The organism is Bauldia litoralis, assembly GCF_900104485.1.
GTDB classification, from domain to species: Bacteria; Pseudomonadota; Alphaproteobacteria; order Rhizobiales; family Kaistiaceae; genus Bauldia; species Bauldia litoralis.
On sequence record NZ_FMXQ01000002.1, the window covers coordinates 57,672 to 114,911 of the forward strand.

The 57,240-nt window shown below is 65.4% G+C and carries 53 protein-coding genes (2 of these 53 running past the window's edge); 35 read left to right on the forward strand and 18 right to left on the reverse strand.

Annotated features, from left to right (window positions below; all coding sequences use genetic code 11):
• From argS to BLT60_RS04275, 12 genes are all read left to right on the forward strand, one after another.
• Positions 1-1,588, forward strand: partial view of an arginine--tRNA ligase gene (gene argS / locus BLT60_RS04220; protein ID WP_090874999.1) — the 3' portion only. Its footprint begins 170 nt before the window's first position; 1,588 of the gene's 1,758 nt are visible here — the last part of the coding sequence; its start codon lies off the left edge, out of view; it ends in the stop codon at positions 1,586-1,588.
• 50 nt (positions 1,589-1,638) lie between these two features.
• Positions 1,639-3,897: an SPOR domain-containing protein gene (locus tag BLT60_RS04225; protein ID WP_090875000.1), complete on the forward strand. Its 2,259-nt coding sequence runs from the start codon at positions 1,639-1,641 to the stop codon at positions 3,895-3,897.
• An 18-nt stretch (positions 3,898-3,915) separates the two neighbouring features.
• Positions 3,916-4,947, forward strand: coding sequence for a beta-N-acetylhexosaminidase (nagZ, locus tag BLT60_RS04230; protein WP_090875001.1), 1,032 nt, complete (start codon positions 3,916-3,918; stop codon positions 4,945-4,947).
• Positions 4,948-4,951: 4 nt separating this feature from the next.
• Positions 4,952-5,776, forward strand: coding sequence for a segregation and condensation protein A (locus BLT60_RS04235; protein ID WP_090875002.1), 825 nt, complete (start codon positions 4,952-4,954; stop codon positions 5,774-5,776).
• The gene (scpB, locus tag BLT60_RS04240) at positions 5,769-6,506 is read left to right on the forward strand and encodes an SMC-Scp complex subunit ScpB (protein ID WP_090875003.1); all 738 of its coding nucleotides are present in this window, start codon (positions 5,769-5,771) and stop codon (positions 6,504-6,506) included. The genes BLT60_RS04235 and scpB overlap by 8 nt, the downstream gene beginning before the upstream one ends.
• Positions 6,507-6,619: 113 nt before the next feature.
• Entirely contained in the window at positions 6,620-6,838 is a 219-nt protein-coding gene (locus BLT60_RS04245; protein WP_090875004.1) for a twin-arginine translocase TatA/TatE family subunit, read from the forward strand.
• A gap of 71 nt (positions 6,839-6,909) precedes the next feature.
• Entirely contained in the window at positions 6,910-7,590 is a 681-nt protein-coding gene (gene tatB, locus BLT60_RS24915) for a Sec-independent protein translocase protein TatB (protein ID WP_090875005.1), read from the forward strand.
• The gene (gene tatC / locus BLT60_RS04255; protein WP_090875006.1) at positions 7,587-8,423 is read left to right on the forward strand and encodes a twin-arginine translocase subunit TatC; all 837 of its coding nucleotides are present in this window, start codon (positions 7,587-7,589) and stop codon (positions 8,421-8,423) included. Before tatB ends, tatC begins: the two co-directional genes overlap by 4 nt.
• 26 nt (positions 8,424-8,449) lie before the next feature.
• Entirely contained in the window at positions 8,450-8,761 is a 312-nt protein-coding gene (locus BLT60_RS04260; RefSeq protein ID WP_090875007.1) for a GIY-YIG nuclease family protein, read from the forward strand.
• A gap of 245 nt (positions 8,762-9,006) precedes the next feature.
• A complete protein-coding gene (gene serS, locus BLT60_RS04265) occupies positions 9,007-10,404 on the forward strand; it encodes a serine--tRNA ligase (RefSeq protein ID WP_090875008.1) in 1,398 nt (465 codons plus the stop codon).
• Positions 10,404-11,174, forward strand: coding sequence for a 5'/3'-nucleotidase SurE (gene surE, locus BLT60_RS04270; protein ID WP_090875009.1), 771 nt, complete (start codon positions 10,404-10,406; stop codon positions 11,172-11,174). The genes serS and surE overlap by 1 nt, the downstream gene beginning before the upstream one ends.
• A gap of 5 nt (positions 11,175-11,179) precedes the next feature.
• Positions 11,180-11,839 (forward strand): protein-L-isoaspartate(D-aspartate) O-methyltransferase, encoded by a 660-nt coding sequence (locus BLT60_RS04275; protein WP_090875010.1) that lies wholly within the window; start codon positions 11,180-11,182, stop codon positions 11,837-11,839.
• A 23-nt stretch (positions 11,840-11,862) separates the two neighbouring features.
• Here the strand turns inward: BLT60_RS04275 and BLT60_RS04280 are convergent, their stop codons facing one another.
• Positions 11,863-12,795 carry a hypothetical protein gene (locus BLT60_RS04280; RefSeq protein ID WP_090875011.1) on the reverse strand — a complete coding sequence of 311 codons (933 nt, stop codon included), beginning with the start codon at positions 12,793-12,795 and terminating at the stop codon, positions 11,863-11,865.
• A 299-nt stretch (positions 12,796-13,094) separates the two neighbouring features.
• Here BLT60_RS04280 and BLT60_RS04285 point away from each other — a divergent pair, with 299 nt between their 5' ends.
• Positions 13,095-14,243 carry a peptidoglycan DD-metalloendopeptidase family protein gene (locus BLT60_RS04285; protein ID WP_210185539.1) on the forward strand — a complete coding sequence of 383 codons (1,149 nt, stop codon included), beginning with the start codon at positions 13,095-13,097 and terminating at the stop codon, positions 14,241-14,243.
• 12 nt (positions 14,244-14,255) lie between these two features.
• Here BLT60_RS04285 and BLT60_RS04290 read toward each other — a convergent pair whose 3' ends face one another.
• Complete coding sequence (locus BLT60_RS04290; protein WP_090875013.1) at positions 14,256-15,140, reverse strand: ATP-binding protein; 885 nt, start codon at positions 15,138-15,140, stop codon at positions 14,256-14,258.
• Between the two features lie 280 nt (positions 15,141-15,420).
• Here BLT60_RS04290 and BLT60_RS04295 point away from each other — a divergent pair, with 280 nt between their 5' ends.
• From BLT60_RS04295 to BLT60_RS04320, 6 genes are all read left to right on the forward strand, one after another.
• A complete protein-coding gene (locus BLT60_RS04295; protein ID WP_090875014.1) occupies positions 15,421-17,703 on the forward strand; it encodes a calcium-binding protein in 2,283 nt (760 codons plus the stop codon).
• Positions 17,704-17,950: 247 nt separating this feature from the next.
• Positions 17,951-18,283, forward strand: a complete 333-nt coding sequence (gene yajC, locus BLT60_RS04300) for a preprotein translocase subunit YajC (RefSeq protein WP_090875725.1) — start codon at positions 17,951-17,953, stop codon at positions 18,281-18,283.
• 41 nt (positions 18,284-18,324) lie between these two features.
• Positions 18,325-19,926, forward strand: coding sequence for a protein translocase subunit SecD (gene secD, locus BLT60_RS24645; RefSeq protein ID WP_090875015.1), 1,602 nt, complete (start codon positions 18,325-18,327; stop codon positions 19,924-19,926).
• Positions 19,927-19,959: 33 nt separating this feature from the next.
• Positions 19,960-20,910, forward strand: coding sequence for a protein translocase subunit SecF (gene secF / locus BLT60_RS24650; RefSeq protein WP_090875016.1), 951 nt, complete (start codon positions 19,960-19,962; stop codon positions 20,908-20,910).
• Positions 20,911-20,913: 3 nt separating this feature from the next.
• Positions 20,914-21,300 (forward strand): Mth938-like domain-containing protein, encoded by a 387-nt coding sequence (locus BLT60_RS04315; protein ID WP_090875017.1) that lies wholly within the window; start codon positions 20,914-20,916, stop codon positions 21,298-21,300.
• A 21-nt stretch (positions 21,301-21,321) separates the two neighbouring features.
• Entirely contained in the window at positions 21,322-22,158 is an 837-nt protein-coding gene (locus BLT60_RS04320) for a phytoene/squalene synthase family protein (RefSeq protein WP_244521144.1), read from the forward strand.
• 6 nt (positions 22,159-22,164) lie between these two features.
• On the opposite strand, the gene trmFO is transcribed toward BLT60_RS04320, so the two are convergent.
• The 3 genes from trmFO to BLT60_RS04335 form a co-directional block, all read right to left on the reverse strand.
• Positions 22,165-23,568, reverse strand: a complete 1,404-nt coding sequence (gene trmFO / locus BLT60_RS04325) for a methylenetetrahydrofolate--tRNA-(uracil(54)-C(5))-methyltransferase (FADH(2)-oxidizing) TrmFO (protein WP_090875018.1) — start codon at positions 23,566-23,568, stop codon at positions 22,165-22,167.
• A gap of 128 nt (positions 23,569-23,696) precedes the next feature.
• Positions 23,697-24,257: a type 1 glutamine amidotransferase domain-containing protein gene (locus tag BLT60_RS04330; protein WP_090875019.1), complete on the reverse strand. Its 561-nt coding sequence runs from the start codon at positions 24,255-24,257 to the stop codon at positions 23,697-23,699.
• Positions 24,258-24,655: 398 nt separating this feature from the next.
• Entirely contained in the window at positions 24,656-24,808 is a 153-nt protein-coding gene (locus tag BLT60_RS04335) for a DUF1127 domain-containing protein (RefSeq protein WP_090875020.1), read from the reverse strand.
• 329 nt (positions 24,809-25,137) lie between these two features.
• Between BLT60_RS04335 and gatB the strand changes: the two genes are divergently transcribed.
• The 3 genes from gatB to BLT60_RS04350 are packed head-to-tail and all read left to right on the forward strand — an operon-like array spanning position 25,138 to position 28,632.
• Complete coding sequence (gene gatB, locus BLT60_RS04340) at positions 25,138-26,616, forward strand: Asp-tRNA(Asn)/Glu-tRNA(Gln) amidotransferase subunit GatB (RefSeq protein WP_090875021.1); 1,479 nt, start codon at positions 25,138-25,140, stop codon at positions 26,614-26,616.
• A 32-nt stretch (positions 26,617-26,648) separates the two neighbouring features.
• Complete coding sequence (locus BLT60_RS04345) at positions 26,649-27,614, forward strand: DMT family transporter (protein ID WP_090875022.1); 966 nt, start codon at positions 26,649-26,651, stop codon at positions 27,612-27,614.
• Positions 27,615-27,666: 52 nt separating this feature from the next.
• Complete coding sequence (locus tag BLT60_RS04350; protein ID WP_090875023.1) at positions 27,667-28,632, forward strand: DMT family transporter; 966 nt, start codon at positions 27,667-27,669, stop codon at positions 28,630-28,632.
• On the opposite strand, the gene BLT60_RS04355 is transcribed toward BLT60_RS04350, so the two are convergent.
• Positions 28,616-29,110 carry a hypothetical protein gene (locus BLT60_RS04355; protein WP_090875024.1) on the reverse strand — a complete coding sequence of 165 codons (495 nt, stop codon included), beginning with the start codon at positions 29,108-29,110 and terminating at the stop codon, positions 28,616-28,618. The two genes, BLT60_RS04350 and BLT60_RS04355, sit on opposite strands and share 17 nt — an antisense overlap.
• Before the next feature lie 98 nt (positions 29,111-29,208).
• Between BLT60_RS04355 and BLT60_RS04360 the strand changes: the two genes are divergently transcribed.
• Together BLT60_RS04360 and BLT60_RS04365 are read left to right on the forward strand one after the other, a co-directional pair.
• Entirely contained in the window at positions 29,209-29,898 is a 690-nt protein-coding gene (locus tag BLT60_RS04360) for a glutathione binding-like protein (RefSeq protein WP_244521145.1), read from the forward strand.
• 263 nt (positions 29,899-30,161) lie between these two features.
• The gene (locus tag BLT60_RS04365) at positions 30,162-30,431 is read left to right on the forward strand and encodes an SEL1-like repeat protein (protein WP_090875025.1); all 270 of its coding nucleotides are present in this window, start codon (positions 30,162-30,164) and stop codon (positions 30,429-30,431) included.
• A 61-nt stretch (positions 30,432-30,492) separates the two neighbouring features.
• On the opposite strand, the gene BLT60_RS04370 is transcribed toward BLT60_RS04365, so the two are convergent.
• A complete protein-coding gene (locus tag BLT60_RS04370; protein WP_090875026.1) occupies positions 30,493-32,289 on the reverse strand; it encodes an IlvD/Edd family dehydratase in 1,797 nt (598 codons plus the stop codon).
• Positions 32,290-32,656: 367 nt separating this feature from the next.
• Here BLT60_RS04370 and BLT60_RS04375 point away from each other — a divergent pair, with 367 nt between their 5' ends.
• The 6 genes from BLT60_RS04375 (at position 32,657) to BLT60_RS04405 (ending at position 42,241) form a co-directional block, all read left to right on the forward strand.
• A complete protein-coding gene (locus tag BLT60_RS04375; RefSeq protein ID WP_090875027.1) occupies positions 32,657-33,397 on the forward strand; it encodes a FadR/GntR family transcriptional regulator in 741 nt (246 codons plus the stop codon).
• A 64-nt stretch (positions 33,398-33,461) separates the two neighbouring features.
• Entirely contained in the window at positions 33,462-34,454 is a 993-nt protein-coding gene (gene araD1, locus BLT60_RS04380; RefSeq protein WP_090875028.1) for an AraD1 family protein, read from the forward strand.
• A gap of 222 nt (positions 34,455-34,676) precedes the next feature.
• Positions 34,677-36,113 (forward strand): aldehyde dehydrogenase family protein, encoded by a 1,437-nt coding sequence (locus tag BLT60_RS04390; protein ID WP_090875030.1) that lies wholly within the window; start codon positions 34,677-34,679, stop codon positions 36,111-36,113.
• Positions 36,114-36,321: 208 nt separating this feature from the next.
• Entirely contained in the window at positions 36,322-38,286 is a 1,965-nt protein-coding gene (locus tag BLT60_RS24920; protein ID WP_090875031.1) for a calcium-binding protein, read from the forward strand.
• A gap of 99 nt (positions 38,287-38,385) precedes the next feature.
• Positions 38,386-39,477, forward strand: coding sequence for a mandelate racemase/muconate lactonizing enzyme family protein (locus BLT60_RS04400; protein WP_090875032.1), 1,092 nt, complete (start codon positions 38,386-38,388; stop codon positions 39,475-39,477).
• Between the two features lie 304 nt (positions 39,478-39,781).
• Positions 39,782-42,241, forward strand: a complete 2,460-nt coding sequence (locus BLT60_RS04405; RefSeq protein ID WP_090875727.1) for a glycogen/starch/alpha-glucan phosphorylase — start codon at positions 39,782-39,784, stop codon at positions 42,239-42,241.
• 18 nt (positions 42,242-42,259) lie between these two features.
• Here BLT60_RS04405 and iolB read toward each other — a convergent pair whose 3' ends face one another.
• Entirely contained in the window at positions 42,260-43,063 is an 804-nt protein-coding gene (gene iolB / locus BLT60_RS04410; RefSeq protein ID WP_090875033.1) for a 5-deoxy-glucuronate isomerase, read from the reverse strand.
• 49 nt (positions 43,064-43,112) lie between these two features.
• On the reverse strand, positions 43,113-45,038 hold the full coding sequence (locus BLT60_RS04415) for a bifunctional 5-dehydro-2-deoxygluconokinase/5-dehydro-2-deoxyphosphogluconate aldolase (RefSeq protein WP_090875034.1): 1,926 nt from the start codon (positions 45,036-45,038) through the stop codon (positions 43,113-43,115).
• A 121-nt stretch (positions 45,039-45,159) separates the two neighbouring features.
• Here BLT60_RS04415 and iolG point away from each other — a divergent pair, with 121 nt between their 5' ends.
• Positions 45,160-46,146, forward strand: a complete 987-nt coding sequence (iolG, locus tag BLT60_RS04420; protein WP_090875035.1) for an inositol 2-dehydrogenase — start codon at positions 45,160-45,162, stop codon at positions 46,144-46,146.
• 48 nt (positions 46,147-46,194) lie between these two features.
• On the opposite strand, the gene BLT60_RS04425 is transcribed toward iolG, so the two are convergent.
• The 6 genes from BLT60_RS04425 to BLT60_RS04450 all read right to left on the reverse strand — a co-directional run bounded on the left by BLT60_RS04425 (position 46,195) and on the right by BLT60_RS04450 (position 52,327).
• Positions 46,195-47,205, reverse strand: coding sequence for a zinc-binding alcohol dehydrogenase family protein (locus BLT60_RS04425; protein ID WP_090875036.1), 1,011 nt, complete (start codon positions 47,203-47,205; stop codon positions 46,195-46,197).
• Between the two features lie 17 nt (positions 47,206-47,222).
• Positions 47,223-48,551, reverse strand: a complete 1,329-nt coding sequence (locus tag BLT60_RS04430; protein WP_090875037.1) for a hypothetical protein — start codon at positions 48,549-48,551, stop codon at positions 47,223-47,225.
• Positions 48,552-48,573: 22 nt separating this feature from the next.
• A complete protein-coding gene (locus BLT60_RS04435) occupies positions 48,574-49,419 on the reverse strand; it encodes a MurR/RpiR family transcriptional regulator (RefSeq protein WP_342028569.1) in 846 nt (281 codons plus the stop codon).
• A gap of 68 nt (positions 49,420-49,487) precedes the next feature.
• On the reverse strand, positions 49,488-50,513 hold the full coding sequence (locus BLT60_RS04440) for a sugar-binding protein (protein ID WP_090875038.1): 1,026 nt from the start codon (positions 50,511-50,513) through the stop codon (positions 49,488-49,490).
• A 46-nt stretch (positions 50,514-50,559) separates the two neighbouring features.
• Positions 50,560-51,597, reverse strand: coding sequence for an ABC transporter permease (locus BLT60_RS04445; protein ID WP_090875039.1), 1,038 nt, complete (start codon positions 51,595-51,597; stop codon positions 50,560-50,562).
• Complete coding sequence (locus tag BLT60_RS04450; RefSeq protein WP_090875040.1) at positions 51,587-52,327, reverse strand: ATP-binding cassette domain-containing protein; 741 nt, start codon at positions 52,325-52,327, stop codon at positions 51,587-51,589. Before BLT60_RS04450 ends, BLT60_RS04445 begins: the two co-directional genes overlap by 11 nt.
• A 205-nt stretch (positions 52,328-52,532) precedes the next feature.
• Here BLT60_RS04450 and BLT60_RS04455 point away from each other — a divergent pair, with 205 nt between their 5' ends.
• Entirely contained in the window at positions 52,533-53,390 is an 858-nt protein-coding gene (locus BLT60_RS04455) for an amidohydrolase family protein (protein ID WP_090875041.1), read from the forward strand.
• Positions 53,391-53,403: 13 nt separating this feature from the next.
• On the opposite strand, the gene BLT60_RS04460 is transcribed toward BLT60_RS04455, so the two are convergent.
• From BLT60_RS04460 to BLT60_RS04470, 3 genes are read right to left on the reverse strand one after another with little or no spacing between them, the layout of a single operon-like run.
• Positions 53,404-54,204, reverse strand: coding sequence for a sulfite exporter TauE/SafE family protein (locus BLT60_RS04460; protein ID WP_090875042.1), 801 nt, complete (start codon positions 54,202-54,204; stop codon positions 53,404-53,406).
• A gap of 28 nt (positions 54,205-54,232) precedes the next feature.
• Positions 54,233-54,556, reverse strand: a complete 324-nt coding sequence (locus BLT60_RS04465) for a rhodanese-like domain-containing protein (protein WP_090875043.1) — start codon at positions 54,554-54,556, stop codon at positions 54,233-54,235.
• Positions 54,553-54,909: an ArsR/SmtB family transcription factor gene (locus BLT60_RS04470; RefSeq protein WP_090875044.1), complete on the reverse strand. Its 357-nt coding sequence runs from the start codon at positions 54,907-54,909 to the stop codon at positions 54,553-54,555. Before BLT60_RS04470 ends, BLT60_RS04465 begins: the two co-directional genes overlap by 4 nt.
• Before the next feature lie 72 nt (positions 54,910-54,981).
• On the opposite strand from BLT60_RS04470, the gene BLT60_RS04475 reads away from it, so the two are divergent.
• The 3 genes from BLT60_RS04475 to BLT60_RS04485 form a co-directional block, all read left to right on the forward strand.
• Positions 54,982-55,863, forward strand: coding sequence for an MBL fold metallo-hydrolase (locus BLT60_RS04475; RefSeq protein WP_090875045.1), 882 nt, complete (start codon positions 54,982-54,984; stop codon positions 55,861-55,863).
• Between the two features lie 75 nt (positions 55,864-55,938).
• Positions 55,939-56,976: a sodium:calcium antiporter gene (locus tag BLT60_RS04480; RefSeq protein ID WP_210185540.1), complete on the forward strand. Its 1,038-nt coding sequence runs from the start codon at positions 55,939-55,941 to the stop codon at positions 56,974-56,976.
• A 75-nt stretch (positions 56,977-57,051) separates the two neighbouring features.
• On the forward strand, positions 57,052-57,240 hold the 5' portion of the coding sequence (locus BLT60_RS04485; protein WP_090875046.1) for a DUF1489 family protein. Its footprint extends 243 nt past the window's final position; only the first 189 of its 432 coding nucleotides appear in the window; its start codon is at positions 57,052-57,054; the stop codon falls past the right edge of the window.

Here is a 57,240-nt window from a genome sequence, read left to right on the forward strand (position 1 = left end):
GGGCGTGAAGCCGCGTGACCTGGCGACGCGGATCGCCGCGGTGATGGCCGAGGACCCCGACGTGGACGCCGCCGAGGTCGCGGGGCCGGGCTTCATCAATCTCCGCGTGTCGGCGGGATATTGGCACAAGGCGCTTCGGCAACTCATCCAGAGCGGCGACGCCTTCGGCCGCTCCGACATGGGCGGGGGCGAGGCGGTCAATGTCGAATATGTGTCGGCAAATCCCACCGGACCAATGCATATCGGCCATTGCCGGGGCGCGGTCGTTGGTGACGTCCTCGCCAACCTCCTGTCGGTCGCCGGCTTCGCCGTGACCCGCGAATACTACATCAACGATGCCGGCGCGCAGGTCGAGGTGCTCGCCCGCTCGGCCTATCTTCGCTACCTGGAGGCTCTGGGCGAGACCATCGGGGAAATTCCCGAGGGCCTCTACCCCGGCGACTATCTCAAGCCGGTCGGCGAGGCGCTGGCGCGGGAACACGGCGATATCCTGATCGCCATGCCGGAGGAAGAGTGGCTGCCGATCGTCCGGGTGACGACGATCGACGCGATGATGGCCATGATCCGCGACGACCTCGCGCTGCTCAATATCGTCCACAAGGTGTTCTTCTCCGAGCGGACCCTGACCGAAGGGTCACCGAGCGCCGTCGAGGCGGCGATCGAAAAGCTCTCCAACGATGGCCTCGTCTATGAAGGGCGTCTGCCGCCGCCCAAGGGGCAGTTGCCGGAGGACTGGGAAGACCGCGAACAATTGCTGTTCCGCTCCACGGCCTTCGGCGATGACGTCGACCGGCCCCTGAAGAAATCGGACGGGACCCCGACCTATTTCGCGTCCGACATCGCCTATCACTACGACAAGCTGCGCCGCGGCTTCCGGCACCTCATTGACGTCTGGGGCGCCGATCACGGCGGCTACGTCAAGCGCATGCAGGCGGCGATCAAGGCGATCAGCGGCGGCGATGCCCATTTCGAGGTGAAGCTGGTCCAGATCGTCCGACTGCTCAGCGGCGGCGAACCGGTAAAGATGTCGAAGCGGTCGGGTGACTTCATCACCCTGCGTGAGCTGGTCGACCGGGTCGGGCCCGACCCGATTCGTTTCATGATGGTTTTCCGCAAGAATGATGCCCAACTCGACTTCGATTTCGAGAAAGTCACGGAACAGTCGAAGGACAATCCGGTATTTTACGTGCAATACGCGCACGCCCGGACGTGCTCTGTTTTTCGCCAGGCGGCGACCGAAATGCCCGATCTCGATGTCAGCGACGCCGCCCTCGCGAGTGCTCCGTTCGATCACCTGACCGATGTCGGAGAATTGGCGATAATCCGCCGTTTACTGGAGTTTCCGAGGATGGTCGAAGCCGCCGCGGAGGCGCAGGAACCGCATCGGATCGCCTACTTCATTCATGAGTTGGCTTCGGATTTCCACGGCCACTGGAATCGGGGCAAGGAGTTGCCTCAATTGCGTTTTATTAACCATACCGATCCACACTCGACTTTGGCGCGGCTTGCTCTCGTTCATGCCACAAAATTGGTGTTGTCCTCCGGTTTGGCTATTCTTGGGGTGAGCGCGCCCGAGGAGATGCGTTGACGTCGCGGGGGGAAGCGACCGCCGGACTCCTGGAGTGAGAGCGAAGTTTTATGTCTGATCGTTACGATCCGAAATTGTCGGCCCGCCCGCCCGGGGGGCGGAGACCCGACGCCGCCGCACCTGACGACGATCCGCTGGCCGAACTGGCGCGTATCGTGACGGGCCGGACGACTATGGACCCGGCGCCGGACGCCAGGGGACGGTCGTCGTCGGCAACGCCCGATGCGGCGCAGGAGGCCGACCTCGCCAACGATCTGGAATCGGAACTTCTGAGCGACCTTCAGGCGTCCTTCGCGGCGCTGGGCGTGCCGTTTGAAGGGGAGGAGACTCCGGCTCGACCCGAGCCCGAACTGCCGGAATTCACGATACCGGACGAGCCGCCAGAATCGGTGTCGCCGCACGTGGAAGGCCCCCGGCGCGCCGGCCCGGAGGCCGATTTCGAGCAGAGCGTCGAAGACGTGCTGGCCGAACTCGAAGGCGTGACGCGAGCCGCGAGGGAGCCGAGCCCTGAGCCGGTCGATCTCGATGACGGTCCCGATCTCGCGCCGGAGATCGAGCCGACCCAATACGAACCGCCCCACGAGGAGCACGCAACCCCGCCGCCGCCTCCCATCGGGGAACCTCGTCGACAAGTCGCGCTACCGCGACGGTCGGCCCCTGGCGAGCGTCCCGCGGCAGCCGAACGCACGTCGGCGGAACGTCCGCCGCTGGAACGGCGCTCCATACCCGAGCGCCCGGCGCCGCCGAGCCTGCGTCCGCCGCACGGCGAACGGCCGGAAGCGCCTGAGCGGCCAAACCTTTCGCGGCTGCGTTTGCGGTCGGGCATGCCGCCGGTCCGACCCGTTGATTCCGACGATAATGAGCTCCCGCCGCGGCAGGAGCGTATGGATCGCGCCTTGCGCGCGCCGGAAAGCGCGAGCGCGGGGCGCTTTGCACCGCCGCGCGCGGCAACGCGCCTTTCCCCCGATGTCACGCCGGAGCCGCGCTACGACGACGAGGCAGCGGAATCGTTCGGCGAAGCCCCCGAACTCGACGATCCGAATGCGGTCTACGAGGACGAGTTCTCGCTGGACGATCTCGACACCGCTGCCTTCGCGCCGGAAGACGACCTGCCGCCCTTTCCGGAGGAGGAACTGGCGGGCATGAAGCGTCGGCGCTCCGGACGCGCGCTGACCGCGGTCGGTGGCGTACTGGTTGTTGCCGCGATCGGCGCCGCCGGCTTCTTCCTCACCCAAGGCGACAGCGGCAATGGATCTCCGCCGCCGATCATCACCGCCGATGGCGAGCCGTCGAAGGTCTTTCCCGAAGAAGGCGCGGCCGGTGAGACGGACCAGCAGGGCAAGCTGATCTACGACCGGGTCGATGACTCTGGAGGCGGCAACGAGACAACGCTGGTCGCGACCGGCAATGATCCGATCGCGGAGGTATCGCCCTCCGACGAGCAACTGGACGACAACCCGATCACCCGCGTGATCATCCCCGGCGGTCCTGGCATAGACGGGCCGCTCGAGGCTTTTGGCGACGGTGACCCGACCGGCGACGGAATGGTGGTCGCCGAGGTTGACCCATCAGCGGACACCGATCCGTCGCTCGGACCGAAGAAGGTTCGGACCGTCGTGGTCCGTCCCGACGGCACCATCGTCAGCAGCGAAGCCGTGGAAGAAGGCAGCGAGCCGATTCCGGAATCCGTCGACGCCGCGCCTGTCGATGAGTTCAGCAATCTCGGCTCGGATGCCCGCACGGACATGGATGCCGTGCTCGAAGGCCAGGAACTGCCGGTCATCGAGGATCCGCTCGGCGCTACCGGGCCGGTTGAGGAAGCGGTGGTCGAAGAAGTGACGCCGGAGCCGGGGACGGTTCCCGCCGAAGAGGAAGCTGTCGCGGTGGTCGAGGAGATCCCCGATCCGCCGGCCGTCGCCGAACCCGTGACACCCCGCGCCACACCGGCACCTGCGCCGGCCAGGCCGGCGCAGCCGACGATTGTCGCAACCACGGGCGACGCGAATGGTCCGATCGACCTGACGCCGGGCAGCTCGGGCGGCACAGCCAGCCCCCAGGCCGGTTCCGGCGGTGCGCTGGTGCAGGTCTCCGCCCAGCGGTCGGAGGATGCGGCGCGCGAGAGCTATCGCAGTCTTCAATCCCGCTATCCGAATATCCTCGGACCCTACCAGGCGGCGATCATCCGGGCCGATCTCGGCGACCGGGGCGTCTATTACCGGGTTCGGATCGGCCCGTTCTCTGGAAACGACGCGACGCGGCTCTGCAACGATCTGAAATCCGCCGGTGGCGATTGCATCGTCGCCCGTTAGCGGCAAATCGGGGCGATCATGACTGAGAAGGCCTTCATTTCCGGCTGCGCCGGAATCCGCCTTTCCGATGAGGAATCGGCGTTGTTCGCGGACCAACGGCCCTGGGGCCTGATCCTGTTCAAGCGGAATTGCGAGACACCGGATCAGGTGCGCGGCCTGACCGCTCAGTTCCGGGAGGCCGTCGGCAGGCCCGACGCACCGGTACTCATCGACCAGGAAGGCGGGCGCGTGAAGCGCCTGCGGCCGCCGCACTGGCCGGACTATCCCGCCGGCCGCTTCATCGGCGTGGTGGCGGAGGCCAACCTCGAACGGGGCCGACGCGCTGCCTGGCTCCACGGCCGCCTGATCGCTGCCGATCTCATCGATATCGGCATCAACGTCGATTGCCTGCCGGTTCTCGACGTCATCGTCGCCGGCGCCAGCGAGGCGATCGGCGACCGGTCCTTCGGGGGCGATCCCGGCATGGTCGCGATCCTCGGGCGATCGATGGCCGACGGCCTGATCGCCGGCGGTGTCTGCCCGGTGGTCAAGCATATCCCGGGGCAGGGAAGGGCGCTGTCCGACAGCCATTACCACCTGCCGGTCGTCGATGTCGATCTCGACACGCTTGGCGAGAGCGATTTCGCGCCCTTCGTGGCGCTCGCCGACCTTCCCGCGGCAATGACCAGCCACGTTGTCTACAGCTCAGTTGACCCCAACCAGCCGGCAACCACGTCCCCGGTGGTGATTCGCGATATCATTCGCGAGCGAATCGGTTTCGACGGGGTGTTGATGAGTGATGACGTTTCGATGAAGGCCCTCTCCGGGGATTTCGGCGACAGGACCATCGCGATCCACGATGCGGGGTGCGATATCGTTCTTCACTGCAACGGGCAGATCGACGAAATGCGCGCCGTCGCCGAGGCCTCGCCGCGGCTTGGCGGGGCGTCGGGAAATCGCGTCGCCCGCATGATCGACACCATCCGCCCGCCGCTGCCCTTCGACCATGCCGCCGGGCGCGAGGAATATTGCGCGCTTGTCGCCGAGGCCGGCTGGTCGGCCGGGGTCTGACGGCATGAGCACCGCCAGCCAGGATCAGAACGAGATCTGGGAGACGTTCAAGCCGCTTGACCAGGACAACGGCGAACCGTCCCTTGTCGTTGACGTCGACGGTTTCGAGGGCCCCCTCGACCTGCTCCTGGCGCTGGCCCGCAGCCAGAAGGTCGACATCACCCGTATTTCCATCCTCGCGCTGGCCGAACAGTACCTGACCTTCATCGAGGAGGTCCGCAAGCTTCGCCTCGAACTCGCGGCCGACTACCTCGTGATGGCGGCGTGGCTCGCCTATCTCAAGTCGCGGCTGCTGCTGCCGGAGGCGGAAACCGACGAGCCGACGGGCGAGGAACTGGCGGCCGAACTCGCTTTCCGCCTGCAGCGCCTCGAGGCGATGCGCGACGCCGCCGCGCGCCTGGCCAATCGCGATCGGCTGGGCCGGGACGTCTTTGGCCGCGGCGATCCGGAGCCGGTCGAAATCGTCAAGAAGAGCGAGTATTCGGCAACGCTCTACGACCTGCTGTCGGCCTACGCCGCCCGGCGCCAGGAGCGGTCGATCTCGGTGGTTCACGTGCGCCGCCGTACGGTCTGGTCGCTGAAGGAGGCGAGGGATCTGCTCGGCACCGTCATCGGCAAGCTGGCCGACTGGGCGCCGATGCATGTCTTCCTGTCGCCCTATCTGACCGCGGAAGTCAGCGTCACGGTGACCGCCAGCGCTTTCGGCGCGAGCCTGGAGCTTGTCCGCGAGGGGCAGATCGACCTGCGCCAGACCGAGGCTTTCGCCCCTCTCTATATTCGTGACCACAAGGTGGTCGAAGCCGTCACACCGGAGGCCGACCATGGCTAATCCCAATTCTGCCGTCGCCATTGCGGTCGATAACGACGCGACCGCCGAGGCCCAGTCGCCGGAAGAACGCCGCCAGGCGCTGCGCATGGTCGAGGCGCTGCTCTTTGCCGCCGCCGAACCGCTTGCCGCCGACGATCTGGCCGGCCGCCTGCCGTCCGGGGCGGATGTGACCGGCATCCTGCGCGAGTTGCAGGCCGTCTATGCCGACCGCGGCGTCAATCTGACCCAGGTCGCCGGCAAGTGGAGCCTGCGCACCGCTTCCGACCTGTCCTTCCTGCTGTCGCGCGATGCGGTGGAGCAGAAGCGCCTGTCGCGCGCTGCAATGGAGACGCTGGCGATCATCTCCTATCACCAGCCGGTGACGCGGGCGGAAATCGAAGAAATCCGGGGTGTCGCGACCTCCAAGGGGACGCTGGACCTGCTTCTCGAGACGGGCTGGATCCGGATGCGCGGTCGTCGCAAGACGCCGGGGCGGCCGGTGACCTATGGGACGACCGACGGGTTCCTATCCCATTTTGGTCTCGACGGAATCGGCGATCTTCCCGGCCTAGACGAACTCAAGGGGGCCGGCCTGCTCGACAGCCGCATTCCGACCGACTTCAGCATCCCTGAACCGCATGACGGCGACGACCTGACCGAGGACGAGGATCCGCTCGAAGACGAGGAAATCCTGGACGCAGGCGCAGACGACCTCGTGGCGGAAGAAGCCGCCGAGCGGCAGGCCGACTGACGACTGCGTTTGCCATGGCCGGCAAATATCCCTACATCCGGTGCAGGTGACGATTGCGGTGCGCCGATCCGTCTGCGATAGTCGGTGCACGATAAGGGATTGGAGTAAAGCTGATGGGTTCTCTCAGCATATGGCATTGGCTGATCGTTGTTCTGGTCGTCGTGCTTCTCTTCGGACGAGGCAAGATTTCCGACCTGATGGGCGATGTCGCCAAGGGCGTGAAGAGCTTCAAGAAGGGGCTTGCCGACGACGAAGAGCCTCACAAGCTCGAGGAGCAGTCTGGTGCCACCGTCGACGTCGAACCGTCGCGGGAAAAGACCAAGGTAACTTGACCGCGGGCTTTCTCCCGCCGGCAGCCCGCGCTGCCTCGGCTGGTTCCTGCTAGCGGCCGAGTCAACGTTCAATGTTCGATCTCGGGTGGACAGAGCTTCTTGTGGTCGCGGTCGTGGCGATAGTCATCGTCGGCCCGAAGGACCTGCCGCGCGCCCTGCGCGCGGTCGGCAAATACACGGGCAAGGCCCGTCGTATGGCCGGGGATTTCCAGCGCCAGTTCAATGACGCGGTCCGCGAGGCCGACCTCGACGACGTGAAAAAGTCGGTGACCGACATCGGCAAGATCGATCCGCTTGGCGACATCCGCAAGGAAATGTCCAAGGCCGAGGCGGGCATCAAGAGCGACCTTCAAAAGGCAACGAAGCTGGACACCCCGGCGAAGGTCGAGGCGAAGTCTGACGCGGCGCCAGAACCGGCCAAGCCTGCTGCCCCCTCCAAGCCGGTGACACCAGCCGAGCCGGCTGCGGCTGCCACGACGGAAACGCCAAAGGCCCCGGCGGCAAAAGCCAAGCCCAAGAAAGCCTCGACGGCGAAAGCCGCGCCGAAGAAGCCGGCGGCATCCAAGGCCGCGCCGAAGAAAACCGCTGCCAAGGCGGCTCCCAAAAAGCCCGCCGCCGCCAAGCCGGCGGCAAGCAAGAAACCCGTCACGGCCGAAGCGTCGAGTGTAACGCCGAAGGCCCCCGAGGCGCCCGCCACGCCCGCGCCAGCACCCGCGAACGCCGCTGAGACGACCGGGGACGCCAAGCCGTGAGCGACGCCGCGCAGGACGAGAAACCGCCCGAGGACGAGGTCGAGGCCAGCCGGGCGCCGCTTATCGAGCACCTGATCGAACTGCGAAGCCGCCTGATCCGGACGGTGATCGCGATCCTGATCGCTTTCATCGCCTGCTTCGCGGTCGCCGGCCATATCTATAATATCCTGGTCATCCCCTATGAATGGGCGGCGGGTCCGTCGCGCGAGATCAAGCTGATCTACACGGCCCCGCAGGAATTCTTCATCACCCAGCTCAAGGTAGCGCTGTTCGGGGCGGTCTTCATCGCCTTCCCGGTCATCGCCATCCAGATCTACAAGTTCGTCGCGCCGGGCCTCTACAAGCACGAGCGCGGGGCGTTCGTGCCCTATCTCATTGCCACGCCGCTGCTTTTCATCCTCGGCGCGGGGCTGGTTTACTTCGTCATCATGCCGCTGGCCCTGACCTTCTTCCTGTCGCTGGAGCAGCAGGGCGGACCGGGACAGGCGTCGATCGAACTGCTGCCGAAGGTCAACGAGTATCTCAGCCTCATCATGACGCTGATCCTGGCGTTCGGCTTCGTCTTCCAGCTGCCGGTGGTGCTGACCCTGCTGGCGCGGATCGGCGTGGTCACCGCCGAGTCGCTGAAGGGCTATCGGCGTTACGCCATCGTGCTGGCCTTCGTCGCCGCGGCGATCCTGACCCCGCCGGACATCATCTCGCAGCTTGGTCTCGCTATCCCGACGATCCTGCTCTACGAGAGCTCGATCTGGGCGGTTCGCTTCGTCGACAAGCGCCGCGCCGCGGCCGCAGCCGCCAAGGAAGCGGAAGAGGCCGACGAAGCCGACGAATAGGTGGAGCACCGTTTCTTGAGGGGACGATGCAGCATTTTGCCGGGCGCGGATTCCAGCCCTGCACATACATTCTCGCGAGCAGGAAATACGGCACCCTCTATGTCGGCGTGACCAGCAGCGTTGCCCGACGTGTCTGGGAGCACCGCGCCGGCCGTGTTCGCGGATTCACCCAGCGGTACGGCGTGAAGACGCTCGTTCATTACGAGTTCCATCAAACGATGTTTGACGCCATCAAGCGTGAAAAGCAGATCAAGGAATGGAAACGCCTCTGGAAGATCGAATTGATCGAGTCGCGGAATCCGGAATGGCGCGACCTGTTTGAGGAGTTGCCGTTCTGAGGGACCAAGGACGCGCCCTCCGATGGGCGTGTCACCTTGGCCCCTTTCGCGTTTCACACCAGTTGATTATGAAGACCCCACCTAGTCGTCACCCCGGCGCAAGCCGGGGTCCAATGCGCCGTCGATGCAAACGCAGCAACTGTCGGGTCATCGGGTTCGTCGCGGATGGATTCCGGCTTTCGCCGGAATGACGCATCGAGAGAGTCTCTCTCATCAGGACCGAAGGGCGCGCAGGCGGCACGATCATGCTCGACATCAAATGGATTCGCGAGAACCCGCAGGCGCTTGACGAGGCGCTGCGGCGCCGGAATGCCGCGCCGGCGGCCGAGCATCTGCTTGCGCTCGATGAGGCGCGGCGCTCCCATATCCTGAAACTCGAAGAGGCGCAGGCGCGCCGCAACGCAGCGTCGAAGGAAATCGGCAAGGCCAAGGGCAGCGGCGACGAAGAGACAGCCCAACGCCTGATGGCCGAGGTCGGCGAGTTGAAGGCGTTCCTTCAGGAGGCCGAAAGCGAGGGCAAGGCCCTCGACAAGGCGCTGGACGATGCGTTGGCCGAAATACCGAACCTGCCGCTCGACGACGTGCCCGTCGGCGCCGACGAATCCGACAATGTCGAGTACCGGCGATGGGGATCGAAGCCCGGCCTGAACAACGCGAAAGAGCATTTCGAGCTGGGCGAGGCGCTCGGCCAGATGGACTTCGAAACGGCAGCCAAGCTGTCCGGCTCGCGCTTCGTCGTCCTCCGCAAGGGGCTCGCCCGTCTCGAACGGGCGCTCGGCCAGTTCATGCTCGACCTCCACACCACGGAGCATGGCTACGAGGAAGTCCAGCCGCCGTTGCTGGTTCGGGACGAGGTCATGTTCGGCACTGGTCAGTTGCCGAAATTTCGCGACGACCAGTTCATCTCCGCCCAGATGGAGTGGCGGACCAAGCGTCTCGACGAGGTGCTGAAGCCGCTTGACGAGCGACCGGCTCTTGAGGGGGGAAGCCTGCGGCAGGTTGTCGGCGACCTCATCGAGAAGGCGGAGACGGTCGAGCAATTCTGGCTCATCCCGACCGCCGAGGTGCCGCTGACCAACCTCGTCCGCGAGTCGATCCTGTCCGAGGAAGAATTGCCGCGCCGCTTCACCGCGCTGACCCCATGCTTCCGCTCGGAGGCGGGCGCCGCCGGCAGGGACACGCGCGGCATGCTGCGCCAGCACCAGTTCGACAAGGTCGAACTGGTCTCGATCACCGCGCCCGAGCAATCCGGCGACGAGCATGAGCGACTGATCACCTGCGCCGAGGAAGTCCTCAAGCGGCTCGACATCCACTTCCGCACCATGACGCTGTCGACCGGCGACATGGGCTTCGGCGCTCAGAAGACCTACGATATCGAAGCCTGGTTGCCGGGGCAGGCGCAGTATCGTGAGATCTCCTCCTGCTCGGTCTGCGGCGATTTCCAGGCGCGACGGATGAAGGCGCGGTTCCGGCCGAAGGAAGGGAAGGGGACGCGACTCGTCCACACTCTCAACGGCTCCGGCGTCGCGGTCGGCCGCGCCCTGATCGCGGTGATGGAGAACTACCAGAACCCGGACGGGTCGATCACCGTGCCCGACGTCTTGCGGCCCTATATGGGCGGCCTCGAAAGGATCGAAGCGTAATGCGCATACTGCTGACCAACGACGACGGCATCCATGCACCGGGGCTGGAGAGCCTTGAGAAGATCGCCGCAGAGCTTTCCGACGACATCTGGACCGTGGCGCCGGAGACAGACCAGAGCGGGTTGTCGCACTCGCTGTCGCTGAACGACCCGCTGCGGCTTCGCGAGATCTCGGACCGCAAGTTCGCGGTCCGCGGCACGCCGACCGATTGCGTCATCATGGCGATGCGCCGCCTCTTGGTCGACCACCGGCCGGACCTCGTCCTGTCCGGCGTCAATTCCGGCCAGAACGCCGCCGACGACGTGACCTATTCCGGAACGGTCGCTGCGGCGATCGAAGGCACGCTGCTCGGCGTCCCGTCGATCGCCCTCAGCCAGGCCTCGTCATTCCAGCACGGCATGCGCGAGATGCATTGGGAGACGGCGGAAAAATACGGGGCGGACATCGTTCGCAAGCTCGTCGATTTCGGTTTCCCGCCCGGCATTCTCTACAACATCAACTTCCCCAACCGGCCGGCTGCCGAGGTCGAGGGCGTGACGGTGACCACCCAGGGCCGGCTGACCCATGGCCTGCATATCGACGAGCGGACGGACGGGCGCGGCAACCAGTATTTCTGGCTCGCCTATCGGCGTGAATCGCCGGATATCAAGCCGGGCACTGATCTGGATGCGATGAAGAAGGGCGAGGTCTCCGTTACCCCCCTGCGGCTCGACCTGACCGCCTATGACCTGACCGAGTCGCTCGGCGGCCACTTCGGTGGGGGCGCCTGACGGCCATGCCCGATCTCGACGAGGAAGAGCGCCGGGTCCGCATCGCCAACCTTCTTCTGCGCCTGCGCCGCGTCGGCATCACCGACCAGCGGGTGGTCTCGGCGATCGAAGCCGTCCCACGCGATCTCTTCGTCGAAGCTGAAAGCCGCGACGAGGCCTATGCCGAGCGCGCGCTGCCGATCGAATGCGGCCAGACGATCTCCGCGCCGGTGATCGTCGGCATGATGACCATGGCGCTGAAGCCGCAGGCCGACGACCGCATCCTCGAGATCGGCACCGGCAGCGGCTACCAGGCGGCGGTGCTGTCGAAGCTGTGCGGCCGGGTCTACACCATCGACCGCTTCCGCACGCTGGTCGCCGCGGCGGAGTCGCGGTTCAAGACGCTGAAGCTGACCAACATCACGACGCTGGTCGGCGACGGGACGCTCGGATGGCCCGAACACGCCCCCTTCGAGAAGATCATCGTCACCGCCGCGGGGGAGGAAGTCCCCGAAGCGCTGTTCGGGCAGCTCAGGATCGGCGGCATCCTGGTAGCGCCGGTCGGCCCGCAGGACGGGGTCCAGATCTTGAAGCGCTACACGCGCACAGAAACCGGGTTCGACGAAACCGACCTTGGCCAGGTCCGCTTCGTCCCGTTGATCCCCGGCGTCGCCGAGCGCCTCTGAGGCGACGGCGAGGGGCCGGGCCGTCAGCGCCCCTTTGCCTGCGCCTCAAGGGCCGTCCGCCGCCGCAGCGGCCCGGCCTGGAGTTCCATCACCCCCTGGAAGAAGAGCAGTTCGCCGCTGGCTTCGTCGTAGGACGCGGAGAAGCGCTGCCACATGCGGCCGTCGGGCGCTGTTCCTTCGCCGTCGCCGTCACGCGGTGCGAAGGGCGCGAGGATTGCCTGCAACTCGGCGGCGCTCGGAACACCCAGCCATTCGACCGTGGTGTTGTCCGGGATGTCGTTGCGCTGCACGAGGTCGAACGACCATGCACCGGCGGCGTAGGTCGCGAAGGAGGGCAGTTCGATCCGCGCGACATTGACCGACGTGCGCTCCGGCGGGTCGAAGGTGACGATGCGGCCCGGCGCGCTCATCGCCAGCGGCCGCGCGACAAGCTGCACCGCGTCGACGGCATTGACGTTGGGCAGGATCAGGTCGACGGCCTTGATCATGTCCTCGTTGCCGGCCGCGAGCTTTTTGGCGCGGTCGATCATGTCGCCGCGCAGGGCGTCCCAGTTAGTCACCCGGTCGAGCGATCCGTCGGGATTGATGTGGATGTCCGCGGTGAGCCCGTCGACCGCCTGCAGGAGGAGGCTGTCGATATCGGGCGGCGTCAGGACCCGCTGGCGATCGAGGGCGACATTCGCCCCGAAATTGCGAACGGTCGCGGAGACGCCGTCGTCATCGACCGCCGTGACCGCGAATTCGAGCTCGTAGTCGACACTGAGAACCGGCTCGGCCGACTGGCCGATGCTCGTCGCTCGCAGGTAGCGGACGAAAAACGACTGGCTGTCGCCGGGCTCGACCGCGAAGGGGACCGACATTGGTTCGGCCGAAGCCGGTCCGGCGGGGCCGACGAGAAGGGGCAGCACGGCCAGGCTGGTCACGGCCATTGTCCGCAGGAGCGCGGGAAACTTCATTCGTTACGCCTTTCGACATCTCGGTTGGAATTAATCTTTTCAAGCGGGCATCTGGCCAATCTAGGGCCGATCGGCGGGATTTCGCCCCTCGAATCGCAGGAAGTTCCGGGAGAGTTCCGTCACGCTTAAATCTTTTGTCAACGTTACCAGTGTTTATTCGCGGGGTGTTCGTTGAGTAGAGTGCGAGTTAAGCGATGTGTAACCGAGTTTCCGCCTTCCGGACCCGCTTCTTGGGGCAAGCGGCTGCCGTTGCGGTCCTCGCGGGTCTCGGAGCTGCCTGCAGTTCCGACGCCACCCGCGTGAGAGAGCCCTTCTTCACCGGTTCCACCGCCAACCAGCGCGATATAATCGGTGGCACTGGCAACACCCAGGTCGCACAAAGCCCATTGCCACCGGCAAACGCCGCCGGGGGGCCGATCAATCTCGCTTCGTCGCAAGGTGGCGGCTATTCGGCGGTCGGCGGCAAGGTCGTCACGGTCGCGCCGGGCGAGTCGCTCGACACGCTTGCGATCAAGTACGGCGTCCCGTCCAACGAGATCGCCCGCGCCAACGGCATCTCGAGCCCGGCGCAGATCACGCCCGGTCGCGCCATCGTCATCCCGCAGTCGACCCAGACGCAGACCGCCTACGCACCGCCGCCGCAGACCAACGGCGCGCCGGCGGCAGCGCCGAGGGCCGGTGGTGTCGTCCATGTCGTCGAGCCGGGCCAGACGCTTTACTCCATCGCCACCGCCCAGGGGGTTCGTGTCGAGGACATTGTCGCCCTGAACGGCCTGTCGTCGCAGAATATCCGCGTCGGCCAGCGCCTGCAGATCCCGGGGGCCGGCGGCGCCTTGCCGACACCGCAGACCGCTTCGCTCACCCCGGCGGAAACAGGCGCCGCGGCCAAACCGCTCGGTCAGTTGACCGTCAACGCCGATGGCACGCCGGCGCCGGCTGCCGCCGCACCGACGGTCCGCGTCGTCTCCACCGAAAAGAACCCGTCCGTGCCCGAACTGCCGGTCGTTCCGGTCAAGGCGCCTGCCGCCACCGCGGCCGTCGACCAGGACCTCGACCCACCTTCGAGCAACGGCACGAGCTTCCGCTGGCCGGTCCGCGGCCGCATCATCTCGGGCTTCGGCTCGAAGGCCGACGGCGAGCGGAACGATGGCATCAACCTCGCTGTGCCGGAAGGCACGTCGATCAAGGCCGCCGAGGCGGGCACCGTCATCTACGCCGGCAACGAACTGGCCGGCTATGGCAACCTCGTGCTGATCCGCCATGCCGACGGCTGGGTCTCGGCCTACGCCCATAACAGCGAGATCGCCGTCAAGCGCGGTGACACCGTCCAGCGCGGATCGACGATCGGCAAGGCCGGCATGACCGGCTCGGTTTCGGCGCCGCAGGTTCACTTCGAACTGCGCAAGGGCGCCAAGCCCGTCAACCCGATGGACTATCTCGGCACCTGACGCTGACGCGAGCTATGCCCCGGTCCCGTCAAGGCGGACACCGAGGCGGCCGGCCAGATCCTGAATGAATTGCCAGGCGACCCGGCCGGAGCGTGCTCCCCGGGTCGTCGCCCATTCCAGCGCCTGGTGGCGCAGCGCATCGTCGTCGATCACCATGCCGTAATGGGCGACATAGCCCCGCACCATCTCCAGATACTCGTCCTGGCTGCACTTGTGGAACCCGAGCCACAGGCCAAAGCGGTCTGACAGGGACACCTTTTCCTCGACCGCCTCCGACGGATTGATCGCTGTCGAGCGTTCGTTCTCCATCATGTCGCGCGGCAGCAGGTGCCGGCGGTTCGAAGTGGCGTAGAAGACGATGTTGTCCGGCCGGCCTTCGATGCCGCCGTCGAGCGCCGCCTTCAGCGACTTGTAGGAGGTGTCGTCGCCGTCAAAGGACAGGTCGTCGCAAAAAAGGATGAAGCGCCAGGGCGCGTCGCGGAGCAGCCCCATCAGGTCCGGAAGCGTCTCGATATCCTCGCGGTGAATCTCGACGAGCTTGAGGGCTGCGCTCTCCCCGGAGTCGCGATTGACGCCGGCATGGACCGCCTTGATCAGCGAACTCTTGCCCATGCCCCGGGCGCCCCAGAGCAGGACGTTGTTGGCCGGCAGGCCGGTCGAGAAGCGCTCGGTATTCTCAACCAGTATGTCACGCAACCGGTCGACACCCTTGAGAAGACTCAACTCTACCCGGTTGACCCGCGCAACTGGCTGCAGCCGCTTGTCCTCCGGCTGCCAGACGAAGGCGTCGGCCGCGGAGAATTCGGGTGAGGTCGGCGCGGCCGGCACGGCGCGCTCGATCAGCCTGACCAGTTGGTCAAGCCTCTCGGCGATGGAGCGTATGTCGATTTCGGACAAGGTGAAAAAGCTCCCGGCAAAATGGACGGCGAGGGGGTATCACGGTCGGCGTCACCCGACCAGTCCGGAGGGATCGGACGGGCGAAGGGTGAGGAAAATGCAATCAAGGATTAGGGCGACGATGAAAAATAACGTCGTGATTGCAATTTGAGCAAAATTTTCAGGGCGATCTACTCCAAATGAGGGTTGTGGGTATCTCCCGCCACAGTTGAACCTCGGGAACTGCCGCAAAAAGGGTTGGCTGGTCTGACCGACCTATCCGCGGACAGGGAGGTACACCATGGCTGACATCACATTCACAAGCTCCCTTGCCGTCAATCCGGGTCTGGAGGACGTCCTCGACCCGGCTGGCGTCCTCGATGCCGTTGACGCAACCACCTTCCGCATCGTCAACGATACCGGTGGCCCCTGGGACGGCTTTGTCTTCGAGTTCACCGGCAGCGGCTTCACCTATGACGGCGGCAACGAACCGACCGCGGGCACGATCACCGGCGCGACGCTTTACCAGGCGGACGGCACCACGGTGGTTGCCACCATCGCCGGGTCGATCGGCACGAGTTCGCTTTCCAACATCTGGAGTGTCCTTGCGGCTGATGGCAGCGTCGATGCGCTCGACGATTTGCTGGCGAGTGTTGACACCTACACCGGCGGCGCAAGCGCCGACCACATCACGGTCTTCGGCAACAGCGCCGGCGACACCGTCTTCGGCGGTGGAGGCGATGACGTCATCACCGCTCGACGGAATAGCACGCTCGTCGGCGATGGCGGCAGCGACACCTTTCACATTACCAGAAATGGCGAATACACGATCGCCGGCAGCGCCGAGGACGGCAGCGGCGGAGGTGGCGAAACCAATACCGTCGTGTTCCAAAACTTTAGCCAAATTCTTGCAATCACGGACATTGCTGCCGTTGAATTCAGCGGCGCGAACTCAAAATCGGTCTATCTCGCGGTAGACGACGTCGGCGAGGGGCTCCTGTCCGAGACCCTGTCGGTCAAGGGATCGAATGCTGGAACCGACGAATTGCGCTTTGAAGAGGCGAATTCCGCGGCCGTCACGCTGGACCTGTCCGGGTGGACGTTCACCGACTGGGAGCGGACGAATCAGAGGGTGCTTATCACTACCAGCAACGAAGTATTCGCTGACGACGTGGTCGGTTCGTCGGGCAGCGATTATATTTTCACTTACGACGGCGACGATGTCCTCAGCGGTGGCGCCGGCGTAGACTATCTCTACGGCGGCTTGGGCGCTGACATTTTGCGCGGCGGTGCCGGCAACGATTTCCTTTACGCCGACGCTGACGATACGGTCATTGACGGCGGCGCCGACACGGATCTTCTTTCGCTTGATCTGAGCACGCTCACGCAGGCTATCACGATCGACTCCAAACTAGGCACCGGCATTCTGGCCGATACCACGGTGATTTTCGTCGGTATTGAAGGTTTGTCCAGTTTCACGGGAGGAGCCGGCAACGACGTGATCGAAGCCGGCGAAGGCAACGGGACTATTTACGGAGGCGACGGCGCCGACACCATCGATGGCGAAGCAGGCAGCGATATCCTGTATGGCGGTGGCGGAAACGATGAACTTTTCAGTCGTTTGGGTGATGGGCCTGCCTCAGGCTACCAAGAGGCACTGGATGGCGGCGCCGGGACGGACTTTGCCTTCGTCAACCGGTCCGACAAGACGCGCAGCCTGACCCTCGATCTGGCCGACTCCACGGTCTCAACCTCCCTCGGCGACGGGACAACGATCGTCAATATCGAGCGCATCGAGTTCCGCTCGGGCTCCGGCAACGACAACCTGACCGGTGGCGATCTTGGCGATATCATTCTCGGCAACGGCGGGCGCGACCTCATCTCCGGTCGGGCGGGGAACGACACGCTGGCCGGTGGTGACGGGCTCGACATCATCGATGGTGGCATTGGCAACGACGATATCGACGGCGGCGACGGCATCGATTTCCTGTCCGGCGATGCCGGCAACGACGCGCTCGATGGCGGCGCTGGTGCTGACCTCCTCGACGGTGGTGCTGGAAACGACACGCTGAACGGCGGCAGCAACGGCGACAATCTCGGCGGCGGCTCCGGCAACGACATTCTCAATGGTAACGGCGGCGCGGACATCGTTGACGGCGGAGCCGGCAATGACACGATCCAGGGCGGCAGCGGTCGCGACACGATCGACGGGGAGGGCGGCAACGATATCATCAATGGCGGTCGCGGCCGGGACAGCCTCACCGGCGGAGACGGCGCCGACATCTTCGTTTTCGACGAAGCGGCGAAGAAGTCGAACCGCGACTCGATCGAGGATTTCGTCGTCAACGTGGACACCATCCAACTCGACAACGCCATCTTCACCAAACTGAAGGCCGGAGCCTTGAAGAAGAAGACTTTCGAGGTCGGCAGCGAAGCCGACGATCGGAAGGACCGCATCATCTACGACAAGGACACCGGAGACCTGTATTACGACAAGAACGGCAGTAAATCGGGCGGAACGACCAAGATCGCCGACCTCGACGAGGGCTTGAAGCTGACTGCCAGCGACTTTTTCGTCATCTGATCGGCCGCCGGCGGCCGGGCTTCCGGTCGCGGCGAGCGATCGAACGGGACTGGCCTCCGCGCGGCTCACCCGACCTCCGGGGATTATCTTCCCTTGGCTAACGGCGCTTTCACGGCTAAACCGTCGCAGTCGCCTCGCGCTCGACCGCCGGGCCTCCTATATCGTTTGCAATGGTCAACGGCATGGCTATAGTCCGCGCCGTTTCACGGAAAATGGCCCATTCGGGCCGATGAATCAGGAGTCAGGCATGTTCGTTACACCGGCCTTCGCGCAGACCGGCGACCTCGGGGGCAGCGGCATGCTGGTCCAGTTCCTGCCCTTCATCCTGATTTTCGTGATCATGTACTTCCTGATCATCCGTCCCCAGCGAATGAAGGCCAAGCGGCACCAGGAGATGATCGCCAACCTGCGACGCGGCGACACGGTCGTCACTTCCGGTGGTCTTATCGGCAAGGTGGCCAAGGTGGTGGACGAGGGCGAGTTGCAGATCGATCTCGCCGAGAATGTCCGGGTCCGGATCGCGCGTGGCATGATCGCCGAGGTGCGGACCAAGGGCGAGCCGGTGAAGGACGGTGCATGATTTCGCGGCCTGACGCCCAGCCGAAATCCGGCTGACACGACATGCTTGTCATCGCCCGATGGAAGGCCACGCTGATTATCCTGACGATTCTCGTCGGGATTTTCCTCGTTGTTCCGAACTTCTTCTCTCGCACCACCCTCGATTCGCTGCCGGGCTGGGTGCCGAAGAACCAGATCGTCCTCGGGCTCGACCTGCAGGGCGGCGCCTATCTGCTCTATGAAGTCGACCGCAAGGACTACGTCCACAAGCGCCTCCTGACGCTGGTCAGCGACGTGCGGCGGGCGATGCTCGAGAATCCGCGGATCGGCTATACCGGCCTTGGCGTCCAGGGCAACGGCGTCCAGCTCAGGGTCCGCGATCTGTCGCAGCTCGACGAGGTTCGCTCGCGGCTTGAGGATCTGCGCAATCCGCTGGTCTCCTCCCTGCTCGGCGGCGGCGCCGTCGATGAATTCGACCTCACCGTCTCCGATGACGGGCTGGCCCGGCTCGATTACTCCGAGGCCGGCCTTTCCCAGCGGGTGCGCGGCATTGTCCAGCAGTCGATCGAGGTTATCGGCCGCCGCATCAACGAACTCGGCACGACCGAACCGAGCATCCAGCGCCAGGGCGAGGATCGCATCCTCGTCGAGGCGCCGGGGCTGGGCGATCCCGAACGCCTGAAAGCGATCGTCGGCCAGACCGCGCTCCTGACCTTCCACCTCGTTCGCGAAACCGTCCAGGGCAATACGGCGACGCCGTCGCCGGGGACCATCGTCGTGCCCTCCGCGGAGTTCGAAGGCACATTCCTCGTCCTCGACGACGCGCCGCTGATGACCGGCGAGGACCTGGTCGACGCGCAGGCATCCTTCGATTCCCGGACCAACGAGCCGGTCGTGAACTTCAGGCTGTCGACCTCCGGTGCGCGGAAATTCGCCGAAGTGACGCAGACCAACGTCGGTCGCCAGTTCGCCATCGTGCTTGACGACGAGGTCATCTCGGCGCCGTCGATCCGCGAACCGATTCTCGGCGGCTCGGGCCAGATCAGCGGCAGCTTCTCGGTCGAAAGCGCCAACGACCTGTCCATCCTGCTGCGCGCCGGTTCGCTGCCGGCCAAGTTGACGATCGTCGAGGAGCGCTCGGTCGGACCGGGCCTTGGCGCTGACTCGATCGAGGCCGGCGAGATAGCCTCGATCATCGGTGCGATCGCGGTCGGCCTGTTCATGGTCGCGGTCTACGGTTTCTTCGGCCTGCTCGCCAACCTGGCGGTCATCGTCAACGTCGTCCTGATCTTCGCCGTCCTGACCGCGCTCGGCGCCACGCTGACGCTTCCCGGCATCGCCGGCATCGTTTTGACCATCGGCACCGCGGTCGATTCCAATGTGCTGATCTATGAGCGCATTCGCGAGGAGGCGGCGCAGGGACGCTCCGCGGTCGCCGCGATCGACCTCGGCTTCAAGCGGGCGCTCAGCACGATTGTCGACGCCAATATCACGACGCTGATCGCAGCGCTGGCGCTGCTGCTGCTCGGGTCCGGCCCGATCCGCGGCTTCGCGATCACCTATGCGATCGGCATCGCCACCACGATCTTCACGGCGTTCACCTTCACCCGACTGCTGATCGCGACCTGGTACCACTATCGTCGCCCCTCGAAGATCGCTCTCTAAAGGAAGGCGCGGCCACCAAGGCTCGAACCACTGATGCGTAGACTTCGCCTCATCCCGGACGGCACCCACTTCCGCTTCATGTGGATGCGGCGGATCAATTTCCCCGTGTCGGTGGCGCTGGCGATCCTTTCGGTCGTCATCTTCATCGGGATCGGTCCGCAATACGGCATCGATTTTCGCGGCGGTACGCTGCTTGAACTGAAGCCGACCAGCGAAACGACGACGTTGGCCAGCATCCGTTCGACGCTTGAGGGCCTGGAACTCGGCGATGTCCAGGTCCAGGAGGTGAGCGACCTCACTTCGGGAACCAACATCCTGGTGCGCATCCAGCAGCAGGAGGGCGGCGACGAGGCCCAGCAGGAGGCGCTGGTCAAGGTTCGCGAGGCGCTTGGGGACACGGTCGACTTCCGCCGCATCGAGGTGGTGGGGCCGCGCGTCTCGGGCGAACTCGCCTACAATGGCGCGATGGCGCTGCTGCTCGCGATGGTCGGAATCCTGATCTACATCTGGTTCCGCTTCGAGTGGCAATTCGCCGTCGGCGCGATCATCTGTACCGCCCATGATGTGCTGATGACGCTTGGCTTTTTCACGGTGCTCCAGCTCGAATTCAACCTGTCGAGCATCGCCGCGCTGCTGACCATTGTCGGCTATTCGCTGAACGATACCGTCGTCGTCTATGACCGGATTCGCGAGAATCTGCGCAAGTTCAAGAAGATGCCGCTGACCGAACTGATCGATCGCTCGATCAACGAGACACTGGCGCGAACCGTCACCACGTCGCTGACGACGATCCTCGCCCTGGTCGCCCTGCTGATCTTCGGCGGGTCGGTGATCCGGTCCTTCGTCGCCTCGATGATCTTCGGCATCGTCATCGGCACCTATTCGTCGATCTTTATCGCCGCGCCGCTGCTGATCTTTTTCAAGATTCGTCCGGCGCCGTCGTCGGACGAGGGCAGCGAGACCGCCGAGCCGGCGGAAGCCTGATCCGTGGCGCGCGCCGGGATCGAGATCCGCGCCGCGCATTTCCCCGGTCGCGCGGCGATCGAAGCCTATGGCAATGGCGGGTTTCGCTTCGCCGGCATGTCGCATCGCGGATCGTTGCTCTGCCTGCCAAGCGGCATCCATGGCTGGCAACCGGGCGACACTCTGGATTCATCCAGCCTGTCGCGGGTTCTTGATGAAGCCGAGGCGATCGAGGTGCTGATCGTCGGGACCGGCAACGACCTCGAACTGCTCGATCCGGACCTCAAGCAGAGCCTTCGCGACGCTGGAATCGTCAGCGAGCCGATGGCGACGGGCGCGGCGGTGCGAACCTACAATGTCCTGCTCGCCGAAAACCGCGCCGTCGCGGCAGCGCTGATCGCGGTGGACTGACGCTCCGCCGCCCCATATCTCATGTCCATGGATGCTTCCGCCCATTGTGCCGCCATCGTGCGGGCCGGGAACCGCGACCGCTATCTGGCCGACCTGTTCGCGCCGGAAGCGGTCCGCCCGCACCTGTTCGCCCTGCACGCCTTCGATGTCGAAGTCGCGACGGTGCGCGACAAGGTCAAGGAACCGATGCTCGGCGAAATCCGCCTCGAATGGTGGCGTCAGGCGCTGCGCGGCGACCATGGCGGCCAGCCGGTCGCTGGGGCGCTGGCCGAGACGATTGCCCGCTTCCATCTGCCGATTGGCGCCTTCGACAACCTGTTGCAGGCGCGGATCTTCGACCTCTACGACGACCCGATGCCGACGGTGGGCGATCTCGAGGGGTATGCCGGCGATACCGCGTCGGCGATCATCCAGCTCGGCGCGATCATCCTGGCAGGCGGACAGGAACCGGGAAGCGGGGAGGCGGCCGGTCTGGCCGGCGTGGCGCTTGCGGTCACGGGCATCCTGGCAAACCTGCCCGCCTCGGCGGCGCGGGGCCAGTGCTACCTGCCGGCCGACAAGCTGGCCGTGGTTGGCGCGGCGCCCGCCGACCTGCGTTCCGAACCGACCACTGAAGGCGTCCGGACTGTCTTCGCGGACCTTGCGGCCCTGGCGCGAGAGCGGCTCGCCCCCGCCCGGCAGGCGATGGACTCTCTGGATCGCGCGATCCTCCCGGCCTTCCTGCCGGCCGCGGTGGTCGAGCCCATGCTGAACCGCATGGCGAAACCAGCCTACGACCCGCTTCGCGACGGGGTCGACCTGAGCCCGCTTCGCCGCCAGTGGATCACCTGGACCGCGGCGCGGCGCGGCCGGTTCTGAGCTCGGCTATTCCGCCGCGTCCGCAGCCGGCACGCCAATCCAGCGATCGACATCGACCAGCGCCCGGGCCGACAGCGCCCGCTTGCGTGCCTTGCCACGTTCCGGGCCACGGAGCTTCTGGCCGGGGGGCGTCTCGACCTCGATCGGCGGAAACAGGCCGAAATTGACATTCATCGGCTGGAACGAGCGCTTTCCCGGCTCGCCGGCGTCGAGATGGCCGCCGGTGATATGGGCCAGCACCGCGCCGAATGCCGTCGTGACCGGCGGCACGACAATCGGTTCGCCGCGCCGGTCCGCCGCCGTGAAGCGCCCGGCGAGCAAGCCCATCGCGGCCGATTCGACATAGCCTTCGCAGCCGGTGATCTGGCCGGCGAAGCGCAAGCGCGGCTGTGCCTTGAGGCGCAGGGTCGCGTCGAGAAGCTTTGGCGAATCGAGAAAGGTGTTGCGGTGCAGGCCGCCAAGGCGGGCGAATTGCGCGTTCCCGAGGCCTGGAATCATCCGGAAAATGTCGGCCTGGACGCCGTAGCGCAGTTCCGTCTGGAAGCCGACCATGTTGAACAGCGTGCCGAGGGCATTGTCCTGGCGAAGCTGGACGATGGCGTATGGCTTCTTGTCCGGCTGGCGCGGATTGGTCAGGCCGACCGGCTTCATGGGCCCGTGGCGTGGTGTCTCGCGCCCGCGCCGCGCCATGACCTCCATCGGCAGGCAACCGTCGAAATAAGGGATCTTCTCCCAGTCGTGATGCTTGTGCTGCTCGCCAGCCAGGAGGGCGTCGATGAAGGCTTCGTACTCGTCCCGATAGAGCGGGCAGTTGATGTAGTCCTTGCCGGTGCCGCCGGGGCCGACCTTGTCGTAGCGCGACTGGAACCAGGCGATGTCCATGTCGATCGAATCGAAATGGACGATCGGCGCGATTGCGTCGAAGAAGGCGAGGGCGTCCTCCCCGGTGAGCGCCTGGATCCCCGCGGCAAGCGCCGGCGAGGTCAGGGGACCGGTGGCGATGATGACGCTGTCCCAGTCTTCAGGCGGCAGGCCCGCCACCTCGTCGCGCTCGATGGTGATTAGCGGCTCGGCTTCCAGCGCCTGGGTGACCGAGTCGGCGAAGCCCTCGCGATCGACGGCAAGCGCGCCGCCGGCCGGCACCTGGTGGGTGTCGGCCATCCGCATGATCAGCGATCCGGCGCGGCGCATTTCCTCGTGCAGCAGGCCGACGGCGTTGTTCTCGCTGTCGTCCGAGCGAAAGGAATTGGAACAGACGAGTTCGGCCAGGCGGTCGGTCTGGTGGGCTTCCGTGGTGCGCTTCGGGCGCATCTCGTGGACGATGGCGGGGATTCCCCGCCGGGCCAGCTGCCAGGCGGCTTCCGAGCCGGCGAGTCCGCCGCCGACGATATGAACGGGTTTGTGGGTCATGGGCGCGGAACCTAAGCGTCCGGCGCCCGGCATTCAACGAGGAAGAACTCCGCCGACGAGAAAACGCCCGCCGGGGGGGCTCGGCGGGCGTTCTCAGGCAGAGGGCAACTTCTGGAATCGCTGCCGCGTCAGGCGGCGCGCTTCTCGTGGCGTCCCTCGGCGATCTCTTCGACCAGCTTAGAACAGAACGCCGGAAGATCGTCCGGGTTCCGGCTGGTGACGATTCCCTCGTCGACGACCACCTCCTCGTCATGGACGATCGCCCCGGCATTCTTCAGATCCGTGCGAATCGAGGGATAGCTCGTCATCTCGCGGCCTGCGGCGATTCCGGCCTCGATGAGAAGCCACGGCGCGTGGCAGATCGCACCGATCACCTTCTTCTGGGCGTTGAAATCCTTGATCAGCTGGATGGCAGCCGGCTCGACGCGGAGGAGATCGGGGTTGATCTGGCCGCCCGGCAGCACGAGGGCGTCATAGTCTTCGGCGCTGATATCGGACAACTGGCGATCGACGGTGACCGGGTTGCCCCAGTCCTTGCCCTGCCAGCCTCTGATCTCGCTGCCTTCCGGCGCGATGACATGGACGGTCGCGCCGGCGTCCCGCAGCTTCTCGACCGGCACTTCGAGCTCGGATTGCTCGAAACCGTTGGTGGCGAGGACGGCGACGCGTTTGTTTGTGATGTCCGGCATTGGATTCTCCCGCTGTTTACCTGCGGACAGAACGCGAGCCGGCGTGTTTGGTTCAGGGGAAAAAAGAAAAGCGCCCACCGGGGAGGAAGGATCGGTGGGCGCTTCTCATTTACGAGGCCGGAACCAGGGAGGAGAAGATTCCGGTCTCTTCTCGTTCGGAGCAGGGAGGAGAGCTCCGAGGCGACTGAATTTCACTTCACACGGTCAGGCGGTCCAAAAGTCTTGTGACCGAAACGCGCCAGGCCGTGTTTGGTTCCATCGAACCAGAGAGGGTGAAAAGCGCCCACCGGGGAGGAAGGATCGGTGGGCGCTTCTCATTTACGAGGCCGGAACCAGGGAGGAGAAGATTCCGGTCTCTTCTCGTTCGGAGCAGGGAGGAGCGCTCCGAAGCGACTGGATTAGCGACGCGCTGCCTGGCGAGCGATCGACGGAATGTCGACGCGGTTGATGCCGAGGTCGGTCAGATCACGCTGGCTGAGGCGCATCAGCTCATTGTAGGTGTCACGGTACTGCCGCCAGTTGCGGTAGCTTTCGACAAAACGGTTGCTCATGGTCTTTGCTTTCTCATCAATTCCCTCGGGAGGAAGCCTTGGGAATTTCGTTTCGATGTGTTCGTTGACGAGGAAGTTAGGGATGCGATGCCGATCTGTGCAGACTGAAATTTCGCATAGCTGGGATGCAGTTGATGCAACGCAACATAAATTTGTCACGAAGTGTGCGCCGCAACAAAATGTGTCGTCATGCAACACAATGCGAGGCGCGGGGGGCCGGACCGCGCGCCGATGACCGGAAAGGCAGGGCCCGCCGGTCGTGGCAACTCACTTGACCGGGGCGTCGTGACGTCCGATACCGCCAATCCCCGCCAGAAAACGAAGATCCAATGAACCAGGCCGTTCGTTCGTCGAAGTCCGCGAAGGTGATCAAGGGCGCCACCGGCGACTGGGAAGTCGTGGTCGGCATGGAAGTCCACGCTCAGGTCACCTCCAACGCCAAGCTCTTCTCGGGCGCCCCGACCGCATTCGGCGGCGCGCCCAACGATCATGTCAGCCTAGTCGATGCGGCGATGCCCGGCATGCTTCCGGTCATCAATCAGGAATGCGTCACCCAGGCCGTCCGCACCGGCCTTGGCCTCGGCGCGGCGATCAACCTGCGCAGCGTCTTCGACCGCAAGAACTACTTTTATCCCGACCTGCCGCAGGGCTACCAGATCTCGCAGTTCAAGCAGCCGATCGTCGGCGAGGGCGCCGTGACGGTCGACCTGGCCGACGGCGAGTCCGTCACCGTCGGCATCGAGCGGCTGCATCTCGAGCAGGACGCGGGCAAGTCGATCCACGACCAGCACGCAACGATGAGCTTCGTCGATCTCAACCGTTCCGGCGTGGCGCTGATGGAGATCGTCTCGAAGCCGGATATCCGGTCGGCCGAGGAGGCGAAGGCGTTCCTCGTCAAGCTGCGCGCGATCCTGCGCTACCTCGGCACCTGTGACGGCGACATGGAGAAGGGGAGCCTGCGCGCCGACGTCAATGTCTCGGTGCGGCGCCCCGGCGAACCGCTCGGCACGCGCTGCGAGATCAAGAACGTCAACTCGATCCGCTTCGTCGGCCAGGCGATCGAGTCCGAGTCGCGCCGCCAGGTCGGCATCATCGAGGATGGCGGCACGATCGAGCAGGAAACGCGGCTTTTCGACCCCGGCCGCGGCGAGACGCGCTCGATGCGCTCCAAGGAGGAGGCGCATGACTACCGCTACTTCCCTGACCCGGACCTGCTGCCGCTGACGTTCGACCAGGCTTTTGTCGATCGCCTTGCGGCCGACCTCCCTGAACTCCCGGATGCGCGCAAGGCGCGTTTCGTCGCCGACTATGGCCTCACCGCGTACGACGCGGACGTCCTGGTCGCGGAACGGGAGAATGCCGAATACTTCGAGACGGTGGCGCGTGGCCGCGATCCCAAACTGGCAGCGAACTGGGTGATCAACGAACTCGCCGGTCGGCTCAACCGCGAAGGCAAGGAGATCGCCGACAGCCCGGTCTCGGCCGAACAGATCGGCGCCATCATTGACCTGATCGGCGAGGGCGTCATTTCCGGCAAGATCGCCAAGGACCTCTTCGAGATCGTCTGGGCCGACGGCGGCGACCCGCGCGCCATCGTCGAGGACCGCGGCATGAAGCAGGTCACCGACACCGGGGCCATCGAGGGCATGGTCGACGAGATCATCGCCGCCAATCCCGACAAGGCCGAGCAGGCCCGCGAGAAGCCGGCGATGCTTGGCTGGTTCGTCGGGCAGGTGATGAAGGCGAGCCAGGGCAAGGCCAATCCCCAGGCCGTTAACGCGCTCTTGAAACAAAAACTGGGATTGTAGCGCAGGCTGGAGCGACCAAGGGAGCAGGGCGGATGGCGGCGGGTTTCTGGTCTATCGCGCAAGCCCATGGCTCGAAGCGGGTCTCCGCCAGTTCCGAAACCGTCGGCTACGCAACCGGCCTCCTGACCTGGGTCCTGGCAGGCGGCGTCTTCGTCGCGGCGAAGTCCGCCGTGGACGAGATGCCGTCCTGGACGCTCTGCTTCTGGCGATTGCTCATCGCGACGATGGTCCTCCTGCCGTTGGTCCGGCACCATTTTCCCGACATGGCGGCGTTCCTGCGCGCCCATGGCCTCAAGGCGCTGGTGATCGGCGCGCTCGGCCTCGGCATCACCCAGGGAATGATGTTCACGGCGATGGAGACCACCAGCGCGGTCAACGCCGGCATCATTTTCTCAACGGCGCCAATCATCACCCTGGTGATGGCCCATTTCTTTCTCGACGAGTCGCTCGGCCCCTGGCAGGTCGTCGGCTCCGTCGTCGCTTTTTTTGGCATCGTTGTGATCGCGGTCCAGGGCAGTCTCGCGGTCCTGCTCGGCCTCGATCTGGGTAGCGGCGACCTGATCGTCGTCGCTGCGGCGGTGGTTTTCTCGTCCTATTGCATCCTGCTGAAGCGCGCCAAATTCACCCTCGAGAGGCTGCCGCTTCTGGTCATCCTGCTCGCCGGCGGGGCGCTGTCGACGCTGCCCTTCTTCCTCTACGAATTGTGGAACGGCGAGCATTCGAACCTCGGCTGGAACGGCTATCTTGCCCTGGCTTACGCCGCCATTCCCGGCGGGGCGCTGATGTATCTGCTCTACAACTGGAGCATCGACATCCTCGGCGCATCGCGGGCGCAGGGGTTGCTCTATTCCCAGATGATCTTCACCGCGATCCTCGCCTGGCTGATCCTCGGCGAGGCAATCGAGTGGTATCATTTCGTCGGCGCCGGCCTGATCATTGTCGGGGTCATCTGCGTCACCTTCCTCAAGCCGAAACAGGCGCCGCAGCCCGTGCACTAAGTCGACGGCCTTTCTGCAGGGCTGCGTCGCGGGCCACTTCAAGGGCGGATCAATGTCGGAACACCTGCTGGCAATCGCCGAAGCCAAGGGCGCTCAGCGGATCGCGCGTCACCCGGAAGCGACCGGCTACGCCGTCGGCCTGCTTGCCTGGGCGTTGTCGGGCGGGGTGCTGGTCGCCGGCAAGGGCATCACCGGGGAGATGGGCCCATGGACCCTGTCCTTCTGGCGCTTTGGCATCGCCACCCTCGTCCTGCTGCCGCTGGTCGCGCATTCGCTGCCGCAGATGCGGCAATTCCTTCGCGCCAAGGGGCTGCGCGTGCTGGGAACCGGCGCGTTGCTTGGCGTCGCGCTCGGGCTGCTCTTTGAAGCGCTGCACTACACCAGCGCCGTCAATACCGGGATCATCAACGCGACCTTCCCGATCATCACCCTTGTCCTCGCCCGGATCTTCCTCGGCGAAGCGATGGGACCCGGGCAGGTCGTCGGTGGGCTGATCGCCTTCGTCGGCGTCATCGTCATTGCCGCGCATGGCGAGATCGCCGTGCTGATGCGGTTCGATTTCGGCATCGGCGACGTCATGGTTCTGGCGAGCGCCGCCACCCTCGGCGCCTATACGGTTTCCCTGCGAAAGCAGAAATTCGAGCTCGCGCGAATGCCGCTGCTGGTCGTTCTTCTCGGCAGCGCGACGGTAATCTCCTTTCCATTCTCGATGGTGGAGCTATGGACCGGCGACTATGCGCCGGGCTTGACCGCCGACGGGTTGATGATCCTCGCCTATGCCGCGATCCCCGGCGGGGCGCTGGTCTACCTGTTCTTCAACTGGAGCATCGACGTCCTCGGCGCATCGCGCGCCGGGATGCTCCTCTATACCCAGATGATTTTCACCGCCGTTCTCGCCTGGCTGATCCTCGGCGAGGCGATCGAATGGTACCACTATGCCGGCGCGGCGCTGATCGTCGTCGGCGTCGTGCTGGTCACCGTCTTCAAGCCCAAGACGGCGGCTATTCCGCCGAAATGATCGTGTAGACGATGTCTGGCAGGTCGCCGGCGGCGACGCGGGCCTGGGCATAGGCGATATAGGCGTCGAGGTCGTCGACGCAGGTCCCGCGGTCGCCGCAGTCGCTGAATCCTGGGCGGTCTATACCGTCTTCCGGCGCCATCGACGCGAACGACTCCGCCGTCATCGCGGCCAGGTCGACCTTGAGGAATGTGTAGAGCACGGCCGTCTCGTCGCCGTCGCTGCCTTCGGCCAGCGCGACATAGGTATCGTCGCCGACCGCGAGGAAGCGCACCCGCATCTCGATGTCCGCCGGTTCGACGACATAGGCGTCGCCCTTGCGGATGAGCGTCTGCACCTCGTCGCGACCCTCGCCCTGGTAGACAATCGTCTCGAAGGGGAAAGCCGCTTCCTCCGGGTCGATCAACGGCGCGTCGCTGGTGAAACATCCCGACAGGCTTGCTGCCGCGAGCAAGGCGGCACAAAAGCGAATGATCATCAGCGCACCAGCCCTTTCGCCCGGGGCGATGGTCCCCGATACTCCACTCTACGTGAACTGGCGCCACATGGCGCCGCGAACGACGATTGGAGGATATCTTGGCCGCAAGCCCGAAAGACCCCATCGAAGTCTTCTACTGGTCGACGCCCAACGGGCGGAAGATCACGGTGCTGCTTGAGGAGCTTGCCGTTCCCTACGCCGTTACCTTCATCGACATCAACAGCCGCGAGCAGTGGACGCCGGAATTCGAGGCGATCTCCGCCCATCATCAGATTCCTGCGATCCGCGATCCTGATGGACCCGGAGGCGAACCGATCGCCATCTTCGAGTCCGGCGCGATCATGCTCTATCTCGCCCGCAAGTTCGGCAAGCTGTATCCGACCGACGATGAGCGGCAGTGCGTCGCCGTCGATCAGTGGCTGATGTGGCAGGTCGGCAATTTTGGACCGTTTCTCGGCCAGGCGCATCATTTCAACGTGTCGGCGCCGGAGGAATTTCCCTACGCTATCGAGCGATATCACGGAATCGCGAAGCGGCTTTACTCTGTGCTCGACCAGCAACTGACGGGGCAGGACTATGTCGCTGGTGACTATTCCATCGCCGACATCGCCATCTATTGCTGGGCGGCCCGCCATCCGCGTCACCGGATCGATCTTGTCGACTTCCCGGCCGTGAAACGCTGGTTCGACGCGGTCGGCGCCCGCCCGGCGGTCGCGCGCGGAATGGCGGTTATCAAGCCGGGCAGGGTCGACGTCATGTTGCCGACCCCCACCTGGCTCAAAACCTAGCGTTTTTTCTTCGCGATTGGCGACATGGTTGACCGAAGGTTGACGCCGACCTTCGCCGGTTAACGCTGTCCGCCCGCAAACCGTTGAATCCCCGCGGATAGGTTCATCGTAGTTAACCGGACATTAAGTGGTTGTTTGACCAAAATTAATTTCGATTTTTAGGAAGCTTTTCAGGGATGCGCGCCAAACTCGGCATCAGGGAAGAGGACAGGGAGGCGTCAAAAAATCCGCCTCTTCCGGGGACAACAGGATGGGGAATAATCATGGCACGTTTTGAAATGGCTTCGCCCGAGATGGCCACCATGGCCGAGATGCAGCCGAACGCCGAGGGTCTCTTCAACCTCGGCATCGTCTACGCTACGGGGCTCGACGGGGAGGCGGATCTCGTCGCCGCGCACAAGTGGTTCAATCTCGCGGCGCTTCGCGGCAATCCAGAAGCGGCCTACCACCGCCAGCAGATCGCCGAAGAACTTTCCGAGACCGATATCGCCGCCGCCCAGCGTGCGGCCCGCGAGTGGCTGCGCACCCACTGAACGACGCCGGGCCCCGAAAACGGGGCCCGACCAGGTTCGTGCTAGGTGAAGGCAGCAGCCGTCAGTGGTTGTCGCGAAGACGTCCCGAGGCGTGTGCGACATCCTGGTATTTGATCGCCGGTTTCAGCACCATGCCTTCCGAGAACTGGTCGACCATGCTGCGCTGGATTTCCTGCCACGGCGTCTGTGACTTGGGGTAGGGGAATCCGCCCGCGGCTTCGAGTTCCGAACGGCGCTTCGCCAGTTCCTCGTCCGGAATCAGCATGTTGGCCTCGCCCTTGTTGAGGTCGATGCGGACCATATCGCCTGACTTCAGAATCGCCAGGCCGCCATTGGCCGCCGCTTCCGGCGACGCGTTGAGGATCGACGGCGATCCCGACGTGCCTGACTGGCGACCGTCACCGATACAGGCAAGCGAGTGGATGCCGCGTTTGATCAGCGAGGCCGGCGGCTGCATGTTGACGACTTCGGCGCCGCCCGGATAGCCGATCGGGCCGGTTCCCCGGATGAACAGGATGCTGTTCTCGTCGACGCCCAGATCCGGGTTCTCGATACGATCGTGATAGTCCTCCGGACCCTCGAAGACGATCGCCTTGCCCTCGAACGCGTTCGGGCTGTCGGGGTTCGACAGGTAGCGTTTCCGGAACTCCTCGGAGATGACGCTGGTCTTCATGATCGCCGAATCGAAGAGATTGCCCTTAAGAACGATGAAGCCGGCATTCTCCATCAGCGGCTTGTCGAACGGCATGATCACGTCAAGGTCGTCCGACTGCTTGCCGGCGCAATTCTCGCCGATCGTCTTGCCGTTGGCGGTCATCGCGCCTTCGTGGATCAGGCCGTGCCGCATCAGTTCGCCGACCACGGCCGGAACCCCGCCGGCCCGATGATACTCTTCGCCGAGATACTTGCCGGCCGGCTGGACATTGACCAGAAGCGGCACCTTGTGGCCGACGGTCTCCCAGTCCTCGACGTCGAGCGGCACGCCGATATGGCGGGCAATCGCATTGACGTGGATCGGCGCGTTGGTCGAGCCGCCGATCGCCGAGTTGACGACGATCGCGTTCTCGAACGCTTCGCGGGTCAGGATGTCGGACGGCTTGAGGTCTTCCCACACCATTGAAACGGCGCGCTTGCCGGTCTCATAAGCAATCTGGCCGCGCTCGCGATGGGGGCCGGGGATCGCCGCGCAGCCCGGCAGGCTCATGCCCAGGGCTTCCGCCACCGAGTTCATCGTCGTCGCGGTTCCCATGGTGTTGCAGTGGCCGACCGAGGGGACCGAGGAGGTGACGAGGTCCACGAAACCTTCGTAGTCGATCTCGCCCGCGGCCATCTGCTCGCGCGCCTTCCAGACGACCGTGCCGGAGCCGGTCCGTTCGCCATGCCACCAGCCGTTCAGCATCGGTCCGCCGGACAGGACGATCGCCGGGATGTTGACCGTGGCCGCCGCCATGATGCAGGCCGGGGTGGTCTTGTCGCAGCCGGTCGTCAGCACCACGCCGTCGAGGGGGTAGCCGTAAAGAAGCTCGACGAGGCCGAGATAGGCGAGATTGCGGTCGAGCGCGGCCGTCGGCCGCTTTCCGGTCTCCTGGATCGGATGAACCGGAAATTCCATGCAAAGACCACCGGCCGCGGTGATGCCATCACGGACGCGCTTGGCGAGTTCCAGATGGTGCCGGTTGCAGGGCGAGAGATCGGAGCCGGTCTGGGCGATGCCGATGATCGGCTTGCCCGACTGGAGTTCCTCGCGCGTCAGCCCGTAATTGATGTAGCGCTCAAGGTAAAGCACTGTCATGCCGGGGTTTTCAGGATTGTCGAACCACAGTTGCGAACGCAGCTTGGTCTTGTGATTGTCTTGCATCTGTGGCGTTTCCCCTCTTGCCGGAATGCCTTTCGGAATCAGCATCGGCGTGTCGCGCGAAGCTATCGTCGGGCTCACGGATTGTCGATTGCCGGTTCTGGTCCGGCTGAAGAATTGGAGTCAATGACAGGCGTTGAAAACATACTATGAAAGCGTTCGTCGCGCCACTGGAAGACTGCACGCCTCGTGGGCAGGATTGTGAAGGGAATGCGGTACACGGCAGGCGACGCTGTCGCTATCTACTGGAAACGGCGGAACGAATAGTAGTATGATAGGGCTCATCAAGCCTGTTGCCCTGAGATGGACCAAGCTCCGCAAGAAGACTGGACCTCGGTGACGGTCGAGGGGAGCGAGCAGCGTTCGTCACATGCGAACCGAAATTGACCGGAAAAGCGAAGGCAGCCTGTCCGAAATGGTCGCCGGCACGATTGGCCGGCGGATCGTCTCGGGTACGTATAAGCCTAGCGATACGTTGCCGACCGAACCGCAGATCCAGGCGGAATTCGGCGTGTCGCGCACCGCCGTGCGCGAGGCGATCCGGATGCTCTCGGCCAAGGGCCTGACGGTCTCCCGGCCGAAGATCGGCACCAGGGTGAGGCCACGGGTCGACTGGGCGATGCTCGACCCGGAAGTGCTGCGCTGGCACGTTGACCAGAATCCCGGCGACGACTTCATCCATGCGCTTTTCGAGATGCGCGAGATCATCGAGCCGGCGGCGGCGGCGCGTGCGGCGGAGCGGGCGACCGACGAGGAACTGGCGGCTATCGGCGCGGCGATGGACGGAATCCAGAACGAGGTTCGCGGCAGCCCGGAGCAGATCAAGGCTGATATCGCCTTTCACATGGCGCTGCTTGAGGCCTGCCAGAACCCGATGCTGCGCTCGGTCGGCGCAATGATCCAGTCGGCGCTAGAAATCACGTTTTCCCTTGGCTGGCGGACAGTTATGGGAGACGACGCGGTTCTCCAGCACCGGGCAGTCTATGACGCCGTCCGCCAGAGGAACGGCGAAGAGGCATTTCTTGCAATGCGGCGTCTCCTGCGCAATTCCAAGGGCAACGTTTTCGATGCCATCTGGATCACGCGAAACGAGGGCGAGACATCGCCCTGACACCGCTTGACGCCCCTACGGGCGGTCGGCAGACATATCTGAAACACCAACGGGAGACGACGGGATGCGGCTGATTCAAGTCAAGAAGGGGCGTAACGGCAGGCAAGTGGTTGCGACCGACGGGGACAAATCCTGGGTCGTCCCCGGCCACGCCACGGTCTACGACCTGGCGCTGGCGGCGATCGCCAGGGACACGACGATCGAGACGATGGTCGACAAGGCCGGCAAGGGCGCGAAGGCCAACCCGCAGAAGCTTCTCGACGCCGGCCGCATCGTCGCGCCGGTCGAGCACCCCGATCCGGCCCACCTGATCGTCACCGGCACCGGCCTCACCCACCTCGGCTCCGCCGCCACCCGCGACGCGATGCATGCCAAGGTCGCCGAGGCGAAGGAAGAGACGCTGACCGACTCGATGCGGATGTTCCGCATGGGGCTCGAAGGCGGCAAGCCGAAGCGGGGCAGGGCAGGCGTCCAGCCGGAATGGTTCTACAAGGGCGACGGCAGCTTCGTCGCGGCGCCGGGCGAGCCGCTGGTATCGCCGGCTTTCGCCGAGGACGCCGGCGAGGAGCCGGAAGTCGCCGGCATCTACATCATCGGCAAGGACGGTTCGCCGTTCCGCATCGGCTTCGCGCTTCTCAACGAATTCTCCGACCACGTCGTCGAGCGCCAGAACTACCTGTGGCTTGCCCATTCGAAGCTGCGGCCGTGCTCCTTCGGACCGGAACTGCTGCTCGGCGACCTGCCGGAGGACATCAAGGGCGCGTCACGCATCCGGCGCGGCAAGAAGGTGATCTTCGACCAGCCGTTCCTGACCGGCGAAACCAACATGTCGCACACCATCGCCAATCTCGAGGATCATCACTTCAAGTATCCGTGGTTCCGCCGGCCGGGCGACGTCCATGTCCATTCCTTCGGCACGGCGACGCTCTCCTTCGCGGCCGGGGTGAAGACGAAGTCCGGCGACGTGTTCGAGATCGAGGCGGCGGAATTCGGCCTGCCCCTGACCAATCCGCTGAAGACCGCCCGCAAGGAAAAGGTGACGGTCAAGGCGCTTTAGCCGGCGCGGATCGGCCGGCCTTGCTTCGTCACGGCGAAGCGGTAGGTTACGGCCGTCCAATCCAGACGCGACTTCACGCCGGGGCGCCGTCGCCGGTTCGAGGCTACCAGGCCGCGGACCGACAGGCGCCCGGCAGAGTTTCCGGGCCTTGCCCCGGCATCGACCCCGCCCGCGACGATGGGCGAATGGTCCCCGACCATTGCGCAAACAGGAAGAGAGTTCATGGAAGAGCTGCACAAGAATTACATCGCCGGTGAATGGCGCGACGGCGAAGCCGCGCCGAACCACAATCCGTCCAACACCGACGAGGTCGTCGGCCATTATGCGCGCGCCAGCGCCGACGACGCCCAGGCTGCGATCGCCGCCGCCAAGGATGCCTTCCCTGCCTGGTCGCGGACCGGCATCCAGCAACGCCACGACATTCTCAAGACCGCCTCTGACGAGGTGATGGCGCGCCGGGCCGAACTCGGCAAGCTGCTCGCTCAGGAAGAGGGCAAGACGCTCGCCGAGGGCATCGGCGAGACGGTCCGCGCCGGCCAGATCCTCGACTTCTATGCCGGCGAATGCCTGCGCCTGTCCGGCGAGACGTTGCCGAGCGTTCGTCCCGGCATCGGCGTCGAGATTACCCGCGAGGCGGTCGGCGTCGTCGGCATCATCACGCCGTGGAATTTCCCGATCGCGATCCCGGCCTGGAAGATCGCCCCGGCACTTTGCTACGGCAACACGGTCGTCGTGAAGCCGGCCGATCTCGTGCCGGGCTCCACCTGGGCGCTGGTCGACATCCTGAACCGCGCCGGCCTGCCGCCGGGCGTGCTCAACCTGGTGATGGGCCGCGGCTCGGTCGTCGGCCAGACGCTGCTCGATTCGCCCGATGTCGACGCGCTGACCTTCACCGGCTCGGTCGCCACCGGCAAGCGGGTCGCCGAGGCTTCGGTCAAGCAGATGCGCAAGTTCCAGCTTGAGATGGGCGGCAAGAATCCGCTGGTCGTGCTCGACGATGCCGACCTTGCGACCGCTGTCGAATGCGCCGCCAACGGCGCCTATTTCTCGACCGGCCAGCGCTGCACCGCGTCGTCGCGGCTGGTGGTGACGGAAGGCATCCACGACAAGTTCGTCGCGGCCCTGACCGAGCGGATGCAGGGCCTTGTCATCGACCACGCCCTGAAGAAGGGCAGCCACATCGGCCCGGTCGTCGACCAGAGCCAGCTCGACCAGGACGAGAGCTATATCGACATCGCCAAGAAAGAGGGCGCCAAGCTGCATTGGGGCGGCGAGCGGCTGAACCGCGAGACGCCCGGCTTCTACCTCCAGCCGGCGCTGTTCACCGAGACCAAGCGCGACATGCGGATCAACCGCGAAGAGGTCTTCGGGCCGGTCGCCAGCGTCATCAAGGTCAAGGATTATGACGAGGCGCTTGAGGTGGCCAACGATACCGAATTCGGCCTGACCTCCGGCGTCTGCACCACCAGCCTGAAGCACGCCACCCACTTCAAGCGGAACTCGGAAGCCGGCATGGTGATGGTCAACCTGCCGACCGCCGGCGTCGACTATCACGTCTCCTTCGGCGGCCGGAAGGGCTCCAGCTACGGCCCGCGCGAGCAGGGCCGCTACGCGGCGGAGTTCTTCACCACGGTCAAGACGGCCTACACGCTGCCGTAGGGTTCTCCGGGCGGCCAGGAGGCCGCCCGGTTCCCCCGGCTGGCGGGCGGTGGTCGCCGCGTCCTTCGAGGCTCCCCCGGCTCAAGGCCGGGGTAGCACCTCGGGATGGCGAGGTCGCGCGTCCTCATCCGCGCAATTCTCTGTTTCGAAAGTAGCGATTCTGGTATGTCTCGCGGGCCGGTCGTTACCGGCTCAGGAGTAATGGGCCATGGCGCTTGCGTTATACGGCTCGGAGTTCCACGTCAGCACAGAGCCCGGTTCCGGTACCGGGCACGAATACGCCGGGGCGGCGACGGGGCTCGCCAACGGCGGCTTTGCCCTGACCTATCTCAACAATTCGCCGACCTACAGCTACTTCGCCCGGGTGTATGATGGGTTCGGCGCATCCACCGCAGGCCCGATCGGGACAGGGAGCGTCAATGGCGGCGCAACGTACCTGAATGGCGGTATAGCGGAACTCAGCAACGGCAGACTGGTCAAAGCCTATTCCAAGATCGGCCCGGGGGTGGGTGACCCTATCGACGTCGCGGTGACGTCCTCGCTGCCCGACCTCACCGGTTCCACCCCGGTCGCCACGCCCGGGCCTCTGGCGCCGTCCTACCAGCCCGGCTATCAGTACTCCCCGGGCGTCGCCAGCAGCCAGCTTGGTGGCTATATGGTCGTTTGGGATGACGACGCGACGTCCTACGGCCGCCCCGGAAAGAACGTCGTAGCGCAGGTATTCAACAACGCCGGTGTCGCGGTTGCGCCGGCCTTTGTCGCGTCCGAAGCGCTGTTCAGCGCAGGCGACCAGAAGGCGCCCAACGTGGATCGCCTCGCCAGCGGCAACTATGTCATTGCCTGGCAGGACGACAGCGGCATCGACGGCAACGGAAGCGGCATCAGGGCGCGTGTCTTCTCGTCGGCCGGCGCAGTGGTTACGGGGGAGAAGGCGGTCAACCAGGGCACGACCGGCAACCAGACCACGCCGGCCGTCGCCGGGCTGGTCGGCGGTGGCTTCGTGGTGGTCTGGGAGGATGCCGGCAGGATCGAGGCGCGGCTTTTCAGCGCCGCGGGGACGGCGCTGACCGGGGACCTCACGGTTGCCCAGGTCGCCGCCGGCAACAAATATTTTCCGGACGTCACTGGACTGCTCGACGGGGGCTTTCTCGTCACCTGGACGACAGACGCGAACGCCGCCAACGGCGGCGACGGCTCGTCACTCTCGATAAAGGCGCGGGCTTTTTCCGCGTCCGGGGCTGCCACCAGCAACGAGATCCTTGTCAATTCGGTCACCAGCGGCGGCCAGTGTCATTCGACCGCCGCCACCCTTGCCGATGGCCGTGTCGTGATCTCCTGGACGGACGAGAGCAATGCGCTTCTCACCAACCACGAGACCCGGGCCCAGCTTCTCGATCCCCGCACCAAAGGCGTCACCGTGACCGGGACATCTGGCGCCGACAAGTATGTCGGCAGCGCCTTTGCCGATGTCCTCAAGGGCATGGGGGGTAACGACGAGCTGCGGGCCGGCGCCGGCAACGACACGCTCGACGGCGGGACGGGGGCCGACCAACTGCGCGGCGGTCCTGGCAACGATACCTATGTCGTCGACAATGCGGGCGACGTCATCGACGAGGCAAATGGCGGCTCAGGCGTCGACACCGTGCGCGCGACGATCAGCTTCAGCCTGGCCAACGCGGTCCATGTGAAGGGGAGCGTCGAGAAGCTGGTGCTGACCGGCAGCGCGAAGATCAACGGCACCGGCAACGCCCTTGCCAATACGCTGGTCGGCAATGCGGCCGCCAACACGCTTGACGGCGGGCCCGGCGACGACATCATTTCGGGCGGGCCCGGCAAGGACAAACTCGTCGGCAGGGACGGCAACGACACCTTTGTCTTCGCGGACGCGCTGATCGCAGGGAATGCGGACAAGGTCGTCGGCTTCAAGCACAACAAGGACAAGTTTCTTCTCGACGCAGCGGTGTTTGCGGAGATCGGCCCGACGCTCGGCAGGAAGGAATTCGTCGAGGCGACGAAGGCCAAGGACGGCAACGACCACATCATCCGGAGCGGCAAGGAGTTATATTACGACGCTGACGGCAAGGGCGGGGACAAGCAGGTACTCGTCGCGATCGTCGGCAAGAAGGCCGTGATCGATCACCACGACTTCGTAGTGGGCGACTTCGTCATCTGACGGACGGACCGAGGCCCGGCGGCGGTGCGGGATCAATGTGCTAGGCTCCTGCCGCGGCACTGGCCGTCTGCCGGCTGGTCACCCCGCCAGGAGCGCCGTATGACCGCCATTTGTGAAATCGAAACCCGCCTCTTTGCCGTGCCGCTTGCCGAGGTGCTGAGCGACGCCAAGCATGGCGACCACAGCCACTTCGAGCTCGTGACCGCGACGGTGCGGCTGGCCGATGGGTCGGAGGGGACGGGCTACACCTATACCGGCGGCCGGGGCGGCCACGCGGTCCGGGCGATGATCGAACACGACCTGGCGCCGCTGCTCGCCGGCGCGGATTCCGGCGATGTCGAGGCACTGCACGAGGCGATGCAGTGGCATGTGCATTATGTCGGCCGGGGCGGGATCGCTTCCTTCGCGATTTCGGCGGTCGACATCGCGCTGTGGGATCTGCGCGGCAAGGTGGGCGGCCAGCCGCTGCGGGCCATGGCCGGCGGGGCGGCGACCGCCTGCCGCGCCTATTGCGGCGGCATCGACCTCGGCTTTCCGCTGCCGAAGCTGCTCGAGTCGGTGCGCGGCTACCTGGCGCGGGGCTTCGATGGTGTGAAGATCAAGGTCGGCAAGCCGAACCTCGCCGAGGACGTCGACCGGGTGCGGGCGGTGCGCGACCTGATCGGGCCGGACGTCGCCTTCATGGTCGACGCCAACTATGCGCTCACAGTCGACCAGGCGATCGCGGCGGCCGAAGCCTTCGCGCCCTTCGACCTGGTGTGGTTCGAGGAACCGACTCTGCCCGACGACTATTTCGGCTTCGCCCGGATCGCCGAGGCGACCGGCATGCCGCTGGCGATGGGCGAGAACCTGCACACGATCGCCGAGTTCGAACTGGCGCTGGCCCATTCCCGGCTGTCGTTTATCCAGCCGGACGCATCGAACTGCGGCGGGGTCACCGGCTGGCTGCGCGTCGCCGAGTTGGCGCGCCGTGCCGGCATCCCGGTCTGCAGCCACGGCATGCAGGAATTGCATGTCAGCCTGATGGCCGGGCAGTCGAACGCCGGCTGGCTGGAGGTGCATTCCTTCCCGATCGACGCCTACACGACGCGGCCGCTGGTGGTCGAAAACCGCATGGCGGTCGCACCCGACGAACCGGGGACGGGGGTCACGTTCGACTGGGTGAAGCTCGCGCCGTTCGAGCTCTCGTGACGGCGGACGGCCGGGGACAGGGCGGCGGCGGTCTTGTATCCCACCGCCAAGAAGGCCTATAGGCAGCCGCGGGGCCTTCGGACGAAGGCCCGGACATCGGGGCGCGCGCGCATGAAGGCAATGGCCGGCGAGGCATTCGCCGGGGCAGGGGGTGCCAAAAGCCAGGCTTTTGGCCGCCGGTGGACGACTGGCTTGAGCGATGCCGACGTGCCGGATGAAACCTCAAGTCAGGGCACGAATCTTGCCTAGCGCATGACGCGAATCGTCGCCGCCGTACTCCGTCCCCCAGAGAAGATTGATGACCATGAACGAGATGAACGCCATCGACCCGCAGCCGCGCCGCGTCGACGCCGAAAGCCTCAAGGCGGCGATTGTCGACAAGCTCGCCTATGCCGTGGGCAAGGACTCGATCGTCGCAGAGCCACATGACTGGCTGGCCGCGACGATCCTGGTGGTCCGCGACCGGGCGATCGACCGCTGGATGGAATCGACGCGGGGGCCTTATCGGACCGGGGCGAAGCGGGTCTATTACCTGTCGGTCGAGTTCCTGATCGGCCGGTTGCTGCGCGACGCGATGTCCAATCTCGGGCTGGTCGAGCCGATCGCCGAGGCGCTGAACAGTCTCGGTGTCGACCTCGACGCGATCGAGGCGCTGGAGCCCGACGCGGCGCTCGGCAATGGCGGGCTCGGGCGCCTTGCCGCCTGCTTCATGGAGAGCATGGCCTCGGTCGGTATCCCGGCCTACGGCTACGGCATCCGCTACGTCCACGGGCTTTTTCACCAGGAGATCAAGGACGGTAACCAGATCGAGCTGCCCGAGGACTGGCTGTCGGACGGCAACCTGTGGGAATTCGAGCGGCGCGAGGCGGCCTATGACATCGGCTTCGGCGGGACGGTGGAGAGCGACGGCATGGCCGGCGACACCGTGCGCCAGCGCTGGCAGCCGCAGGAGAAGGTCCTCGCCATCGCCTATGATACGCCGATCGTCGGCTGGCGCGGGGCGCGGGTGAACACGCTTCGCCTGTGGAGCGCGCGGGCGGTCAACCAGATCCACCTCGACGACTTCAACCGCGGCGACCACGTCGCGGCCCTTGCCGACCTGACCCGGGCGGACACCATCACCCGGGTGCTCTACCCGGCGGACTCGACGGTGGCCGGCCAGGAGTTGCGGCTCCGGCAGGAATATTTCTTCGTTTCCGCCTCGCTGCAGGACCTGTTGCGTCGCCACCTCAAGCAGTTCGGCACGGTCGAGAACCTTCCCGACAAGGTCGCGATCCAGCTCAACGATACCCATCCCTCGGTCGCCGTCGCCGAACTGATGCGGGTGCTTGTCGACCTGCACGACATTCCCTGGGAGAAGGCCTGGGCGATCACCCGGGGGACGATCAGCTACACCAACCACACCCTCTTGCCCGAGGCGCTGGAGAGCTGGCCGGTGGGGCTGATGGAGCGGCTGCTGCCGCGCCACATGCAGATCATCTACGAGATCAACGCCCGCCTGCTGCAGTCGGCGCGGAAGTCCCTCGACGCCGATGCCGACCTGCTGGCCTCGCTGTCGCTGATCGACGAGCATCACGGCCGCCGCGTGCGGATGGGGCAGCTTGCCTTTGTCGGGTCGCACAAGGTCAACGGCGTCTCGGCGCTGCATACCGAACTGATGAAGGAGACCGTGTTCCGGGACCTCCACCGGCTCTACCCGGAGCGGATCGAGAACAAGACCAACGGCATCGCGCTGCGGCGCTGGCTGATGCAGGCCAATCCCGGGCTGATCGACCTGCTGGTCGAGGCGATCGGGCCGGCGGTGCTCGACGATGTCGATCGCCTCGTCGAGGCCGGGGCGCTTGCCGAAGACGCGGCCTTCCAGGAACGCTTCGCGGCGATCAAGCGGGCCAACAAGATGCAACTGGCCGAGGTGATCCGCTCGACCGTCGGCGTATCGGTCGATCCGGACGCGATGTTCGACGTCCAGATCAAGCGCATCCACGAATACAAGCGCCAGCTCCTCAACATCCTCGAGACCATCGCCGTCTACAACCAGATCCGGATGCACCCGGAGCGGGACTGGGCGCCGCGGGTCAAGATCTTCGCCGGCAAGGCGGCGGCGAGCTACTGGACGGCGAAGCAGATCATCCGGCTGATCAACGACGTGGCCAGGGTAATCAACAACGATCCGGCGGTGCGCGGCCTGCTGAAGGTGGTCTTCCTGCCGAACTACAATGTCAGCCTCGCCGAGACGATCGTCCCGGCCGCCGACCTGTCGGAGCAGATCTCGACCGCCGGCATGGAGGCTTCCGGCACCGGCAACATGAAGCTGGCGCTGAACGGCGCGATCACCATCGGCACGCTCGACGGCGCCAATGTCGAGATCAGCGAGCGGGTCGGGCCGGACAATATCGTCATCTTCGGGCTGACCGCCGACGAGGTCGCCGCGCAGCGGCGCGCCGGCCATAACCCGCGTGCCATCATCGGCGCCGACGATCGCCTGCGCACGGTGATCGAGGCAATCGCTGACGGGGTCTTCTCGCCCGACGACCGCAATCGCTATCGCGACCTCGTCGACAACCTGATGACCACCGACGGCTTCCTGGTCACCGCCGACTTCGACGCCTATTGCAGGGCGCAGCGAGAGGTCGACGCGATCTGGCGCGAGCCGGCGTCGTGGCAGGCCAAGGCGATCCGCAACACCGCCAACATGGCGTGGTTCTCCGCCGACCGGACGATCCGCCAATATGCCCGCGACATCTGGGACGTGCCGGTGGGGTGAGGCGGGGTCGGGGCCGGCTCAGTCCTTCAGCATCCACTCGTGGGCGGGGTCGTTGAAGAAGCGCCACTGGCGGCGCGGACCGGCCATGACGTTGAGATAGTAGAGATCGTAGCCGTGGACGGTGGCGCAGGGGTGGTAGCCGCGCGGCACCAGCGTCGCGTCGCCATCCTCGATGGTCATTGCCTCGTCGAGCGACCGGTCGTCGGTATAGACGCGCTGGAAGCCGAAACCCTGCGGCGGGTTGAGGCGGTGGTAATAGACCTCCTCGAGCCGGGTCTCCTCCGGGAAGGCGTCGCGGTCGTGCTTGTGCGGCGGGTAGCTGGAGGCGTTGCCGGCCGGGGTGATGACCTCGACGACCAGCAGGCCGTCGGCCGGATCGGTTTCGTTGATGATGTCGGTGACGTGGCGGACGTTGTTGCCCTTGCCGCGGACCATGACCTCATGGCTGTCGGGCGCGATGACCCGGGGCGGGTGGCTGCCGGCGTTGCCGGGCGCCGAACAGGCGGCGAGTTCGACATCTGTTTCGGCCGTCACCGTCCACTGCGCACCGGCCGGCACATAGACCGACCACGGCTTGCCATCGAAGACGCTCATCCGCTCGCCGACGGTGCCAAGGTCCTCGCCGGCCGCCGTGACCGTGCCACGGCCGGTGAGGAAGACGAGGCAGACCTCGCGGTCGCCGGTCTCGACGGTGACGGTTTCGCCGGCGGCAAGCTTGTGCAGGTCGAAGCCGACATACTCCCAGCCGGCGCTTTCCGGCGTGATGTGGAGCGTGCGCTTGAGGGCGTCCGGCGCCGACTGGCGCATATGCAGATGTGACATGGTCGATGATCCTCCCGGCTACCCGGTCTGACGCAACGTGTGGCGGGTTTCAAGCCGCGCGGTTGGCGCGAAGGTCGGTCCAGGTCGCGACCAGGTCGCCGAAGCGGGTGGCCATGTCGGCGATCGCCGCGTCGTCGTCGATCTCGCCGCGCAGCCATTTCTCGGCGCAGGGGTTGAAGATGGTGCGGCCGACGGCGAAGCCCTTGACGATGCCGATGTCGGCGGCGCGGGCGAAGGCGGCCTGCAATTCCTCGGCGGGCGCATCGAGGCCGAGGACGACGACGCCCCGGCACCACGGGTCGGCCCCGGCGATGACGGTCTCGATCGCTGCCCAGACGTCGGAGGTCGGTTGGGCTTCGAGCTTCCACCAGTCGGGCTTGATGCCGGCGGCATAGATCGCCTCCAGCATCGTCGCGGTGGTCGTGTCGTCGAGCGGCGCCTGCTTGCTGGAGATCACCTCGATCAGCAGTTCGAGGTGATTGGCGCGGGCGGCGTCATAGAGGGTGCGCAGCTTCTCGATCTGCTCGGTCATCAAGGCCGCGTCGTCCTGCGGGCTCATGAAGGCGAGGCACTTGACGGTGTGGGTGACCGGCCATTCGGCCAGCCGGCCGCCGATATCCTGGGTGAACTCGAAGCGGAGCGGCCGCGAGGTCGGCAACTCGACCGGCCGGCCGATCCACAGGGGATGGGCGGCGGCCGCGGTCATCGCGTCGCGGCCATGGGTCTCGTCGAGCAGCATGCCGAAGCCAGGACGGCCGTCGGCGACCTTCGCTGCGGCGGCGACAGCGAGCACCTTGAAGTCGGCGATCCGGTCGCGGGAAACCCCGGCGCGGTCGGCCATCGCATCGAACTGGATGCGGTGGTCGATGGCCAGCGCCATCAGTCCCTCCGGCTGCGGCCGCCGGGTGGTCGCCCAGTGGATGTGGTTGAGGACGGGATCGTGGCGGAGCGCGTGATAGCTGCTGCCGTGGTCGAGGAACCAGTTCAGTTCTTCCCAGGTCGGGTATTCCGGGGCGCAAAGAAGGCGCGAGACGGCGAAGGCGCCGCAGGCATTGGCCCAGGTCGCCGCGGTCGCAATCGGCTCATCGCGCAGCCAGCCCCGCAGGAAACCGGCCATGAAGGCGTCGCCGGCGCCGAGCACGTTATGCACCTCGATCGGGAAGCCCTTGCCGACGATGCCGGTGTCGAGGTCGTCGGGGATCGCGTCGGTGAAGACGACGCAGCCCATCGGCCCGCGCTTGAGGACGATGGTCGCGCCGGAGAGCGAACGGATCTTGCGGAGCGCGGCGACGACATCGTCGCCACCGCCCGCGATCAGCACCTCTTCCTCGGTGCCGACGATCAGGTCGCAATGGGGGAGGACCGTCTGCAGGTGTTCCGACACCCGCTCCGACATGATGAAGCGCTGGTCGCCGGCGGCGTGGCCGGCGAGGCCCCAGAGGTTCGGTCGGTAGTCGATGTCGAAGGCGACCTTGCGGCCGGCGGCTCGGGCAATCTCGATCGCCTTGAACTGGGCGGCGGCGACACCGTCGCGCGAGAAATGCGTACCGGTGACGACGATCGCTTTGGCCGAGGCGATCAGCGCCGGGTCGATATCGGCCTCGGTCAGCGCCATGTCGGCGCAGTTTTCGCGGTAGAAGAGGAGGGGAAAGCTGGTGTCGCTCTCCACCGACAGAAGGACGAGGCCGGAGAGCCGCTCGCTGTCGATCTTGACGCCGTCGGTGACGACGCCCTCGCGGGCCAGCTGTTCGCGGATGAAACCGCCCACCTGCTCGTCGCCAACGCCGGTGATCAACGCCGAGCGTAGGCCGAGCCGCGCCGCGCCGATCGCGATATTGGCCGGGCAACCACCCACCGACTTGGCGAAGGAGGAGATGTCCTCCAGCCGCGAGCCGATCTGATTGCCGTAGAGATCGACCGACGAACGGCCGATGGTCACGACGTCGAGGATAGGGTCGGACCCCGCCTCTGGCATTGAGCGTCTCCCGGATTATGATTGGACAGCCAATTGGCCTTGGAATACCAATAATGAAACATAGGTTCTAAAGAGCCGTCAATTCGGAATTTTCATTCCATACCTTGGGAGGGGGATAATCATGGTCCGTTTCGGGCTTCTCGGCGCCGGCCGTATCGGCAAGCTGCATGGCAACAATATCGTCGCGTCGCCAGACGCCGAACTGGTTGCCGTGGCCGATGTCGTGGCGGAGGCAGCGACCGCGCTGGCGGAGGCTACCGGGGCCGAGGCGCGCAGCGCCGAGGCGATCATCAACGGCGACGATATCGACGCGATCCTGATCGGCACCTCGACCGACACCCATGCCGACTTCATCGAACAGGCGATGGCGGCCGGCAAGGCGGTGCTGTGCGAGAAGCCGGTCGACCTCGATGCCGGGCGGATCGAAACCTGCCTCAAGGCCGTCGAGCCAACCGGACGGCCGCTGATGGTCGGCTTCAACCGGCGTTTCGATCCAAATTTTGCGTCGCTCAAGAAGCGCCTGGACGATGGCGCGGTCGGCTCGGTGGAGATGGTGACGATCATCTCGCGTGATCCGGGACCGCCGCCGGTCTCCTACATCGAGCGGTCCGGCGGACTCTATCGCGACATGATGATCCACGATTTCGACATGGCCCGCTTCCTGCTCGGCGAGGAGCCGGTCGAGGTCCATGCCGTCGGCTCGGTGCTGGTCGATCCGGCGATCGGCAAGGCCGGCGATGTCGATACGGCGATGGTCATGCTGCGGACGGCCTCCGGCAAGCTTTGCCAGATCTCCTGCTCGCGCCGCGCGACCTATGGCTACGACCAGCGGATCGAGGTGCATGGCTCCGGCGGCATGATCCGCGCCGGCAATCTTCACGAGACGACGGTCGAGCTGGCGACCGGCGGCGGCTTCACCGCCGATCCGGTGATGAACTTCTTCCTCGAGCGCTATGGCGCGGCCTACCGGCTCGAACTCGCGGCCTTCATTGACGCGGTCGAGAACGGCACGCCGACATCGCCCTCCGGTCACGACGGGCTGATGGCGCAGCGGCTGGCGGATGCGGCGACAAAGGCGCGCGAGACCGGCCAGCCGGTCAAGGTCTGATCGGCGGCCACCGGGGGAGAGCCGTGGCCTGCCGGCGGGCGGAGGACCTCAGAAGGACTCGACGACGATCTTGCCCTTCGCCTGTCCCGTTTCGATCAGGGCATGGGCGGCGCGGATGGTCTCGGCATTGATCGGGCTGAGGACCTGGCTGAGCGTCGTGCGAATGCGCCCGGCGTCGATCTCGCCGGCGACATAGGTCAGCAGCTTGTGCTGCTCGATCATGTCCGGCGTTTCGAACATGGCGCGGGTGAACATGAACTCCCAGTGCAGGCTGGCCGACTTGGTCTTCATGGCGGCCATCGGCATCGGCAGGTCGGTGTCATCGATCGAGACGATGCCGCCTTCGGGCCGGATCAGTTCGACCGCCGTTTCCCAGTGGCGCATGTCGTTGAAGATCGCGATGTGATCGACGAACTGGAAGCCCAGCGCCCGGACCTGTTCGACCATCGGCTCGCGATGATTGACGACATGATCGGCGCCGAGCTCCTTTACCCAGTCCGATGTCTCGGGGCGCGAGGCCGTGGCGATGACGACCAGCCCGGCTGCCCTGGCGAGCTGGATGGCGATCGAGCCGACGCCGCCACCGGCGCCGATGATCAGGACCGACTGGCCCTTGTCGCCGCCGTCGCGGTCGATGCCAAGGCGATCGAAGAAGGACTCATAGGCGGTGATCGTCGTCAGCGGCAGCGCCGCCGCTTCGGCGAAGCTCAGGCTTTTCGGCTTGGCCCCGACGATGCGCTCATCGATCAACTGGAACTCGGCATTCGAGCCCGGCCGGGTGATGTCGCCGGCATAATAGACTTCGTCGCCCGGCTTGAAGATCGTCACGTCGGGGCCGACCGCCTCGACGACGCCGCTGGCGTCCCACCCAAGGACCTTGGGCGGGTCATCCACCGTGTTGGTCCGGGCACGGACCTTGGTGTCGACCGGGTTGACGGAGACGGCCTTGACCGAAACCAGCAGGTCGCGGCCGGAGGCGGATGGCTTCGGCAGGTCGACGTCGAGCAAGGCCTTCGGGTCGGAGATCGGCAGATGGTGGGTGAGGGCGACGGCTTTCATTGTCATTCTTCCTGCGTTCATGGGCGCGCGGTCTGGCTGCCGCCGACAGGGTCCGCCCCCGGCAGGACGGTGCGCGCCGGGATCGGGCGTTTCTCCGGCGGCTTGCGACCGAGCGTGACGACGCGCTGCAGCAGGCCGAGTTCGCGGACCGGGGTCTTCGGGGTTTCGACGTAGCGGATGGCGATCTCACCGCCGTCCTCGGCGACATGGAAGTAGTTCAACCGGAAGGAGGGGTAGTAGACCGCCGGCAGGTAGCCGAAGCGGACCGGCACCCGGTCGAGGATCTTCAGCCAGGTTCCCATGTTGATGATGACCCGGCCGTCCTCCTGTTCGAGAAAGGCGTCATGGGTGTGGCCGAACAGGTAGATCGCGGTGTCCGGGTTCTCCTTGAAGACGGTGCGGGCGCGGGCGAGATACGTGTCGTTGCCGAGACCGTCGACCGACTGGATGCTGCCGATGCCGAGCTTGAAACGGGTGAGGGTCTTGCGGAGATCGCGCAGCACGATCGCACCGGGGATCGCCATCACCAGCATGAAGAACAGGATCAGCATGTTCACGAAAACGATGGCGATGAAGATGTTGCCGACGAAGCCGAGCGAGCGGATGACCGGGTTGTGCAGGATGTAGTTGACGTTGATCAGCCCGGCGCGGCTGAGCAGTTCGGCGGCGAGCGCCAGGCCGGTGAGCGTCAGCATCAGCAGGAAGAGGGCTATGACGCCGCGCACCACCCAGCCCATCTCCCGGTAAAAATAGTTCGACATGCCCCAGTCGGGGACCTGCTCGGTGGCGACCGAGCGGATGTCCTTGAGCCAGTTGCCGCGACCGAAGGCCGAGTGGCGGCTGGCGCCGGCGACGATGGTCTCGGTGATGTAATAGCCGACGGGGAGGGCATAGAGGTTGCCGTAGTCGGGCGAGGCGTTGAACGGGTCGGCCTGCTGGCCGTGCTCGATCCAGATCGTCCGGCCGAGCATCTGGCGCTGCAGGCTGATCGCTGTGTCGAGGTGGAGGTTGTAGGCGAGCAGCCGCTCGTGGAAGGCCGGGTCGCAGGCGAGGTCATAGTCGTGGTTGCCGACCATGACGGTGATGCGTACCGTCTCGCCGGTCGCCTTCAGCTGGTCGAAGATCGTCTGGTGATGGGCGACGATCTCATCGAACTTGGTAACGCCCTCGACGGTGGTGAGCTCCCAGAAGCCGAAGGTATCGCCGCCGACGATCAGCTCGGAATCGGTGCCCTTGGCCGCCAGTTCCCTGAGGAAGCCGATGAACTCCTCGGCGTAGTCGCATTGCTGGAGTTCGCCGTCACCGCCGAGGTGAAGGTCGCTGAGAAAATAGTAGTCCCTGGCCAAGTGGCGGCTCCGTTTCTGGTGATCAGTCGCGCGCTTCGCGCCTGGCGCCGGCCGCGACGGCGAGAGCCATCGCCAGCGCCATCGTCGCCGCGAGCGAGCGGAAGCCGGCATAATCCGCCTCGACGACCTCGAGCTGGACGGTGGCATTGGCGGAAAGCGGCGAGAAGGGGCTGTCGGTGATGGTGACGATCGGCACCCCGCATTCGGCGGCGCGGGCGGCAAGCTCGACGGTGATCGGCGCGTAGGGGGAAAAGCTGATCGCCACCAGCGCGTCGCCCGAATTGGCGCCGGCGAGTTGCTCGGGGCCGAGGGCCGCGACGTTGTCGAGGAGGACGGTGCGGCAGCCGATCTTGCCGAGCGCGTAGGCGAGATAGGCCGAAACCGGGAAGACTCGGCGGAGGCCAAGGAGGTAGATCGTGTCGGCATCGGCCAGGAGGGCCGCGGCCCGATCGACCTCCATGCTGGAAACGGTTTCACGCAGCCGGTCGATGGATGCGATGGCGGATTCGGCGAATCCGTCGACCAGCCCGCTGACGCCGTCGCGGTGGTCGGTGACGTGATCGCCGATGCGGGCGAGGCGCTCGCGGTAGTCCGGCCAGCGGGACTTCAACTGCGCCCGGAAGACGTCCTGCAGGTCGGTGAAGCCGGCATAGCCGAGGGTCTGGGCGAAGCGGATCAGCGTCGAAGGCTGGACCTTGGCCTGTGCGGCGACGCTGGCGACGGTTCCGAAGGCGACTTCATCGGGATTTTCGAGGGCGAAGGCGGCGACCTGGACGAGACGGCGCGGCAGGGCTTCACGGCGCGAGATCAGGAGATCCTTCAGGCCGTCGAAATCGCGGGGCGGGTGATCGGTCGTCCGTTCGGCCATCATTCGCATCATAAAAAACGGGCGGGGATGACACCCCGCCCGCGTTCATAGCAGGTTTTGACCGGCGATCAGCCGCCGATGCAGGTATCGACGTTATCCGGCGTGCAGACGTCGAGGCCGGTATAGGTCGGATCGGCAGGGGCGTCCTTGTCATGCGCCATGTCGTAGATGGCGTAGATGACCTTGTAGCCCATCTCGAACGGACGCTGGCCAACCTGACCGGCGGACAGGCCTTCCTTCATCAGGTCGATCTGGACCGGCAGGGTGTCGGCAACCACGAGGGCGAGCGAGCCGTCGGCGATCTTGTCCTTGTACTTGGACGCGACCGCGCGATAGGCGTCCGGCACGAACTGCGGGAAACCGCCGGTCGGGATGAAGGCATCGAGATCCGGATACTTGATCAGGATGTCCTCAAGCTGCTGGACCGACAGCGGGAAGTCGTCGTTCGTGTAGAGCGGGCAACCGTCGACCTCGGTCCAGCCATTCTGGCCGGTGAGGCGCTCGCCGGGGGCCTTGGTGTCGCTCATGCCGCCGAGAACGTCGCGAATGCCCTGCATGCGCTCGTTGTGGTTGGCCGCCGCGGCGCCGCCCGACTGGATGCAGACCGTGCCACCATCGGGCTTGATCTCCATGGCAAGCTTCGCAAGGTTGGTGCCGATATCGTAGTTATAGGTCCCGATATAGGCGGTGCGCATATCGGCATGCTCGGGAAGCAGGTCACTGTCCCAGGTCAGAACCGGGATTCCCGCTTCCTTTGCCTGCGGGAGAACGCTGGCCATTGCCGCCGCGTTGGACGGGGCGACGCCGATGCCATCGACACCCTTGGCGATCAGATCGGCGACGATCTGGATCTGCTCGTCACCGCCACCGTGTTCCGGGGGCCCGATGAACACGCATTCGACCTTGTCGGCGCCGATTTCCTCGACCGCCTTCTCGCAGCCGAACTTGGCCTGATCGAAGAACGGATTGTTGAGGTTCTTCGGCACGACCGCGACGACCACCTTCTTGTGATCGGCGCTGGCTTGTCCGGCGAACACCGCGCCGGCCATCATGGCCGCTGCGATGAGCGCACTGCCCTTCAGAATTTTCTTCATGCTTTTTTCCTCCCGTTGAACTGCGGCGTGAGCGTCTTGGCAGATCTCACGCGCGCTTTCTCCCGCGGATCTTCTCCAGGAGAACCGCGAGCACAATGAAGACGCCGACAAAGGCGCCTTGCCAATTCGAATCGATGCCCTGCATCAGCAGGCTGTTGCGGATGACCTCGAGCAGGGCCGCGCCGATGACCGCGCCATAGGCGCCGCCTTCGCCGCCCATCAGGTTGGCGCCGCCAATGACCGTCGAGGCGATGACCCGCAATTCGTAGGTCGTGCCGAGGGCGTTGATCGCCGATCCCTGCCAGCCGACGACCAGGATCGCGGCGATCGCCGCGGTGAGGCCGGACAGGATGTAGGCCTGGGCCTTCACCCGGTTGACCGGCACGCCGGTCAGGCGGGCGGCCTGCTCGTTGCCGCCGATCGCGTAAAGGTGACGACCCCAGGTGGTGAAACGAAGGATGACGCCGATGACAACCGCGAGGATGATCAGCGCCCAGAAGATGTTGGACAGTCCCAACATCTGGCCGCCGCCGATGATCTTGAAGGCGGGACCGTCCGGGCCGAAGTCGTAGATCATCCGGTTCTGCGACAGCACGATCGCGATCGATCGTCCGAAGGACATCATGCCGAGGGTGACGACGAAGGCGGACAGGCCGGCATAGGCGATCAGCAGGCCGTTGATGAAACCGGCGAACATGCCCGTCAGCAGGCCGCCCACGACCGCCACGTACCACGCATTGCCACCTTCGAGCAGGACGCCGCACACCACGCCGGTGACGCCCATGATCGAGCCGACGGACAGGTCGATCCCGCCGGTGATGATGACCGCGACCATCCCCACGGCCATGATGCCGATATAGGAGAAGTTGCGGGTCATGTTGTAGAAATTGGCTTCGCTGGAGAAGACGTCCGGCTGCAGATAGCTCATCACGGCGATGATGACGGCCAGCGCCACGGTCACCCAGAAGGCCTGGCTCGAGATCAGTTTCTCGAAGGCCGTCTGCTCCTTGATCGATACGACGTCCTCAATGCGGACATCGCCGATATCCCGATGGGACCCGCCGGCGTCGTTTTCAGGCGGCATGGATGGCTCCCGTGATAAGGCCGGTGATTTCCTCAGGACTCGACTGCGAGGTCGGCTTTTCCGCGACCTTGCGCCCGCGCCGCAAGACCGCGACGCGGTCCGCGACCGCGAAGACATCGGGCATGCGGTGGCTGATGAGGACGATCGCGATGCCCCGGTCCTTCAGCCGGCGGATCAGGTCGAGCACCTCCGCCACCTGCCGGACGGAAATCGCGGCGGTCGGCTCGTCCATCAGGACAAGCTTGGCCTCGGACAGCATGGTGCGGGAAATCGCGACGGCCTGGCGCTGGCCGCCGGACATCCGGCGCACGAGGTCCTGCGGCCGCGTCTCCGACTTCAACTCGCCGAACAGTTCGCCGGCCCGGTCGCTCATCGCCTTCGACGTGAGGAACCTGAACGGCCAGATCCGTGTCGCGATCTCGCGGCCGAGGAAGATGTTGCCGGTCGCAGTGAGATTGTCGCAGAGCGCGAGGTCCTGGTAGACGACCTCGATCCCCTTGGCGCGCGCGTCGATCGGCTTGTGGAAATGGACCGGCTTGCCCTCGAGGACGATCTCGCCGGTGGTCGGCGGAAAGTTGCCGGCGATGATCTTGATGAGGGTCGACTTGCCCGCGCCGTTGTCGCCCATCAAGCCCAGAACCTCACCCGGTTCAAGCTCGAGATCGACTTCGGTCAGGGCCTTGATCGCACCGAAATTCTTGGAGATTTTTCGCAGTGAAAGTACGGGCACAGCCGCTTGTTTCCTACCCTGTATACTAACATTTTTGGCATGCGCTTAAGCGCACTTATACCGACAGTAGAATGGCCGTTCTACGTTGTCCAGCGGGTGGAATACCCGCTCTGGTTTGGAAACGATTCCATGCTGGAAGCGGGCGACTTGGCTCGCTTCAGCGGTTATGCTGCCGCATCGACAATGGCGCCGGGGGGCGAATGCCATGCCTGACTTTCCGATCATCGACGCGCACGTCCATCTCTACGATCCGGCGGATATCAGTTTCGCCTGGATGGCCGAGGCGCCGCCGCTCAACAAACCGCATCTGCCGGCCTACTACCTGGAACGCTCCGGGCCGGTCATCGTCGACGGACTGGTCTTCGTCGAAGTCGACGCCGATGTCGGCCAGCATGTCGACGAGGCGCTCTGGGTGAGCGAGACGGCCAAGACCGAACCGCTGGTGCAGGCGATCGTCGCCTCGGCGCCGATGGAACGCGGACCCGCCGCGGTCGACGCGGACCTTGCGGCGATTGCGCGCCTGCCGCTGGCGCGCGGCATCCGTCGGCTGATCCAGAACCATGTCGACGAGCCCGGCTGGTGCCTGCGGCCGGATTTCGTCAACGCGGTGCGCCTGCTGCCGGCCCATGACCTCAGCTTCGACCTGTGCATCTACCATCCGCAAATGGCCGACGCGATCGAGCTTGTCCGCCAGTGCCCTGAAGTTCGCTTCATCCTCGATCATATCGGCAAGCCCGGTATCCGCGACGGCATCACCGAGCCGTGGTTCACGCAGATGCGCGAACTGGCGAGCCTGCCCAACGTGGTCTGCAAGATTTCCGGGGTGGTGACCGAAGCCGATCACCGCAACTGGACCTACGATCAGGTCGCGCCCTATGTCGCCCACGCCATCGAGACCTTCGGTTTCGACCGGGTGGTGTTTGGCGGGGACTGGCCGGTGGCGGAACTGGCGATCCGCTATGCCGAATGGGTGGCGATCGTCGACCGGGTGACGGAAGGCGCCAGCGACTCCGAATTGCGGAAGCTCTATCGCGACAACGCCATCCGCTTCTACCGGATGTGAGGCCGGGCCCGGATCAGAACAGGACGTCGATACCGCGCCAGACGACATAGATGCCGACGACGATGACGATCGCGGCGAAGGCGTAGGAGAGGCCGGGCTTGCGGGCGGCGAGCGTCCGCGACACGGCGACGCCGCCCAGTCCGCCGACCGCGCCGCCGACGATGAGCAGCCCGGCGACCCACCAGTCGACGAGCCCCGACAGGGCGTAGTTGCCCGCCGTGGTCAGGCCGAAGGTGGTGACCGAGAGGAGCGACGAGCCGACGGCGTTGAGGAGCGGCATGCCGGTCGAGATGACGAGGCCGGGCACGATCAGGAAGCCGCCGCCGATGCCGAAGAAGCCGGCCATGAAGCCGACGCCGAGGGCGACCGGCGCGATGCGCGGCAGGAGGCTCGCGGCCGTCGTGCGGTCGAGATGGATATCGGGCCGGCCGACTTCCGCCGGCTTTCGCGCCATGGTCAAACCGACGACGATCATCACGACGCCGAACAGCGCCAGCAGGCTCTGTCCGTCGAAAGCCTTGCCGGCGGTTGAGCCGAGGGCGGCGCCGATGATGCCGAAAACCGCGAAGGCGGCGGCGCAGCCGAACTTGACGTTGCCCTTGCGGAAGTGGGTGACGAGGTTGATCGCAGCGCTGACCGCGACGGCCAGCGCGCTGGTGCCGATCGCGACATGCGGATCCTTGACCCCCACGACATAGACGAGGAGGGGCACGGCCAGGACCGAACCGCCGCCTCCGACGAGGCCGAGCGAGAAGCCGACAAGGCCACCCGAGAGGAGGGCCAGCACATCCTGCAGGAGGGTGAGGTCAGACATCGTCAGTCTCGATGAAACCGATTCCCGTTCAGCCGCGTTCTGTCGGCAGGCCGGCGCGCTTCCACGCCATGATGCCGCCGGTCATGCAATAGGCATCGCCCTTGGCGAGCGACGCCAGGGCGGCGGAGTTGCGGGTGGTGCGGGCGCCGGAGGCGCAGAGGAAGACGACCGGGCCATCGGGAAGGTTAGCCGGCTCACCGCGCGCCAGAACGGAAAGGGGCAACTTGATCGAGCCGGGGATGGCTTCGGCGGCGGTTTCGTTCGGTTCGCGCACATCGACGAGCACGGCCTGCTTGTCGAGCAGTGCATGGGCGTCGTTGACGGTGATGTCGGTCAGCAAAGGGTTGGTCATTCCGGATGTCCTTGGTTGGGGGAGGTCGGGCCGCAATAGATGTCCTTGAGCGTGACAAGAAGCCGGGCGGCGACGGGATCGACGATCGCATAGTGCAGGGTCTGTCCGTCGCGGCGGTAGCCGACCAGACCGCTCTCGCGCATCAGCGACAGGTGCTGGGACAGCGCCGACTGGCTGAGGCCGACGGCGGCTGCGAGATCGCCGACGGTCATCTCGCCGGCGCCCGCCAGTTCGCACAGCACGAGAAGGCGGCGCTCGTTGGCCAGCAACTTGAGCAGCCGCGCGGCCTCGCCGGCCTGGGCCGCGAGAGCATGAATGTCGACGGGCGACGGAAGGGTGTCTGATTTGTCCATTAGCATTGACTAAATTAGAGGTCACTAATATATGTGTCAAGACCCATCCGCAACGTGACGTGGAGAACCGCTATGTCCAATCCCGCAGCGACGACCGTGAGGCCGGAAGTCCGCGCCTTCTTCGACGAACCGACGAATACCGCGAGCTACCTGGTGTCCGACCCCGAGACCAGAAAGGCGGCCGTGATCGACCCGGTGCTCGACTACGACCAGTCGACCGGCAAGGCCTCGACCAAATCCGCCGACGCAATCCTCAAGGCGGCTGCAGACGCGGGCCTGACCATCGAGTGGGTGCTGGAGACCCACGCCCATGCCGACCACCTGTCGGCGGCGCCCTATGTCAAGCTGAAGACCGGCGCGCAGGTCGCCATCGGCGAGCATATCCGCGAGGTCCAGAAGATCTTCCGGCCGGTGTTCAACGCCACCGACGTGTCGGGCGACGGCAGCGAGTTCGACCGGCTCCTGGCCGAGGGCGAGCATTTTCAGATCGGGGCGCTTGACGTCTCGGTTTTGCATACGCCCGGCCACACCCCGGCCTGCGTTTCCTATGTGATCGGCGACGCGGTCTTCGTCGGCGACACGCTGTTCATGCCGGACTATGGCACCGCCCGGGCCGACTTCCCCGGTGGCGACGCGCGGACGCTTTACCGCTCGATCCAGAAGCTGCTGGCTCTGCCGCCCGAGACGCGGCTCTTCGTCTGTCACGACTACAAGCCGGAAGGCCGCGACGACTATGCCTGGGAAACCACGATCGGCGAGGAGCGCAAGAACAAGCACATCGCCGGCACCAGCGAGGACGATTTCGTCGCGATGCGCGAAAGCCGCGACGCGAGGCTCGCCGCGCCGCTGTTGCTGCTGCCGTCGATCCAGACCAACATCCGGGCAGGGCGGCTGCCGCCGACCGAGGCCAACGGGGTTTCCTACATCAAGATCCCGGTGAAGCTCGCGTCTTAGGTCTTTCCGGGGATCGTCGGGTACTCTCCGCTTTCGCCGCCAAATGTCATTCTGCGCGGCGCTTCAGGGGACACGATGATCGATTTCCGGGGACTGCCGCTGCCGGTCAATATCGCCGTCCTGCTGGTCTCGGCGGCGATCGTCTGGGGGGCGGGCACGCGCATGGCGCGGCTGGTCGACGCGATCGCCGAACGCACCGGGCTCGGGCGGGCTTTCGCCGGCTTCCTGCTGCTCGGCGGCGTTACCTCGCTGCCGGAACTCGCCACCGTCATCACCGCCGCCCATGGCGGCCACGCCAACCTGGCGCTGAGCAGCATCCTCGGCAGCGTTTCGACCAACGTGTTGCTGCTGGCGCTCGCCGACGCGGTCCTGGGGCGCGATGCGCTGACCTCCGTCGTCGCCCATCCGGCGACGCTGATGCAGGGCGCGCTCGGCATCCTGCTGCTCGGCGTCGTCGCCGCCGCGATCAATATCGGCGATGTCGAACTCTTCGGTATCGGCGTGTGGTCGGCGGCGCTGGTGCCGCTGTTCGGGCTCGCCGTCTGGCTGACGTCGCGCTACGAGAACCGGCCGACCTGGATGGTCGCCGACGGCGCGCCGCTGCCGGGGCTCGCGCCGGCCGAGCCCGAGGAACTGAAGCTCGACTTGCGGGCGCTGGTGACGAACGCGACCGCGGCCGGCGTCGTCATCCTGGTCGCCGGCTACCTGCTGGCCGAGTCCGGCGACGCAATCGCGGTGCAGACCGGGATCGGCGCCAACATGGTCGGGTTCGTCCTCGTCGGGTTGGCCACTTCGCTTCCGGAAATCAGCTCGATGGTCGGGGCCGTCCGGATCCACCGATACGAGTTGGCGATCGGCGACATCTTCGGCACCAACCTGTTCGACCTCCTCCTGATCCCGATCGCCGACATCTTCTTCCGGCAGGGGCCGATCCTGGCGCAGGCCGGGCGTTTCGAGGCCGTGGCAGTGGTGCTCGGCATCATCCTGACTTCGGTCTATGTCGTCGGACTGCTCGATCGCCGCAACCAGACCGTGTTGCGCATGGGATACGACTCGCTCGCCGCCATCGTCGCCTTCGGCATCGGTATCGTGCTGCTGGCGACCATCGCCTGACGCCGCGGCGACGCGCCTGTGGAAAAGCCGTCGCCGCGATTTGACGAAGGCGCGGCGGATGCAGACGGTGCTGGAATGGGTCTCAATCTCATCAAGCTTTGCGTCGGCTGCGATTCCATCGATGACCTGGCCGAGTGGATCGACTATCGCGTCGCCGAAGCCAAACGTGCCGGGCGTCCGCCGGAGCATCATCACGTCACCCGCATGGTGCCGAAGCGGATCGACGACCTGCTGGCCGGCGGCTCGCTCTACTGGGTGATCAAG

Coding starts and splice junctions, on each gene's coding strand:
- yajC (WP_090875725.1), top strand. CDS start 17,951: ATGTTCGTTACACCGGCCTTCGCGCAGACCGGCGACCTCGGGGGCAGC.
- BLT60_RS04350 (WP_090875023.1), top strand. CDS start 27,667: ATGTCGGAACACCTGCTGGCAATCGCCGAAGCCAAGGGCGCTCAGCGG.
- BLT60_RS04275 (WP_090875010.1), top strand. CDS start 11,180: ATGCCCGATCTCGACGAGGAAGAGCGCCGGGTCCGCATCGCCAACCTT.
- iolB (WP_090875033.1), bottom strand. CDS start 43,063: ATGTCACATCTGCATATGCGCCAGTCGGCGCCGGACGCCCTCAAGCGC.
- BLT60_RS04245 (WP_090875004.1), top strand. CDS start 6,620: ATGGGTTCTCTCAGCATATGGCATTGGCTGATCGTTGTTCTGGTCGTC.
- BLT60_RS04405 (WP_090875727.1), top strand. CDS start 39,782: ATGAACGAGATGAACGCCATCGACCCGCAGCCGCGCCGCGTCGACGCC.
- BLT60_RS04440 (WP_090875038.1), bottom strand. CDS start 50,513: ATGAAGAAAATTCTGAAGGGCAGTGCGCTCATCGCAGCGGCCATGATG.
- BLT60_RS04335 (WP_090875020.1), bottom strand. CDS start 24,808: ATGAGCAACCGTTTTGTCGAAAGCTACCGCAACTGGCGGCAGTACCGT.
- nagZ (WP_090875001.1), top strand. CDS start 3,916: ATGACTGAGAAGGCCTTCATTTCCGGCTGCGCCGGAATCCGCCTTTCC.
- BLT60_RS04320 (WP_244521144.1), top strand. CDS start 21,322: ATGTCCATGGATGCTTCCGCCCATTGTGCCGCCATCGTGCGGGCCGGG.
- scpB (WP_090875003.1), top strand. CDS start 5,769: ATGGCTAATCCCAATTCTGCCGTCGCCATTGCGGTCGATAACGACGCG.
- araD1 (WP_090875028.1), top strand. CDS start 33,462: ATGCGGCTGATTCAAGTCAAGAAGGGGCGTAACGGCAGGCAAGTGGTT.
- BLT60_RS04390 (WP_090875030.1), top strand. CDS start 34,677: ATGGAAGAGCTGCACAAGAATTACATCGCCGGTGAATGGCGCGACGGC.
- BLT60_RS04400 (WP_090875032.1), top strand. CDS start 38,386: ATGACCGCCATTTGTGAAATCGAAACCCGCCTCTTTGCCGTGCCGCTT.
- BLT60_RS04375 (WP_090875027.1), top strand. CDS start 32,657: ATGCGAACCGAAATTGACCGGAAAAGCGAAGGCAGCCTGTCCGAAATG.
- BLT60_RS04475 (WP_090875045.1), top strand. CDS start 54,982: ATGTCCAATCCCGCAGCGACGACCGTGAGGCCGGAAGTCCGCGCCTTC.
- BLT60_RS04345 (WP_090875022.1), top strand. CDS start 26,649: ATGGCGGCGGGTTTCTGGTCTATCGCGCAAGCCCATGGCTCGAAGCGG.
- BLT60_RS04465 (WP_090875043.1), bottom strand. CDS start 54,556: ATGACCAACCCTTTGCTGACCGACATCACCGTCAACGACGCCCATGCA.
- serS (WP_090875008.1), top strand. CDS start 9,007: ATGCTCGACATCAAATGGATTCGCGAGAACCCGCAGGCGCTTGACGAG.
- BLT60_RS04445 (WP_090875039.1), bottom strand. CDS start 51,597: ATGCCGCCTGAAAACGACGCCGGCGGGTCCCATCGGGATATCGGCGAT.
- BLT60_RS04330 (WP_090875019.1), bottom strand. CDS start 24,257: ATGCCGGACATCACAAACAAACGCGTCGCCGTCCTCGCCACCAACGGT.
- secD (WP_090875015.1), top strand. CDS start 18,325: ATGCTTGTCATCGCCCGATGGAAGGCCACGCTGATTATCCTGACGATT.
- BLT60_RS04370 (WP_090875026.1), bottom strand. CDS start 32,289: ATGCAAGACAATCACAAGACCAAGCTGCGTTCGCAACTGTGGTTCGAC.
- BLT60_RS04365 (WP_090875025.1), top strand. CDS start 30,162: ATGGCACGTTTTGAAATGGCTTCGCCCGAGATGGCCACCATGGCCGAG.
- secF (WP_090875016.1), top strand. CDS start 19,960: ATGCGTAGACTTCGCCTCATCCCGGACGGCACCCACTTCCGCTTCATG.
- BLT60_RS04225 (WP_090875000.1), top strand. CDS start 1,639: ATGTCTGATCGTTACGATCCGAAATTGTCGGCCCGCCCGCCCGGGGGG.
- BLT60_RS04260 (WP_090875007.1), top strand. CDS start 8,450: ATGCAGCATTTTGCCGGGCGCGGATTCCAGCCCTGCACATACATTCTC.
- tatB (WP_090875005.1), top strand. CDS start 6,910: ATGTTCGATCTCGGGTGGACAGAGCTTCTTGTGGTCGCGGTCGTGGCG.
- BLT60_RS04425 (WP_090875036.1), bottom strand. CDS start 47,205: ATGAAAGCCGTCGCCCTCACCCACCATCTGCCGATCTCCGACCCGAAG.
- BLT60_RS04355 (WP_090875024.1), bottom strand. CDS start 29,110: ATGATCATTCGCTTTTGTGCCGCCTTGCTCGCGGCAGCAAGCCTGTCG.
- BLT60_RS04470 (WP_090875044.1), bottom strand. CDS start 54,909: ATGGACAAATCAGACACCCTTCCGTCGCCCGTCGACATTCATGCTCTC.
- BLT60_RS04235 (WP_090875002.1), top strand. CDS start 4,952: ATGAGCACCGCCAGCCAGGATCAGAACGAGATCTGGGAGACGTTCAAG.
- iolG (WP_090875035.1), top strand. CDS start 45,160: ATGGTCCGTTTCGGGCTTCTCGGCGCCGGCCGTATCGGCAAGCTGCAT.
- BLT60_RS24920 (WP_090875031.1), top strand. CDS start 36,322: ATGGCGCTTGCGTTATACGGCTCGGAGTTCCACGTCAGCACAGAGCCC.
- BLT60_RS04295 (WP_090875014.1), top strand. CDS start 15,421: ATGGCTGACATCACATTCACAAGCTCCCTTGCCGTCAATCCGGGTCTG.
- BLT60_RS04480 (WP_210185540.1), top strand. CDS start 55,939: ATGATCGATTTCCGGGGACTGCCGCTGCCGGTCAATATCGCCGTCCTG.
- BLT60_RS04415 (WP_090875034.1), bottom strand. CDS start 45,038: ATGCCAGAGGCGGGGTCCGACCCTATCCTCGACGTCGTGACCATCGGC.
- BLT60_RS04460 (WP_090875042.1), bottom strand. CDS start 54,204: ATGTCTGACCTCACCCTCCTGCAGGATGTGCTGGCCCTCCTCTCGGGT.
- surE (WP_090875009.1), top strand. CDS start 10,404: ATGCGCATACTGCTGACCAACGACGACGGCATCCATGCACCGGGGCTG.
- BLT60_RS04455 (WP_090875041.1), top strand. CDS start 52,533: ATGCCTGACTTTCCGATCATCGACGCGCACGTCCATCTCTACGATCCG.
- BLT60_RS04435 (WP_342028569.1), bottom strand. CDS start 49,419: ATGGCCGAACGGACGACCGATCACCCGCCCCGCGATTTCGACGGCCTG.
- BLT60_RS04280 (WP_090875011.1), bottom strand. CDS start 12,795: ATGAAGTTTCCCGCGCTCCTGCGGACAATGGCCGTGACCAGCCTGGCC.
- trmFO (WP_090875018.1), bottom strand. CDS start 23,568: ATGACCCACAAACCCGTTCATATCGTCGGCGGCGGACTCGCCGGCTCG.
- gatB (WP_090875021.1), top strand. CDS start 25,138: ATGAACCAGGCCGTTCGTTCGTCGAAGTCCGCGAAGGTGATCAAGGGC.